The following is a 54,833-nucleotide window of genomic DNA, read 5'->3' as shown; positions in this document are numbered from 1 at the left end:
GGGCAGGGGGTCAGGGGCCGAGGATCGTCCTCGGGCGCACCGCGTTGGCCTTGTTCACCAGCGCGTGCCGGGTCTCTCTGTCGTCGGCGACGTGGGCCAGCGCCCGGTACGTCCGTTCGAGCTCCTTCCGCAGCCCGTCGCGGGTGAGCGGCGCGTTGATCAGCGTCGTGTCGGGGTGCTCCTCGCCCTTCGCCTCGGCCCAGGCCAGCGCGGCCTCCAGCAGCTCGGCGACGAGCTGGCGGCGCCGTTCGCCGTCGACCCGCGCGTGGTCGAGCCGCGCCGCCGCCTTCTGCAGGTGCTCCTTGGACAGCTGGTCGGACGGGCGGCCGCGCAGCGTGGCGGCCATCGCGGCGAGCTGGGCGGCGCCGTAGTGCCTGGACAGCGAGGGGACCTCGTCCAGGGCGTCCACCGCGCCCGAGCGGTCCGACATCGCCAGCCGGACGCGGGCCAGCCCGAACGCCGCGCTGAGGTAGCCGCGGTCGGTCCGCCAGACGCTCTCGTAGCGGCGGGCGGCCTCCGCCATCTCGCCGGACCCCTCGCAGCAGAACGCCAGCGCCAGCTTGGGCGCGGCCTCGCCGGGCATCCGGTCGTACAGGCCGTCGAACAGGATCTGCGCCCGGGTGTACTCGCCGGCCATCAGCGCGCTGACGCCCCGGTACCAGAGGATGCGCCAGTCGACGTCGTCCTGGTCGGACGGCGGATGCCCGGCGAGCGTCGCGTCGGCCTCCGCCCGCTGCCCGAGGTCCAGGTGGGCCTGGATCAGGGCGAGCCGCTCCTCGAGCGCCGGGGGCTGGCGGGCGGCCCTGGCGGTCAGCGTCTCGACGATCTCGGTCGGGCCCCTTGAGGTCAGCTCCGCGAGCCCGGCGACCTCGTCCGGCTCGTCCATCACGGGCACCGGCAGGGCGGCCGCGGCGGCGTCCGCGGTGAGGGAGCCGAGCACCGGCCCGTCCCGGCCGGACGCGACCGTCCGGTCGGACGCGGCGATCTCGGTGCCGACCGCGAGCCGCTCCCGGCCGAACAGCGTGGACGGCACCGGCCACGGATCGGCGTTGCGCGGCGCGGACATGACCTCCCGCAGGACGCCGAACAGCTGCTCGGCCATCTCCGCCGCGCCGCGGAACCGCCGCGCCGGGTCCCGGTGGGTGGCGCGGCGCAGCAGCCGGTCGTAGGAGTCGAACCGCCGCAGCAGCGGGACGTCGTCGCGCTCGGGCAGGCTCGTCTCGAACTCGCCCGTGTAGTCGAAGTCGAAGCTGAGCACCGCCATCGTCCGGCCCACGGTGTAGAGGTCGGAGCTGATCGACGGGCTCCGCTCGGGCAGCTCGGGCGCCCCGAAGCCGCGGGTGCCGTAGAGCGGCGCGCCCGGCGGGCTGCCGTCGATCCGCCAGGTCGCGCCGAGGTCGATGAGCGTGATCCGCTGCTCGCACTGCATGACGTTGGCGGGCTTGAGGTCGCAGTAGAGGATGCGGCGGGTGTGCAGGTAGTCGAGCGCCCAGAGCATCTCGATCCCGTAGGCGATGACGTGGTCGACGGGGAGCACGGCGTGCGGGCCCTCGTCGCGGCGCTTGTCGTCCAGCAGTTCCTGGAGGGAGCGGCCGCCGACGTACTCCATCACGATGTAGCGCTGGACGCCCGCCCGGCCCGTCCGCGCCGTTCCCGCCGGATGCCGGACGAAGTTGTGGATCTTGACGATGTTGGGGTGGCTCACGGCGGCGAGCGCGGCCCGTTCCGACTCCGGCACGTCGGACACGTCCGCGCCCGCGTCCAGGAGGCCCTTCAGCACCACCCAGTGGCCGACGTTGTTGTCGTGCGCGAGGTAGATCCGGCCCTGGCCGCCGTGCGTCAGGCAGCCCTGGACCTCGTACTGGCCGCCGACCATCTCGCCGGGGCGCAGCTGCGGGACGGGCTCGTCGGCGGGAACGTCCGCGAGGATCGCCGTCTCGGGGTCGCGGTACGGGACGGGCGGCACACCGGCCATGTCCAGCAGGCCGTAGGGCGTGATGCGCCTGGACGGGGTCTGCCCCGCGGGCCCCTGCCACGGCTCCGTCGGCCCGGACCACGGCTCGGTCGGCGGCCGCTCCGGCCTTTTCGGGGGCGGGGCGGACGCCGACGGCGGCGCCATCCCGCAGAAGTCGCAGAACCCGGACCGTACGACGCCCCTGCGGCAGTGGACGCACCGGCTCGTGGAGCTCATGGGGCCCTACCTTTCTGGGGGGCGACCCCCAGACCCCCGGGGAGGCGGCCCGAAGATCCTCGCTTCGCTGCGGTCATCGGGCCTACCCTTCCTGGATCTCCCGCAGGTAGCGCAGCACGGCCGACTCGGCGGCCTCCAGGTCGCACGGCGCGGTCCAGAGCAGGTCGTGGGCCGTCCGGTACGGCTCGTCGAGGCGGGGGTCTTCGGCGCGCCCCAGGTTCCGCGCCATCACCTGCAGCGACGCCAGCCGGCCCCGGAGTTCCTCGCGCACGTCGAGGGGCGCCTGGACGACGGCGAGCGCCGACCCCGCCTGCTCCAGCGCGGCGGCGGCGTCCCGTTCCAGCTCCGACGCGGCGGCGAGGAGCCGCGCCCACCGGTGCCCCGGGCGGGCCTCGCCGAGCGCGGCGAGGCGCTCGGGCAGGCCGTCCGCCGGGTCGGAGACGTCCGGGACCGGGGAGGACACCTTCTCGACCGTCTCCTCCCGGACCTCCCGGGTCTTCTGGAGCGTCGCGTCGACGGACGCGAGGGCGTCCCGGATCCGGGCCAGCGCCGCGCGGAACTCCCGGCCCGCGCGGACCTGCTCGGCGAACTCGCAGAGCCACGCCTCGACGTGCGGTTCCTTGCCCGTCGTCCGCACCTTGCGGTCGGCGGACGAGTCGAACACGCGGCGCGTCCGGATGACGTCGTGGTGGAACCGCGCCGAGGCGATGAACGCCAGGTCGCCGGACGCGTCCTCCAGCGCCTGCTTCACCTCGGGGGCGTCCAGCAGCCGGAACGCCTCGTTGAGCGCCGTGCCGACGACGCCCTTCGGATCGTGGTGGACGTACCCGGCGTGCAGCGCGACGCGGAGCCGGATGCGGGTGTCGGGGTCCACGTCGCGGTTGTGCCGTTCGAGCTCACCGGCCAGGTGGAACGGCAGCGGGTCGACCAGCCTCGCCTGCGGGCCCTCCGTCGGGACGAGGAAGAACGCGCCGTCCCCGCGGTCCTCGTGGTAGCGGTCGTCCGAGGCGATCCCCGCCCAGGTGAAGGCCCGCTCCAGGGCTTCGTAGAGACCTCTGCGCATGTCCGCCCGCTGCAGGTCGTTGAGCCCCGGGCGGGTGAACCTCTCGATGTCGACGCAGATGATCGCCCTGTGGACCCTCCGGTGCGAGTGTGAGGCAGAGCTCATGGACGCGGACTCCACGACGCGGGCGGGGAGGCGACGGGCGCTCCCGCCCCCCGCGGGACGCCCCTGGCGAAATCACCGTTCATGCTATACGTACAGCGCCCACGCATAGTGAGTAATTTGCCCGGTACCGTGCACGTATGCTCGCCGAACCCGCGCCCGCTCTGAGCGACCTCGCGCTGGGACTGGTCGTGGTGGCTCTCGCCGTCCGGCTAGGACGCGCACCGTCGGCCAACCGTCCTCCAGCCCCCGCCCACCACCAATCAAATGACGAGCTCCGCTCGGCCAACCGGCTGTGGCGCACGTCCTTCTGGTGGGCCGGGATCGCGGCGCTGGCCGGGTTCGTCCACCACGGCTTCGTGAAGTACTCGGACCGGTGGGACGAGCCGAGCTGGGCCGTCATCAGCGCGATGGTCGTCGTCGCGGTGTCGTACCTGCTGGCCGCGACCGTCGCCGAGGTGCTCGGCCCCCGCCACCACAAGACGTTCTGGCTGCTGCGCTCGGTCGGGATCGTGGCCTACGCGTGCCTGGCCGTCACCGGGCACGCGGGCGTCACGGCGCTGCTGGCCTGCGAGAGCCTGACGATGGTCAGCATCCTGATCCTGTGGGGCGTGGCGGCCCGCCGCCGCCACCCGATGGCGGGCCCGATGATCATCGCGCTGGCCGCCAGCGGGGCCGCGGCGGGGACCAAGGCCCTCGACCCCGACGTCACCGGACGCGTCGCGCTGGACCCGACGTCCGTCTACCACCTCGCTCAGATCGCGGGCATGGTGCTGCTGTACTTCGCCGTCAGCGCACCGCGGCGTCCGGGACCCGAGCCGAGCCCCGCCACCTGACCCTTGCGCGGGGTCCGCTAGCGCAGGGCCGCCACCAGGGCGTCGCTGTGCGAGCACCAGACCTGGCGGGCCTCCGCGAAGCCCTGTTCGCGGAGGGCGTCCAGGTGCCATCGGGTCGTGGTCGGACGGTCGGCCCGGTGCGCGCCGTCCGGGCTGCGGGGGTCGCCGAGCATCGCGAACCGGCGGCGGGCCGGCTCGGCGAGGACGGGGTCGGCGGCGACCTTCGTCCACCAGTTCGGCCAGTCGAGCGCGCCCGCGGCCCGCTCGCGTTCCCGCCGGGCGGCGTGGAACGCCTCGGCCGCCGCGTTGAGGCGGGGCGTGGACTCGTCGGTCATGTGGTCGGCGTTGAGGAACACGCCGCCGTCCCTGAGCACGCCGTGGATGCGCCCGTACAGGACGCGGAGCGGCTCGGTGTCCAGCCAGTGCAGGGCGGTGGCCGTGAGGACGGCGTCGTACGAGCGGTGCGGCAGGGCGTCCGTCCAGGACGGGTCGGTCAGGTCGGCGGTCACCAGTTCCACCCGCTCGTCGCCGGCGAAGTGCCCTCCCGCGATGGTGAGCAGGGCCGGGTCGATGTCGACGCCCGTGGCGCGGGCGCCGGGGAAGCGCCTCAGCAGCCGGTCGGTGATGGTGCCCGTCCCGCAGGCGAGGTCGAGGACGGCCGGCTCGGGCCCGGCGACCGCCTCGACCGTGTCGAGCATGACGCGGAAGCGCTCCTCGCGGTCGGGCATGTACCACTCCTGCTGGCGGTCCCAGCTTTCCTGCCATTCCTGCCAGGTGGCGGTCTCGGTCATGGTTCCCTCCGTTGGGGTCGGGCCGCCTGGATCAGCAGGCGGGTCGTACCGGACTCGGGTGTTTCGAGGACGTGGTCGAGGTCGCCGCTGTCGACCACGCGCCCGCCGTCGAGGACGATCAGCTCGTCCGCGACGCGGGCCAGCAGCGCCAGGTCGTGGCCGATCCACAGGACGGACGTGCCGTCCGCGCGCAGCCGTGCGATCTCGTCCAGGACGCGGCCGGTGGCGGCGGCGTCGAGCGCCGTGGTGATCTCGTCGCAGATCAGCACGTCGGGACGGGCCAGGGCGGCGCGGGCGAACGCCGCCCGCTGGAGTTCTCCGCCGGAGAGGGCGGACGGGGGGCGGCGCGCGGTGTCCGGTTCGACGCCCAGGCGGGCGAGGAGATCGGCGGCCTCCGCATCCGCCTTCGCCGGGGGTGATTCGCGGAGCTTGACGGCGGTCCGGGCCACCTGGTCGAGCACGGTGCGGCGCTCGTCGAACGAGCCGCGGACCTCCTGCCACACGTACTGGACGCGGCGCTTCTGCGTCCGGTCACGGCGGCGGAGCGGCAGCAGGGGCGTCCGGTCCAGGAGGACGTTCCCTCGATGCCGTTCGTGGAGGCCCGCTATGCATCGGGCCAGGGTCGTCTTGCCTCCGCCCGAAGGCCCGGCGACGGCCAGGCTGCCTCCCGGTGGCAGCGACAAGGAGACGTCGTGCAGGACCTCGCCCCGTCCTCCGGCGCGCAGCCAGGCGGTCAGATTCCGAGTTTCCAGACGCGCTGGCGCATCGGGCGCGGGCTTGCGGAGGCGTGCCGGTGCCGCCGCTGCGGGCAGGACCTCCTGCGGCGCGCCCTGGCCGGTGACGCGGCCGTCGTCCAGCATGACGACATGGTCGGCCAGGGCACCGACAAGATCGTGGTCGTGGCTGAGGAGCAGCAGCGCCATTCCGTCGGCGGCAAGGGCGGAGAGTTCCTGGACGAGCCGCATGCGCGTCACGGTGTCGAGGCCCGTGCTGGGCTCGTCCAGGATGAGCGCCTTGGGGCCGCAGGCCAGCACCTGCGCGAGGGCGACGCGCTGGCGCTGCCCGCCGGAGAACTGGTGCGGGAAGCGGCGCAGCACCGATCTGTCCGGTGACAGCTGGGCCTTGCTGACGGCGTCGGCGACGGTCGTCGTTCCGTGCAGCCGCGCCAGCTCCTTGACGACGGCACCGGTGCGGCGCGCGGGGTTGAGGGCGCTGCCGGGATGCTGCGGCAGGTAGGCGATCGTCCGTCCGCGCAGGCGGGCGGCCTCGGGCGTGACGCCGCGCTCGTCCACCACCGGCACGCCGCCGACCTTGACCGTCCCGCGCAGCTCCACGCCCGGCGCGGATTCGCCGAGCAACGCGAGCGCGGTGGTCGTCTTGCCGCTGCCGGACGGCCCGACCAGCGCCGTCACCCCGCCCGCCCGCACGCCGAGGCCGACCCCGCGCAGGATCTCGGCCGTCCCGGTGCGCGCCGTCAGCCCGCTGACCTCGATCATCGTGCCGCCTTCGCGCTGCGCAGGCGCTCATGGGCGCGCCCGCTCAGGAGCCGGTCGGCGAGGAGGTTCAGCCCGACGGTGAACATGACGAGCATCGCGGCGGGCGCGCACACCGCCCACGGCTGGACGAGCAGCGCCTCCCGGCTCGCGGCGATGGCGACGCCCCAGTCGGGCGAGTTCGGGTCCAGGCCGAGGCCGAGGAAGTTGGCGGCGGCGACGGTGAAGACGGCGAATGAGACGCGGGTTCCGGCGTCGGCGGCGGCCACGGGCAGCACGGTCCGTCCGATGTGGCCGAACAGGACGCGGGCCCGCGATTCGCCCTGCATCCGCATCGCCTCGGCGACCGGGCCGCTCGCCGCGTCCAGCGCCGCCGCCCGCACCAGCCGCGCCACCGCCGGGACGTTGATCGCCGCGACCGCGAGCGCGATGGCCTCAGGACGCCCGCGCCACCCGACCCCGACCACGCTGATGATCAGCAGCGACGGGATCGGCAGGATCAGCTCCACCGGCCGCATCGCCAGCTCGTCCAGCCAGCGGTGCCGGGTCGTGGCGGCGGCGAGCCCGAGCGTCCCGCCGAGGACGTAGGCGAGCGCGACCGCGCAGCAGGCGACGCCCAGGGCGCTGGGCCCGCCGCGCAGGAGGAGGCCGAGGACGTCGCGTCCCGTCCCGTCGGTGCCGAGCAGGTGGCCGCCGCCCGTGACGTAGGGGGCGCCGTCCTCGGGCGTGATCGCCGGGGCGAGGACGGGCCCGAGCGCCGCGACCAGGACGGGCACGGCCAGCAGCAGCCCCGCCACCAGCGTCAGCGCGGAGAAGCGGCGGGTCATCGCAGCACCTCCGCGCGCGGCGCGAGGCGCTCGCAGACCAGGTCGGCGGCGATGTTGAGCGTCAGCGCCACCGCCGCCAGCAGCAACGTCAGCGCCTGGACGGTCGGCACGTCGCGGCTCTGCACCGCCTCGATCAGCGCCGTGGCGGTGCCGGGGATCGCGAAGACCGCCTCGACGATCAGCACCCCGCCGAGGAGCTGGTCGCCCGTCCGCGCCAGCTCCTGGACGCCCGGCACGGCGGCGTTCGGCAGCACGTGCCGCAGCACCAGCCGGCCGCGCGGCACCCCGAGCCGCCGCGCCTGGACGGTGTAGCCCGCCTCCAGCGCCGCGATCGTGCCCGCCCTGATCTGCCGGGACAGCGTGCAGACCGTCCGGGCGAGCAGCACCGCCACCGGCAGCACCAGTAGGACGGGCCGGGTCAGCAGCTCGCCGCCCTCCGCGCCCAGCCAGGTGGACGGCAGCCAGCCCAGCTTCAGCGAGAACACCGCGACCAGCGCCAGCGCGAGGACGAAGTCGGGAATGGAGTTGAGCGCCAGCGTGACCGCTGTGATCGTGCGGTCGAGGCGTCCGCCCGCGCGCAGGCCCGCGGCCAGGCCGAGCAGCATCGCGAGCGGCACCAGCAGCACGGCCGTGACGGCGGCGAGCAGCACGGTCGCGGTGAGCGAGCCGGTGACGATCTCGGTCACCGGCGTCCCGCCGACGAGCGATGTGCCGAGGTCGCCGGAGAGGAGCGCGCCCGCCCAGTCGAGGAACCGCTCGTCCAGCGGCCGGTCGAGGCCGAGCTGCTCGCGCAGGTGCGCGACCTCCCCCAGCCCCGCCTGCTCGTTGAACTGGACCTCGGCGGCGTCCCCCGGCAGCAGCGAGGTCAGCAGGAAGATCAGGACGGCGAGGCACGCGAGCTGGACGACAGCCAGCAACACGCGCCGCGCCGCATGACGCACCACCGTCCTCCAGCCCCCGCCCACCGCCAACCAATCGACGAGCTTCGCTCGGCTCAACGTCAGGCCAACCACACGTTGTCGAACCGGGCCCAGTCGACGGTGTTGGGCTGGGCGGCCTTCACCCCGTGCAGGCGGGTGGACACGGCGTTCAGCCAGTCGGGGTGGCCCCAGATCAGCAGGCCGCCCTCGTTGTGGATGCGCTGCTGGAGGACGCCGTAGCGCTGCGTGCGCTGCCCTTCGTCCACGATCGACTGGGCCTGGCGGAACTGCTTGTCGAAGTCCTCGCGCTCCCAGGCGCTGGCGTTCTGCGGGGAGCCGGTGAGGAGCCGGTCGCTGATGTAGGTCGGGATCGGCATGGCCCCGCAGCGGTGGCTGCCCAGCAGGCCCGTCTTGAGCTGGTCGGTGTAGTAGCTCTCCGGCGGCCCGGTGACGACCTTCACGCGCAGCCCGGCCTCGCCCGCCTGCTCGGCGAACAGGTGCGCCGCGTCCACGAACCCGTTGGCGGCCGTGGAGGTGTAGAAGTCGACCTCCTTGTTGAGCAGGCCCGTCTTGCGGATCAGCGCGCGGGCCTCTTCGACGTTCTGCTCGCGCTGCGGGACGTCCCCGGGGTAGTAGGCGAAGCCCTTGCCGTACATGTCGTTGCCGATGGCGCCGCGTCCGCCGAAGACGACCTCGACCAGGCGGGCGCGGTCGGCGAGGAGCTTGACGGCCATCGCCGCGTCGGGGTCGTCGAACGGCGGCCGGTCGGTCTTCATCACGATGCCTTCGGCGCCGCTGCGGGGCGCGGCGATGATCCGCACCTTCCGGCTCGCCTTGACGACGCGGGCGAACGTGGGCGTCATCTCGTGCGCGTACTCGACCTCCCCCGCCTGGACGGCGTTGGCCCGCGCCTCGGTCTCGGCGGACAGGATGCGCAGCTCGTCCAGGTGCGCGGGGCCGTCCCAGTGGTCGTCGAACCGGCGGGCGGCGAACGAGCGGCCGGCCGTGAACGACTGGAATCGGAACGGTCCAGTGCCGACCGGCTCGGCCGGGTCGTTGTAACCGCGCCGCACGACGGCCGTTCCGGTCATGGCCAGCAGTGACGGCAGCTCGGCGTTCGGACGCGTCAGCACGATCTCCACGACCTGCTTGCCGGCCGCCCGCGACTTCCGCAGATCGATGCTCGACAGCGAGGCCCGCGCCCTGCGGTCGACGCCCTTGGGGTCGAGGATGCGGGCGAGCGTGTAGAGGACGTCGTCGGCGTCCAGCACATGGCCGTCATGGAACGTGGCGGCGCGCAGGTGGAATCGCCAGACGGTGGCGTCGTCGTTGGTCTCCCAGCGCTGGGCGAGTCGCGGCATCGGACGCAGCGTCGGGCCGAGGTCGACCAGCTTGTCGAAGACCGCCTTGTGCCGGGCGATATCGACGAACTGCCGCTGGGCGTGCGGGTCCATGGTCTCCTTGGCGCCGGACCCGGGGAACACCGCCCGCAGCGTCCCGCCCTTGCGGGGCGGGCCGGACTCCGTCCCGCCGGACGAGCACGAGCTCAGCAGGACGGCCCCGCCCGCCGCCCCCGCGAGCCCCAGGAACCCACGCCGCGTGGTACCGCTCGGCACGCCGCACATCACCTCTTCGCAAACCAGCCCATTTGGGTGCATCTCAGCCGCAATTGCAACATTATTGCAAGAGAGGTTCCCGGACTCGGCCAAGGGGCGGGCAAGACGCCGCGCCGTGCCGCTAGAGGCGGGTCCCGGCGACCGTAGGGTCCCCGCGAGAGAGGGGGCTCGTCTTGAGGAGATCGTGGAAGGTCACCATGCTGGCCGCGGGCGCGACGGCGGCGGCGACGGTCGTCCCGGCGGCGGCCTGGCCGGGCGGTGCCGCCGACGCGTCCGGCACCGTGGCCGGGCTCGCGGAGGGCGGGCGCTGGGTCCTGGTCGATCATGAGGGCTTCGACCGGCCGCTGAAGGTCGACGGGGCACCGTGGCGCCTCGACCCGCAGGGTCCGGGCAGCCCGTGGCACGTCGACGCGTTCGACGACGACGGCGACGCCTGGAAGAAGATCAGCGGGCCGCTGTTCGCGCGGCAGCTCGCCACCCTGAACGTCTTCCGCAAGCGCGTCGCGTTCGGCCGCGGCGGATGGCTGACCGCCGAGGTCGCCGCCGTCGACAAGGACCGCGACGGCCGTCCCGACTCGCGGCCCGGCCTGTCGACCGCGTCCCTGCCGGGCGGGCAGAAGGCCGCGCGGATCTCCGAGCCGAGCTGGGACGCCGGCGTCCTCATCCGCCCGACGCGCCCGCTCCCGCCGCGCTACCGCGTGGAGATGACGCTGCGCGGCATCGACTTCGGCGGCGAGCGCGGCGGCACGTTCGACTACGGCGGCAAGCACAACGGCTACACCCGCGAACCCTGCAAGACCCGGTACCCGTGGACGTTCCAGGGCGCGCTGCCCGGCAAGTCGCGCTGCGACTATCCCGACGTGACGAAGGAGAACGGGTTCTACTACCTGACGATCCTCGACTACGCGACCCCGGCGCCGCACGGCAACCCCGGCATCCACTACCGGCGCAAGGTCATCATGGACGGCTACTACAGCGACGACGAGCGCTGGAAGAACGCCGGGACCTGCAACCCGAAGACCGGCGAGATCTACCGGACGTTCGAGGGCACCTTCAACGGCGTCAACGCGCTGTTCGTGCGCGGCGACAAGTTCCGCGAGGCGGCCAACAACAACATCAGCAACGAGTACTACATCAAGACGGCCTGCGGGAACGTGTCCATGGACGAGCCGTACGGGCCGGGCGGCAGGTTCCGCCAGCACCTCACCAGCGCCGAACTGCGGCCGGAACTGCTGCCGAAGGCGTCCTACACGTTCGCCGTCGAACGCGACCGCACCGGCTACACGCTCGAAATGAGCGGCCCGTTCCTCAACACCGGGCAGACGACACTGCGCGTCCACCACGATTTCGTGGAGGACGGCCGTCCGATCTGGCACTACAACCAGACCCCGGACGAATACGACGGCCGTTTCGACCGCGAACTGAAGCACACCGGCCCCGCCGGGACGTTCACGACCGAGCACTCATGGCCGAAGGGTTCGGCCTATCCGGACTCCTTCATCATCGGCGACCCGCACCTGAACTACTACGAGGGCTCGGCGCACGTCGACGACATCCGCCTCTACGTTCCCGCCGGGGACGACAAGAGGTGAGAACGCGGACGACCCGCGTCCGGGGGCGGCCGGACGCGGGTCGGATGCGGGGCGATCGCGCGCGAGGGGGTCTATCCGCGATCGGATTTATATGTTTCCGTCAGCAGGTCAGGTTGTCACCGGTGGGAACACCGAGCAGCTGGGTGAACCGCTTGTAGGCGTTCACCCGGCTCTGCACCTGGGACGGATTGCCGCCATTGCACTCCAGGCTTCCGTTGATGCTGCGGATCGTCTCGCCGAATCCGCGCCCGTTGACCATCGCGTTGTGCGGGGTCATGGTGCCCGGACCGTTCTGCGTCATCCAGTACCAGATGGCGGTCTTCCACGCCGTGGCCGCGTCCCGCTCCACCTGCCACGGGTTGTTCAGCAGGTCGATGCCGAGCGCGTCGCCCGCGGCCTTGTAGTTGAAGTTCCAGCTCAGCTGGATGGGTCCGCGGCCGTAATAGGCGGCCTGCCCCGCGGGACATCCGTAGGGCTGGCTCCTGTCGCAGTAGTGCGGGTAGTTGTCCTTGTTCTGCTCGACGATGTGGACGAGGCCGCCGGTCTCATGGTTGACGTTGGCGAGGAAGGCGGCCGCCTCCTGCTTCTTGACCGTGTCGCTGCCGGTGTTGGCGAAGGCGGGGTAGGCCGACATGGCGGCGGTCAGGCCGGTGTAGGTGTAGAAGGAATTGCGGCTCGGGAACATCTGGTTGAACTGCGCTTCGGTCACCACGAAGGCACTGCTGCCGGGCGGGTCGGTGGGACCGCTGGACCCACCGCAGTTCCCCTGGTCTGCCCAAACCATCGTGTTTCCCGGTGACTCGTTCAGCGTCCACCATTTCGCCGTCCAGTTGTGCCCGCCGTGCGACACGACCGCGCCGCCGGTGTAGACCTTGGAGGCGTCCCATGCCGTCGCGCAGTCCGCGGCGGCCGCCGACGACATCGGCAGAATGGCCGACAGCGCTCCCGCCGCGAGCAGCGCGGCGCCGAGCAGCGTCATCTTGCGTTGCACCACATCACATCCTTTTGCGAAATCACGCGGTGCGGCCCGCCGCACGGTGCGGAGCGAGCCGGCCATTACCAGCCGCCGATGTGCCGCCGCGAGTTCTCGAAGCCTCCGGCGGCTCCGGACTGTCGTTACTGCACGTTGACGTCGATGCAGGCGTAGAAGGCGTTGGCGGTGTCGGCGATGTTCCAGATCGCCAGGATCTTCTGGCGTCCGCTCACGCCGCCGAGGTTGACGTTGTGGGAGATGGTGGCCGGCGGCTGCTTGTTGTTGCCGGGGATGTCCGCGACCTTCCGGCCTCCGACGTAGTACTCGTAGTTCCTCGTGCTGTGCCGGGCGGTGAACGTCCAGGTGAACGTCACCGACTGGCCGACACTGCTGACCTGCCAGCCCTTGTTGTCGTCGTCGAGCTCGCGGAATCCGGCGTTGCCGCCGCTGCAGCTGCGCAGGCCCTTGGGGCCCTCGACGCTCTGCGGCTCGTACTGGATCGCTCCGCACTGGACGATCCTCTTGGCGCACTGCGCCTGCCGGCTCATCGGCGCCGAGACGTAGCCGTGCGCGAAGGCCGAGGTCGCCGGGATCACTGCGACGAAGGGAGCGATGCCGACGCCCGCCGCCGCGGCGGCGAGCCTGCGGTGTGACTTCTTCATGCGGGGGGTCCTTGCCGTTGGGGTGGTCATGTCGTGGCGTGGACGCCGGTGTTACTGCACGTTGACGTCGATGCAGGCGTAGAAGGCGTTGGCGGTGTCGCCGATGTTCCAGACCGCCAGGACCTTCTGGCGTCCGCTGACGCCGCCGAGGTTGACGTTGTGGGACACGGTGGACGGCGGCTGCTGCATGTTGCCGCTGATGTCCGCGACCTTCCGGCCGCCGACGTAGTACTCGTAGTTCGAGGTGCGGTGACGGGCGGTGAACACCCAGGTGAAGGTGACCGACTGGCCGACGCTCGCGGCCTGCCAGCCCTTGCTGTCGTCGTCGAGCTCGCGGAACCGGCTGCCGCCGCTACAGGTGCGCTGGCCCTTGGGGCCTTCGACGCTCTGCGGCTCGTACTTGATCGCTCCGCACTGGACGATGCCCTTGGCGCACTGCGCCTGGCGGCTCATCGGCGCCGAGACGTAGCCGTGCGCGAAAGCCGAGGTCGCCGGGATGACTGCGATGAACGGGGCGATGCCGACGCCCGCCGCGGCGGCGGCGAGCCTGCGTTGTGACTTCTTCATGCGGGGGGTCCTTGCCTTTGGGGGTGGTCATGTCATGGCGTGGACGGACCGGGCGGCTTCGGGCCGTGGGGACGGCCCTGGGCCGGGGAGACAAGCCGCGTCTGCCTGAGCGGCACGGCCGCGTCCATCGGGGCGATGGAGGGGAGCGGGGCATGCGGGACTCCATCTGATAGGAAACTTTCCTATCGGGTAGCTGAACGTTAACGTTCCGTCCGATTGCGGGCAAGACCTCGATCAGAACGCCCCGTTCGCGTGCGCATGACCAGCGCAGGCCGAGAACTGAACCACTCTCGACCGCTCCAAAGAATTGTCAGAATCCCCTGATCGTCGCGCATTCAATTGGCGATGTTTGCCCAAGTCGCCACGCGAAATGCTTTATGACCTGCACAAATGGCGCCGCCCGCCAGGACGGTGTTGCCGCGTTCCACTGCGTCCGGCTCGACCGCGGCGCCCCGGTCGCCCAGCGCCACCCCCGGGTCCTGAGGGCGACCGTCTGAAATGTATGGTTTGTAGTGAACTGTTTCGAGCGGAGGGGTGGCAGGGTCCATGGGGAGGCAACCGCTGAGCTGTCCGTTCTTCCTCGCGGTGGGGCTCAGGCCCCGTCCGGACGAGTCCGAGGCGGAGCTGCGCGCACTCGCCGGCTTCTACGACACCGTCCATCTCGCGGAGGTCGTCCGCCTCAACGAGGGGTTCGTGAGCGGCGCGCGCTACGAGCTGACCGAACCCCTGGACGACGACACGGTGCCGTCCTGGCTGGCCGTCTACGGCATCGACGGCGAGGATTCCGCGCGCGCGTTCGTCAGCCGGCAGAGGCCGGTCTACACGCCCGGCCCGCCCGCGTTCTACCGCGCCGCGGTCGTATGGCGGATGATCTGGGAGAGCGCCGGTTCGGTCGGAGCACCGGAGCTGACCCCCGGCAAGATGGCGATGGTCGGCATGAATCCCGCCGCGGACGCCACCGACATCGAGATCGCCGCCTTCGACGACTTCTATACGCGGACCCACCTTCCCGAGATCGTCTCCGGCCTCGGGTACGACCGGGGTACCCGCTTCCTGCTCTGGCACGAGTTCACGCACCCCGCGCCGGGCTGTCCCCGCTACAACGCCGTCTACGAGGCGGAAGACCCGGAACCGAGACCGCCCGGCGTACCGCCGCTCACACCGGGCCCGCGCGCGTGGGAGGAACGCCAGGTCGGCTGGCGGGCGAAGTACCGGCGAGCGGCCTGAACGGGAGAGGACCGGATGACCTCGGCGACGATCAAGGTCGGCAGGACACGTGTGTCGCACGTCAGCGACGGAGTGGCCCGGGGGCCGCGCAAGTACTGGTTCACCGGGGCCGACCCGGCCGACTGGATGCCCGCCGTCGGCGTCACAGACCCCGACGCCCCGTTCACCGTGACCTTCGGCGGTTTCGTCGTCACGGGCGACGGCCACGTCACCGTCGTGGACGCGGGCTACGGCCACCGCGCACACGAGATCCCCGGCCTGGCGGGCGCGGGGGAGATGCCGTCCGCCCTGACCGCGCTCGGCATCGGACCGGACGACGTCGACCAGGTCGTCCTGACCCACCTCCACGCCGACCACTGCGGCTGGCTGACCAAGGACGACGCGGGCGCCCTCACCTTCCCGAACGCGACCGTGCTCGTCAACGAGCGCGAGCACGCCTACTGGACGAGCGACGAGGTCGACGCCATCGCGTTCAACCGCGGTGTGGCCGGCGAGGTCCGTACCCGCCTCCGCGCCGTCGAGGACGCCGGGCGCCTCCACACCTTCGATGGCGAACTCCGCCTGTCCGGCGCGATGACCGTCCTGCCGACGCACGGCCACACCCCCGGCCACGTGTCGGTGCTCGTCGCGGACGGCGACGAGGCCGCGATCCTGGCCGGCGACGTCCTTCACCATCCCGCGCACGTGGACCATCCGTGCTGGCTCCCGTCCGTCGAGTACGAGCCCTCGGAATCGATACGCAGCCGCAAACGGCTCGCGGCCCTCGCCGCCGACCGGAACGCGAAGATCCTCGCCCCGCACTTCCCCGTCCCCACCGTGGTCAGCATCGGCCACGCCCCGGACGGCTCCGCGCGGAGCACCGCAAGCCACGACATGGAGGACGCGAAATGAGCACTGCCGATCCCCGCATCGACCCGGTCGACGTGGACGCCTACCACCGGCTCGAACGCGAGCTGTTCGGCGACGACGCGCTGACCGGCACCGCCCACGTGTCCCGCACCTGGGCACACAGCCCCGGCCTGACCAAGGCGCAGCGCCCCCTGCAGAACTACCTGCTCGGCCAGTCGCCGCTCCCCGCCCGCGACCGCGAGCTGGCCATCCTCCGCGTCGCCTGGCTGAGCCGCTGCGAGTACGCCTTCGGCCAGCACGTCCGGATGGGCGCCGCCGCCGGCCTGACGCCGGAGGAGATCGACCGCGTCCCGCAAGGCCCCACCGCCGAAGGCTGGACGGAGTTCCAGTCGATCCTCCTCCACGCGGTCGACGAGATGCACGCCCGCAACCGCCTGACCGACCAGACCTGGACGGCCCTCGCCAAGACCTACGACGAGGCCCAGCTCCTGGACCTCATCGCCGTCATCGGCCGCTACTGGACGGTCGCCGCGATGCTCAACACGATCAACGTCCAGCCGGAACCCGGCCTCCCCACCTTCCCCCGCCCCCGATAGGCCAGGGGTCAGCCGGCGGCGGCCGGTGCCCGGCGGGGTCAGCGGACGTCGATCGCGAGGGTCTTGACCTGGCTGAACTCGTCGACGACCCAGCGGCCGCCGAGCCGGCCCCGGCCGGACCGGCGGCCGGCGGCGCCGCCGAAGGGCAGGCTGTACTCCCAGTAGTTGGAGGTGTCGTTGACCACCACCAGCCCGCAGTCGATGCGCTCGCCCAACCGGAACGCCTTGGAGACGTCGGACGTGAACAGCGAGCCGACGAGGCCGAAGTCGCCGGCGTTCGCGGCCGCGACCATGTCCTCCTCGTCGTCGAAGACCGACAGCGAGGCGATCGGGCCGAAGGTCTCCTCGGCGAAGAGGGCGGCGTCCTGCGCGACGGAGGTGACGACGGTGGGCGGGTAGAAGAAGCCGTCCTGGTCCTGGAGGCGTTCGCCGCCGGTCACGACGTCCGCGCCGCGCGCCCGGGCGTCCTCGATCAACCGGTCGTAGCGGGCGATGCCGGACTCCAGGTGGACCGGTCCCATCGTGACCTCGGGGTCGAGCGGGGACCCCAGGACCGTGTCCGTGGCCTGTTTCGCGAGCAGCCGGGTGAGCTCGTCCGCGCACGACGCCGCCACCAGCACCTTGCCGGCGGCGCTGCACACCTGGCCGGCGTTCCAGAACGCCGCGTTCGAGATCGCGGTCGCCGCGATTTCGAGGTCGGCGTCGCCGAGGACCACGATGGGCGAGTTTCCGCCCAGTTCGAGCAGGAGCTTCTTGTCCCAGGCCGCTTTGGCGATGGACTGGCCCGTCCCGCTGCCGCCGGTGAAACCGACGGCGGCGATTCCCGGATGCGTCACGAGGTGGCTCGCGACCGCGACCTCGTTCGTGATCACCAGTTGCAGCAGTTCCTGCGGGAAATCCGCCGCGAGGAGGATCTCGCGGAACTTCGCCGCCACGACGGCCGTCGTGGGAGCCGGCTTCCACACAATGGCGTTCCCGGACGCGAGGGCGGGACCGATGTACTCGACGGGGATGTTCACCGGGAAGTTCCACGGGGTGATGACCGCCCACACGCCCAGTCCCTCGCGGCGGACGATCGCCCGCTTGTTCGCGTCCTGCACGTGCGGCGTCTCCCCGCCCATGGCGAGGACGGACTCCGCGGCCATCTCCAGCCCGCGAACGGCGAAGAGTATCTCGCCGCGCGCCTCGGCGACCGGCTTGCCGTGCTCGGTGGAGAGCACCTCGGCGAGCTCCTCGTGCGAGGCGAGCAGCGCCGCGGCGGCCGAGCGGCACCATTCGGCGCGGGTCGCGGGGTTCGCGCCGCGGGTCTTGCGGAAGGCCGCTCCGGCGCTGGCGACGGCCGCGTCCACGTCGTCCGTCGACGCCGCCGCCAGATCGGCGAACGGCCGCCCCTCGGCGGGGTTCACCGCCGGGTACCGCGTGTCGCTCTCGCGCCACGATCCGTCGATCCAGGACACGAAGTAGTCGGCGCCCGAAGGCGTGGCAATTGTCATGACGATCCTTTCGTGTGCTCCCATTCCCAGCCGCCCTCGGGACGGGGCCAGTTCAGCACCGTGGCCGCCGTCCGGCCGAGCATCCAGACCTTGTCCTCCTCGCTGAGGAAGTCGAGCGTGTACCGCACGTGGTCGAGGTTCTCCCGCCAGGTCGCGCCGCGTACCCGCGTCGTGTCCGAGGCCCACATGAGCCGCTGGGGACCGTACGCGTCGTAGACGCGGCGCAACGTCGGGGTCAGCGAAGGATAGGGGTACGGCTCGTTCGTGTAATCGGGGATCGCGGAGAACTTCATGTAGACGTTCGGGTACTTCACCAGGGGGAAGATGTCGTCGATGTACGCCCAGAGGTCCTGGGTGTCCGGGTCGCCGATGATCAGGCCCATATGGTCGACGATCAGCCGGAGATCGGGGTGCCGCTCCGCGATCGCGGCGACCTTGCGGACCTCGGGACCGTAGATCAGCAGCATCAGCGGGATGCCGAGCCGCTCCGCGGCCTCCCAGAACCACGGGAACGTGTCGACGTCGATCCAGTCGCGGCCGCGGAAGTCCGGGTAGCTCATCCGGATGCCGCGCATCCACGGGTCGTCGAACCAGCGCTCGATGCGCTCCCGGTCAGGGTCCCAGAGGTTGAACCGGCCCATCACGCCGAACCGGCCGGGGTGCTCCGCGGCCCAGGCGAGCTGCGGCGAGTTGTCGTCCCCCGCCCAGATGGCCGGGACGATCGCGACGGCGTCGATGCCGAGCTCGTCCATCCTGGGCAGGATCTGCTTCGGCGTGGACTCCGGTTTCCCCGTGTAGGTCTCGCCGATGTCCGGCCACGGCCGGTCCGGAGTGTTGGGCAGGAACATATGGATCTGGGTGTCCAGGATGAACATGACTCCCCCTCATCAAGGTCGCCGAACGGTCGCTCCGTCCGGCGACGTCGCCCGTGGAATGAACGAGATGTTCCGGTACCAGAGCCGCCACGGCGTCGTGTGCCTGGCCCACGAGGCGGGGCCCGGGGTCCAGGTCTTCGCCTTCAGCAGCGTGCGCAGCGTCGCGAGGACGTTCTCGTCGGTGGCGTCCTCCAGCTCGTAGACGGCGAGGTAGCGCGGGCAGCCGGGTTCCGGGTGCTCGAGCGCGTGCCGCAACGCGTACCTGGTCCCCCGGGTGAAGCCGCCGATGGACGTCGCCTCGGGCACATGGATGTCGGTGTAGAACTCCTCGAACGCGGCCAGCTCGTCGCCGACGTCCTCGGGCGGGTCGATCCCGATGATGTAGATCCCGTCCGGGGTTCCCTTGGAGGGCGAGGTCTCCGCGACCTTCTCGTAGACCACCCGCCAGCGATGGGTGAGCAGATCGGGCCAGAGCGGCGGGTCGTCGGTGTAGCCGGGACGGGCGCCGTCGCCGGCGTTCGTCCCGGCGAGGTAGGCGTCGGCCGCCTCCTCGCTCTCGACCTCGTAGGCCGCCAGGTACGCCCCGCCGAGGTCGCCCCGCGAGTCCGGCAGCTGGAGGGCGTAGCGGTGCGCGGCGACGAAGCCCGGATGCCGCGCGAAGACCTCGGGGACGTGCGTCTCGTCGTAGAACCGGTTGAACCGCGCGACGTCGGCCGGGTCCGAGCCGGCGAAGTCGAGAGCGATCCAGTACAGGAACCTGTTCGAGAAGGGTGCGTGCGCGTTCATGCGGCGGCCTCCTGTAGGGCGGCGACGCTCATTCGGTCCCGGTCTGGGCGGTCATGCTCCGGAGGCTCGTTCTTCTTCCAGCTTCGCGATGGCCGCCAGCGCCGCGTCCTTCGCGGCGTCCACGTGCTGCCGGGCGAGCTGAGCGGCGCGGTCGGCGTCGCGGTCCGTGATGGCCGCGACGAGGTCGCGGTACTCCTGCTCGGATCTCTCCCGGCGTCCGGGAATGGTGAGCGACAGCCGGCGCAGCGCGTGGATGCGCGCGTGCAGCGGCGCGAGGGTGGACGCCAGCAGGGCGTTCCTCGCCCCCGCCAGCAGCAGCTCGTCGAAGTGGTAGATCGAGGAGAGCTGGTCGTCGTCGCTCTTGCCCGGCCGGGTGAGCTTGACCAGTTCCAGGATCTCGGTGTCCGTGGCGCGCTGGACGAAGAGCGACGCGGCCTCGGACTCAAGCGCCGCGCGCACCTCGTAGAGCTGCCGGACGTCGTCGCTGCCGAGCACCGCCACCCGCACGCCCTTCCGGCCCGACATCTCGACGAGGCCCAGCGCCTGGAGGTGGCGGACGGCCTCGCGGATCGAGGTGCGGCTCACGCCGGTGAGCTCCATGAGCTCGCGCTCGGTGAGCCGGCGTCCGGGGGACAGCGTGCCTTCGAGGATGGCCTGCCGGACCCTGCGCACGACGAGCTGCGGAACGGTCTCCGCGGGGCGGTCGATCCGCAGGTCCGGTCCGGTCTCTGACATGCCCTCTCCTCGATTTTTGTATGACGTAAGATAGTCATACGTCCGAGGCCCGGTCAACCTCCACGGACTGTAGCCGCACCGTCGCTGTGCGCCCTAATCGCTGGCCAGCCGCAGGAGCGTTCCCCTTTTTCGCAGACCAGGTCCGCCTTCGTTATTGACGCGGCGTAGTACGTCTGCTTTCGTACGTCATACAAACTACAAGCGCTCCCAACGCACCCGCACCAGCGTCTTCCCTTAAGGAGGAAGGATGTTGAGTCGATTGGTCGGCAAGGGGCACAGGAGACGTCCCCCGATACTCGCGCCCGTGGTGGCCTCCGCGATGGTCGTCAGCCTCGCGGCCGCATGCTCCACGGGCTCGTCGGAGGGGCAGGGTGCGTCCGGGGGCATGCTCCGTGTCGGCGTGGTCGCCAGCACCATCTCCACCCTGGACGCCTACTCCAACCTGAGGTCGCAGGACTTCTACGTCCGCAACGCCACGATGTTCGAGCCGCTCGCCCACCGCACGAAGGACGGCGGCTACCAGTGGGCGCTCGCCACCGGCATCACGCACAACAAGGACAACACCGAGTGGACGGTCAAGCTCCGTCCGAACGTGAAGTTCCATGACGGGAGCGCGTTCAGCGCGGACGACGTCATCGCCGTCTTCCAGCGGGTCCTCGACAAGAAGAACGCGCTCATCGAGCGCAACTACATCGACTTCATCGACCCGAAGGGCATCGAGAAGGTCGACGACCTGACGGTGAAGTTCAAGCTGCCCAAGCCGTACGGGCCGTTCGAGTTCGCCGTCACCAACAGCAACATCATCTTCTACAAGAAGGGGTCCAAGCCCGAGCAGGCGATGGGGACGGGCCCGTTCAGGCTCGTCTCGTTCACCCCCGGGCGGGAGACGCTCGTCAAGAGGTTCGACGGCTACTGGGGCGCGAAGCCCAAGCTCGACCAGGTCAAGATCATCAGCTTCAAGACCGCGGAGGCCTCGACCAACGCGCTGATCGGCCGGCAGATCGACGCGAGCTCCAACATCCTCCAGACCTCGCTGCCGACGATCGAGAAGACGCCGGGCCTGAAGGTCATGAAGAGCGATGTGAACCTGAAGGTCTCCATCGGCATGCGCGCCGACACCCCGCCGTTCAACGACGTGCGCGTCCGGCAGGCGATGCGGCTGATCGTCAACCGCAAGCTCGCGCTCACCAACGCCTTCGACGGGCTCGGCGAGGTCGCCAACGACCACTCGGGCTTCGACAAGTGCGTGCCGGCCGTCCCCCAGCGGGAGCAGAACCTCGACCAGGCCAAGAAGCTGCTGGCGGACGCGGGCAAGTCGAACCTCACCATCGACCTGCGAACCGCCGCGAACAAGCCCGGCATGCTCCAGCTCGTCCAGATCCTGGCCGAGGACGCCAAGAAGATCGGCGTGACCATCAAGGTTCAGAAGATGGAGCTGGGCGCCTACCTGGAGAAGTGGGGCGAGTGGACGTTCTACACCGGCTACGACACGCGTCCCTACCTTGAGGGCGTGCCCGAGATGATCAGCGGCGACGCGGTGCTCAACCACAACCACTGGGACGACTCGGAGTTCAAGTCGCTGGCCAAGAAGCTCTACGCCACCGCCGACGTGCAGGAGCAGTGCGAGATCCAGAAGCAGATGAAGAAGATCGAGTACGAGCGCGGCGCGAGCATCCTCACCGCGACCAACCCCACGGTGAGCGTGTACTCCTCGAAGGTGAGCGGCCTCGTCCCGGAATTCCCCTCGGGCAACCTGTACGACTTCACCAAGGTCGGCCTCGACCAATGAGCAGGTAGGGCGGTGTCGCGGTGACGGTTATTGAGACGACGACCGACAACACGGTCAAGGACGCCCCGGCCCCGAGCCGTTCCCGGCGGTCCGCCCTCGCGTGGCAGATCGGGCGGCGTGCGCTGACGGGCCTGGTGACCTTGTGGTGCATCTCCGTCATCGTCTTCGTGGCGACGCAGGCGATGCCCGGCGACGTCGCGCACATCATCCTCGGGCCCGGGGCGTCCGCCGAGCAGGTGGCCCAGCTGAACCAGAACCTGGGCCTCGACCAGCCGTTGCTCAGCCAGTACTGGGACTGGCTGAGCAACGTCCTCACCGGCGACATGGGGAACTCGCTGGTCAGCGGCCAGCCCGTGTCCGAGCTGCTCGCCGAGCGGGTCTTCAACTCCGCGACGCTGACCGTGATCGCGATGGTGCTGATCCTGCCGCTGTCCCTGCTGGTCGGCCTGCTCGCGGCCGTCTTCCGCGACAAGCTGCTGGACAGGTCCTACCTGGGCACCTCGCTCATCGTGACGGCGACGCCCGACTTCGTCATCGGCAGCCTCGTGATCGCCCTGTTCGGCACCGTCGTCTTCAAGGTCCTTCCCCCGGTCTCGCTGATCCCTCCGGGGGACGCGCCCTGGGAGCACCCGCGGCAGCTCATCATGCCGCTCGCCGTCATGGTGCTCGTCGGGGTCACCTACCTGTCGCGGCTCGTGCGCGTGTCCTTCATCGACGTGCTGGAGAGCGAGTACGTGCAGCTCGCGATCATCAAGGGCCTGTCGATGCGGCGGATCCTGTTCCGGCACGCGCTGCCGAACGCCCTCGCGCCCAGCATCCCGGCGGCGAGCATCATGGCCGCCTACACCATCGCCGGCTCGGTCGTGATCGAGTACCTGTTCGCGTATCCGGGCATCGGCTCGGCGCTCGTGGACGCCGTCGCCGGCCACGACCTGCCGATGATCCAGGCCATCATCATGCTGATGGCGGTCGCGTTCTTCTGCTTCAACCAGCTCGCCGACGTGCTCGGCACCCTGAACAAGTCCCGCTGACGGACGAATCCGCTGACAGACGACCGCTGACAGACGAAGGAGCGTCCGGCCATGATCCGAACGCGACCCAGGGAGCCAGGGGTCCAGGCTCCGCCCGCGAACCTCACCCGCCGCGTCCTGACCTCCCGGCAGACCCGGCTCGGCCTGATCATGCTGCTGACCATGATCGCCTTCGCGGTCGTCGGCCCGTTCCTCGCGCCGCACTCGCCGACCGCGGTCCTCGCCAAGCCGTACGCGCCGCCCGGCGACGGCCTGCTGCTCGGCGCCGACTCGCTGGGCCGGGACATCGTCTCGCGCATCCTCAGCGGGGGAGCCAACCTGACCTGGATGGCCGTCGTCGCCACGTCCGGCGGCGTGATCCTCGGCACCGCCATCGGGTTGGTCGCGGCCTTCGCGGGCGGGGTCGTCGACACGATCCTCATGCGGCTCGTCGACGTGCTGCTGACGTTCCCGACGATCATCATGGCGATCCTGTTCATCTCGATGCTCGGGCCGAACCGGGTGATCCTGGTGGTCCTGGTCGCGATCGGGCTCACGCCCGGGATGGCGCGGGTGATGCGCGGCGCGGCGCGTCCGGTGATGAGGCGCGAGCACGTCATGTGGGCGCGGACGGTCGGGCTCTCGTCCCGCCACATCCTCATGCGGGAGGTGCTGCCGAGCGTGACGTCCCCGCTGATGGTGGAGATCGGGCTCCGGCTCATGTGGTCGGTCGTCGGGCTCGCCTCGCTGAGCTTCCTCGGCTTCGGCGTCCAGCCGCCCGCGTCCGACTGGGGGCTCATGGTCAGCGAGAACAAGGACGGCCTCGCCATCCAGCCGCTCGCCGTCATCATCCCCGCCGCCTGCGTCGCCCTCTTCACCATCGGGGGCAATCTCTTCGCCGAAGGCGCCGCGCGCGTGATCGGCCGCACCGAGGGAGCTCGTTCATGAAGGCGGTCGAGGTCACCGGGCTCACCGTCGCGCTCGACGACGGCAGCGTGATCGCCGACGACGTGTCGTTCGGCCTGGAGAGCGGCCAGGTGATGGGGCTCGTCGGCGAGTCGGGCTCGGGGAAGAGCACGGTCGCGCTCGCGCTGCTCGGCTTCGCCAAGAAGGGCGCGAACATCACCGGCGGCAAGGTCGTGGTGGGCGGCGTCGACCTGCTCGCGCTCGCACCGAACGACCTGCGCGAGGCGCGCAAGAAGCTCATCGGCTTCGTGCCGCAGGACCCCGCGACGGCGCTCAACCCGGCGATGCGGATCGGCACCCAGCTGACCGAGGGAATGGTCGGCGCCACGAAGGAGAACCTGCCGAGGATCCGCCAGGTTCTCGAAACGGTCGGCCTGCCCTCGGACGACGCCTTCCTGCGCCGTCACCCCCAGGAGCTCTCGGGCGGCCAGCAGCAGCGGGTGGCGATCGCGATGGCCGTGGCGAAGGGCCCGGAGCTGATCGTCTTCGACGAGCCCACGACCGGCCTGGACGTCTCCACCCAGGCGAGGGTTTTGGAGATGGTCGCCCGCCTCTGCGCGGACCGCGGCATGGCCGCCGTCTTCGTCTCGCACGACCTCGCGGTCGTCGGCGCCGTCGGCGACCTGGTGACCGTGATGTACGCCGGGCAGGTCCTGGAGACGGGATCGCGCGAGGAGGTCCTGCTCTCCGCCGCGCACCCCTACTCCATCGCGCTGCTGGAGTCGGTCCCGTCGACGCGCCAGCGGCTGCCGCTCGTCTCCATCCCCGGCCGGGCGCCGGCGCCGGGAGCCGAGTTCGACGGCTGCGTGTTCGCGGACCGCTGCGCGTTCGCCGAGGACCGCTGCCGCGACTCCGCGCCGCCGCTGGTCGCCACGCCCTCGGGCGGTGCGGCGCGCTGCGTCCGCGTCGAACACGTCCGGCAGAACCAGACGGTCCTGGTCAAGGAGCCCTTGCGGCGCGTCGAGGGCGCACAGGGGGACGCGTCCGTCCTCAGCGTCCGGGACCTGAACGCCTCCTATGGCCGGACCCAGGTCCTGTTCGGCATGTCCTTCGACGTCGCTCCGGGCGAATGCCTGGCGGTCGTGGGCGAATCGGGCAGCGGCAAGACGACCATGTCCCGCTGCCTGATCGGGCTTCACGAGGACCAGTCCGGCACCTTCGAGATGGACGGGAAGCCGCTCCCGCCCCTGTTGCGGGACCGGACGAAGGCCGTCAAGCAGCAGATGCAGTACGTCTTCCAGAACCCCTACGGTTCGCTGAACCCCCGCGAGACCGTCGCGACGGCGGTGATGGTGCCGCTCAAGCACTTCTACGGAGTCCGGGGCAAGGCCGCCCGCGCCAAGGCCAGGGAGGCCCTGGAGCGCGTCGAGATCCCGTGGCGGCTCGCGGACCGCTACCCCGCCGAGCTGTCGGGCGGCCAACGCCAGCGGGTGGCCATCGCCCGCGCCCTCGCCTGCGACCCCACGCTGCTGATCTGCGACGAGGTCACCTCGGGCCTCGACGTCTCCGTCCAGGCGTCCGTCGTGGAACTGCTCCGCACGCTGCAGGACGACGGGCTGAGCATGATCTTCATTACGCACAACCTCGCCGTCGTCCGCAGCATCGGCGACCGCGTCGTCGTCCTGAGCCAGGGCCACGTCGTGGAGTCGGGCGCGGTCGAGTCGGTGCTCACCGAACCCCAGCACCCCTACACCCGCGCCCTCCTCGCCGACACGCTGGAGGTGGACCGGACCGACCCCGAAACGAGCGACCTCCCCGGCTGATCACCGGCACCCGGGTCAAGCACGTGACGGGCTCGTGGACGGCGTGATCGTGTTCGCCGTGTCGAGGGGCGGGCCGTAGATCTGGGGGCTTAGGGATTGGGCGCCGTCCGCGGTGAGGGTCGTGCCGGTTATGTAGGTGGCGCGGTCGCTCAGGAGGAGGGCGATCAGGTCGCCTATCTCGGGGGCGGTCGCGAAACGGTTCAGGGGGACGGACGACAGGACGCGGGCTCTGTCTTCGGGCGTGGCCCAGAGGGCGTTGCCTGCGCCTTCGGTTTCTGTCGGGCCGGGGGCTATGCAGTTCAGGCGGATGCCGTAGCGGGCCCATTCGACGGCCAGGGTGCGGGTCATGGCCACGACACCGGCCTTGGCGGCGGCGCTGTGGACGGTGCCGGGGTGGCCCGTCCAGGCGTAGGTGGCGATCACGCTGACGATCGAGCCGGGACGGTTCGCGCCGATCATGTGGCGGGCCACGGCGGACGTGCAGTTCCAGGTGCCGTTGAGGACGATGTCGACCACCGCCCGCCAGCCGTTCGGCGACAGCTTCTCCGCCGGGGTGACGAAGTTGCCCGCGGCGTTGTTGACCAGGCCGTCGATCCGGCCGAAGCGATCGAGGGTCGTCTCGACGGCGGCGTCGACGGCGTCCGGGTCGCGGACGTCCGCGGGGTGCGCCAGGGCGGCGACGCCCTGGCGCTCCACCTCGGCCACGACCTTCTCCAGGGGTTCCTTGCGGCGTCCGATCACGGTCACCGACGCACCCTGGCCGGCGAGATGGAGGGCGGTGGCCGCGCCTATGCCGGTGCCGCCTCCGGTGACCAGGTAGGCGCGGCCTGCCAGTGATTCCATTGTTCTCCTCGGGTGCGTCGGGGCGGTCAGGACGTCGAGGCGGTCAGGACTTCGCGAACTCCTGGAAGCGCTTCAGGACGGCGTCGCGGTTCTTCCCCCACCATTCGGCGTCCTGGAGGAACTGCACCTCCACGTTCTGGGGGTGGGACGGCAGTGTCTTCGCGAACTCCTTGTCCATGAGGTCGAGCGCCTTGGAGTTCGACGGGCCGTTCGGGTACTTGCTCCAGACGCTCGCCTGGATGTCGGGACGGACGGAGAACTCCATCAGCTTGAAGGCGTTCTCCTTGTTCGGCGCGTCCTTGACGACCGACCAGGCGGCGAGCTGGAACATGCCGCCGTTCCAGGTGAAGTCGAGCGGCGCGCCCTTCTTCTTCAGCTCGCCGATCCGGCCGGAGAAGATGCTGGACGCGCCGACCTGCTTGCTGACGAGCATCTGGCCCGGCTGGGCGCCGGACGTCCACCACTGCGGCACGTCCGGCTTGAGCTTGCCGAAGCTGCGGAACGCGCGGTCGACGTCGATCGGGTACACCGATTTCATGTCGACGCCGTCGCCGAGGACCGCGAACTCCATGTCCGGCGGGACGCCGTTGTCGGCGCCGCGGAGCGAGCGCCGTCCGGGGAATTTGCCGGTGTCCCAGAAGTCGGCCCAGCTCTCCATTTTCTTCCCGGCGCCGACGACCGAGGTGTTCCAGGCCATGACGATCGAGAACAGGTAGTAGGTGAGCCAGTTCTTGTCGACGTAGGACGGGTCGATGCCGGGAATGTTGAGCAGCTTGTCCGGCAGCGGCTCGAAGTACTTGCGGCCGATCGGCAGGACCGTGCTGGGGCCGCCGGCGATCAGGTCCCATTCGATGTTGCCGGTCTCGACCATCGCCTTGATCTTGGCGGGGGTCGGCGGGCCGGCCACCACGACCTCGATCCCGGTCTCCTTGCTGAACGGCTCGAAGATGTACTTCTTCTCCGCCTCGACGAGCGCGCCGCCCCAGTCGGCGACGACGACCTTTTTGCTATCGCCGCCCCCGCCGGAGCCGCCGCAGGCGCTGAGCAGCGGTGCGGCGGCGATGCCGCCCGCCAGCAGGACACCGCCGCGCAGGACGTCGCGGCGCGCGAGCGGGGAACTCTGTGATCTTCCGGGGATCTTCATGGGAATCGTCCTTCTTCGGGGTGGGGCGGCGGGGGATCAGGGCGGTGATCTCAGCGGAACATTCCTCGCTTGAGCAGGTTGCGGGCGATGATGATGCGCTGGATCTCGGACGTGCCTTCCCAGATCCGCTCGATGCGGGCGTTGCGGTAGGCGCGTTCGACGTACGTCTCGTTCATGTAGCCGGTGCCGCCGAAGATCTGCAGGACGCGGTCGGCGACCCGGCCGAGGGCCTCGGTGGCGAACAGCTTCGCCGCGGCCGCCTTGGCGTGGACGATCTTGGGCGCCGCGCCGCGGTCGGCCGACCACGCCGCCTCGTACGTCATGAGGCGGGACGCGTGCAGGTCGGTGGCGCAGTCGGCGAGCATGAACTGGATGGCCTGGTAGTCGGCGATCGGGCGGCCGAACTGCACGCGCTGCTTCGCCCACTCGATCCCGTCGTCGAGGAGCCGGGCCATGGGGCCGAGGCAGCGCGCGGCCGTCATGATGCGTCCGCCGCTGAGCGCGCCGTGGCCGAGGCTGAAACCGCGGCCGGGCTCGCCGAGCACGTTCGCCTCGGGGACGGCGCAGTCGTCGAACACCAGCTCCGCTTGGCGGTAGCCGCGATGTCCCATTGTTTTGTGGAGTTGGCCGACGCTGAAACCGGGCGTGCCCTTCTCGACCAGGAAGGCGGTGATGCGGTCTTCGTCGCGGTCGGGATGGGTGAGGGCGAAGACGATCGCGAAGTCGGCCGTATCGCCGTGGCTGATGAAGCGTTTGCGGCCGTTGATGACCCAGGAGCCGTCGCGGCATTCGGCGCGGGTTCGGATTCCTGCCGCGTCCGATCCGGTGTCGGGTTCGGTCAGCGCGAAGCACCATTGGACGTCGCCGCGGACGCACGGGATCAGGAACCGCTCGCGCTGCTCGTCGTTGCAGGCCAGCAGGACGCTCGGCGTGGTCGGCACGGTCTCGGCGACGCCGCCGGCCGCGCGGAACAGCACCTCGGTGACGAGGACCTGGCTGAGGACGTCCATTCCGCCGCCGCCGAACTCTTCAGGCATGCCCATGGAATTCAGCCCGATGGCGACGGCCCGTTCGCGGATGCGCCGCTCGACGTCCTCGGGCAGGCCGTCGTGCTCCTCGACGTAATCCTCGTGCGGGATCAACTCGGTCTCGGTGAACCGGCGGACCGTCTCGCGGAATTCCACGAGATGGCCGGGAATCGCGAAGTCCATCAGTCTCCTTTCGCGGGCTTGCCGGGGACGATCAGCGCGTCGAGCGCCAGGCAGCCGTCGGGGCGGCAGAGCAGCGGGTTGACGTCGATCTCGGCGATCTCGGGGAAGTCGGCCAGCAGCCGCCCGACCCGGACGACCATGTCGGCCAGCGCGTCGAGGTCGGCGGGCTCGGCTCCGCGGAGGCCGCTCAGCAGGGCGCCGATCTTCAGTCGGCCGAGGACGGCCTGGACGTCGCCGGGGCCGAACGGCCAGAGCAGGGGGGCCGCGTCGTCCAGCAACTCGGTGAGGACGCCGCCCGCGCCGACGACCACCAGCGAACCGGCGGCGTCGTTGCGCCCGCCGACGATCAGCTCGACGCCCGGCCCGGCCATGCGCTCGACCAGCACCTCGTTCGCCGTGCCGGTGCGTTCCTCGATGCGGTGGACGGCCTCGCGCAGCGCCTTCTCGTCGGCGAGCCCGATCTCGACGCCGCCGATGTCGGACTTGTGCGCGACCCCGGCGGCGTGGACCTTGCACACGACCGGGTAGCCGATCCGTCCGGCGATCTCGGCGGCGGCGTCGGCGTCGGCCGCCACCTCGCCGGGCGGCGACACCACGCCGTAGACCGACAGCAGCCGTTTCGCCTCCGCCTCGGGCAGCGCCCCATCCCGGCCGGTCAGGATCTCGGCCGCGCGGCGGCGCGTCTCCGCGTCGGTGGCGGGGGTGGTGACCATCGCGCTCGCCTGCGGACGCGGCTCGCCGGCGAGCGCGATGGCGCGCAGGGCGGGGCGCGTCCCGGCGAGGAGGACGACCCCGTTCCGCCCGGCCAGATCGGTCAGGCCGGGGGTGAGATCGGTGGTGGTCGTCATCATGACGACCGGCACGTCCAGCGCGGCGGCGGCCTCCCCGGCGCCGCCGATCATCTCCGTCCAGCCGATCTCGTCCAGCGGGTCGGCGTGGGCGGGCGCGTCGCCGATGAACGCGACGACGTCGACGTCCGGGCACTCCCCCATCGCGCGGGCGGCGGCGCGGTAGACGTCCTGGTCGCCCCAGGCGTTCGCGCCGAGATCGAGCGGGTTGCGAATCCCCATGTACGGCGGCAGCACGGCGGCGATCGCGGTCTCGGCGGCGGTGTCCAGCTCGGCCAGCCGGACGCCGGCGTCGTCGGCGAGGTCGGCGATCAGGCCGCATTCGCCGCCGGAGCTGGCGAAGACGCCCACCTTGCCGCCGCGCGGCCTGCGGGGAGCGGCCAGCAGCGTGGCGAGCGCGATCATCTCGTCCAGGTCGTGGACGCGGTGCACGCCGGTCTGCCGGAACAGCGCGTCGTAGGCGGCGTCCCGTCCGGCCAGGGTGCCGGTGTGCGCGACGGTCGCGGCCTCGCCGACCGCCGACCGGCCCATCTTCAGGACGACGACCGACACGTCGAGCGTCGCGGCCCGCTCCGCCAGCGCGCGGAACCTCGGGACGTCCGCCAGCCCCTCCATGACCAGGCAGACGACCTTCACGCCGGGGTCGGTGAGGAAGTACTCCAGGCAGTCGGCCAGATCGAGGACGGCCTGGTTCCCTGCCGAGACGCCGTAGGCGACCGCGGGCAGCCGGCCCGACAGCATCGTCGTCAGCGCCATGTTCCCGCTCTGCGCGGCCAGCGCGACGACACCGTCCGCGTCCGCGTGGACGTACGGCATCTCGATGCCCCAGAGCGCGGCATGGCCCCGGTAGCTGGCGACGCCCAGGCAGTTCGGCCCGATCAGCGGCAGCCGGTCGCCCGCGGCGGCGACGAGGGCGTCCTGGCGGCGGCGTCCCTCCGCGTCCCGCTCGGCGAACCCGGCGCCGAACACGACCATGCCGCCCGCGCCGAGCCCGGCCGCCTCCGCCGCCAGCGCCGGGACGCCGGGCGCCGGGATCGCGGCGGCCACCGCGTCCGGCGCCTCGGGCAGGTCGCTCAGCGACGGGTAAGCGCGGACCCCGCCGACCTCCGTGTGGGTCGGGTGGACGGCGTACAGGCGTCCCGTGAACCCGACACCGCTCATGTTGCGCAGCGTCCGCAGCCCGTAGCCGCCCTTCGGGGACGCGCCGACGACCGCGACGCTCGCCGGACGGAACAGCCGGTCGAGGCGGTGGCCCTCCGCCGCGAACTGCCGGGCGGTCGTCATCATCGCCCCACGAAGACCGGACGGCGCTTCTCGATCGCGGCGGCCAGCCCCTCGGCCTTGTCCTCGGTGGGGACGCAGATCCGGGCGCCGCGCTGCTCGTTCCGCAGCGCCTCCTCGATGCCCAGCGTGTGGCCGGACCGGATGTTCCGCTTCGCCTCGCCGATCGCGACGGTCGGCCCGGCGGCGAAGATCCGCGCCTGCTCCAGCGCGCGCTCCATCAGCCGGTCCGGCTCGACGACCTCGGACAGCACGCCGATGCGCAGCGCCTCGTCCGCGTCGATGATCCGGCCGGTGTAGATCAGCTCGGCCGCGCGGGCCTCGCCGACGATGCGGGGCAGCAGGTAGGAGCCGCCCGCGTCCGGGCAGATGCCGCGCTGCGCGTACACCTGGCCGAACCGGGCGGCCGTCGAGCCGAACCGCATGTCGGCGGTGAGCGCGATGTCGAACCCGGACCCGGCCGCGACGCCGTTCACCGCCGCGATCACCGGGATCGGCAGCCAGTAGAGCCGCGCGATCGTGCGGTGCATCTTCGCGGGCCAGGACTCCTCGTCCGCGTCGGCGTGCGCCGCCCATTCCTTGACGTCCGCGCCGGAGCAGAAGCCGCGCCCCGCACCGGTGATCACCATGGCCCGGACGGACGGCTCCTTGCCTGCCCGCATGATGACGCGGTCGAGCTCGTCGATGTCGGTGTTGGCGATCGCGTTGAGCCGGTCCGGCCGGTTCAGGGTGAGCACACCGACGTCGCCGTCCATGTGCCAGGTGCAGCACTTGAGTGCCGGGAGTTCCATTGCGTCCCTTCCGTGCGAATCGAGGGCATGCCGACCAGAGGTCGTGGCGGGAGGCGCGCGTTTCCGGTGGGTGCGGTCAGGTCACGTGGGCGAGGAAGCGGCAGTCGCTCGCGCCCCAGCTCAGCCAGTGCGACGAGCCCTCGGCGTAGCCGGCCCGCGCCTCGGACGGCACCACCACCTGCAGCTCGGCGCCGTCCGCGGTGCGCAGGTGCACCTCGAGCTGGGGTCCGAGGTACACGTGCGTGACGACGGTGCAGGCCACGGCGTTGCGTTCGGCGGCGTCCGGCTTGTCCGCGCCGATCCGGACCCGCTCCGGACGGATCATGAACTCCCCGGCCGGGTCCGCCGAGACGTCGTTGGCCTTGTCGACCAGGATCCGGCCGGACATCCCTTCCACGTCCACGACGGTGTGCCGGGCGTCCTCGTCCACCCGCCTGGCGGGCAGGCAGATCGACTGGCCGAGGAACTTCGCGACGAACGAGTTGACCGGCTCCTCGTACAGCTCGTCCGGCGGCGCGGTCTGCTGCAGGACGCCCCGGTGCATCACGCCGATCCGGTCGGACAGCGCGAGCGCCTCGTCCTGGTCGTGGGTGACGTACAGGACGGTCGCGCCGATCCGCTTCTGCAGGTTCTTCAGCTCCAGCCGCATGTGGTCGCGCAGGTTGCGGTCGAGGGCGCCGAGCGGCTCGTCCATCAGCAGGACGCTCGGGTCGAACACGAACGCGCGGGCGAGCGCGACGCGCTGCTGCTGGCCGCCGGACAGCTGCCGCGGGTAGCGGTCCCTGAACTCGGTGAGCTGCGTCATCGTCAGCACGCGGTCGATCTCGCGCTGCGCGTCCGCCTTCTTCATCCGGCGCATCCGCAGCGGGAACGCGATGTTCTGCGCGACGGTCATGTGCGGGAACAGCGCGTAGTTCTGGAACACCAGGCCGATGTTCCGCTTCTCCGGGACGTCGTCGGTGACGGCGCGTCCGGCCAGGTAGACCTCTCCGGCGGTGGCCGATTCGAGGCCCGCGAGGATGCGCAGGTTCGTCGTCTTGCCCGAGCCGCTCGGTCCGAGCAGCGTGACGAACTCGCCCTTCGCGATCGCGAGGTTGAAGTCGTGGACGGCGGGCGCGTCGCCGTACCACTTGTGGACGCCGTCGAAGACCACCTGCCGGTCGGTCGCGGCGGCCGCGGCCTGCCCGGCGGGCCGCTCGTCGGTCATCGGCGCTTGCTCGGTCATCGGCGCTCCCGCCGTTCACGGAGGATCTTGATCAGCTCGGAGAGGAGGAACAGCCCGACGCAGACGGCGATGAGAATCGTGCCGGCGACCGCGAGCGTGGGCGTGAGGTCGTAGCGGACGCTGTCCCACAGCTTGCGCGGGAGCGTGACGGAGCCGCTGCCGGACACGAACAGGATGATCACCGCCTCGTCGAAGGCGATCACGAACGCGAACAGCGCGCCCGCCGAGATCGCCGAGGTCAGCGACGGCAGCGTGATCCGCAGCAGGGTCCGCGTCATGCCGGCGCCGAGCGTCCGGGCGGCGTTCTCCAGCTCGGGGTCGAACTGCTGCAGCGCGTTCGACACCGCGACGAGGACGTACGGGATGCCCATCACCGAGTACGCGACGGAGATCAGCTGCCAGTGCCCGATCACCTTCAGGTCGGCGAACGTGAAGTAGTAGCTCATCGCCAGCACGATGATCGGGATCAGCAGCGGCGAGTACAGCAGCGCGAAGACGAAGCCCTTCGCGCGGGCCCGGCTGCGCGCGAGGCCCCAGGCCGCGATCGTGCCGACGACCGTCGCGATCAGGGCGGCGAGCAGCGCGATCTTGGCGCTGAGCAGGGACGCGTCCACCCACGCCGAGTCGGCGAAGAACCGCCGGTAGTGGGTCAGCGACCAGCCTTCCAGCGGGAACGACAGGTAGTCGACGCTGTTGAACGACTCCAGGACGACGATCACGATCGGCGCCACGAGGAAGCCCAGGACCAGCGTGACCACGCCCCGCAGGACCCAGCGCAGCACCCGCTCCATGGGCGTGGCGGGCGACCGGCGGCCGCGGCGGGCGCCGGGAGGCGGCGCGGGCCTGGCCCCCGCGTCCCGCGTCGCGGTCATGTCGACGGTGCTCACAGCGACACCAGGCCCTTCACCTTGGTGAGCCGCCGCACGATCATGGTCAGCGCGGTGGCGACCACCAGCAGCATCGTCGCGAGCGTCGCCGCCATCCCCCAGTCGAAGTTGACCTGGACGGCCTGCGCGATGACCACGGCGATCGTGCTCTGCTTCGGGCCGCCGACCAGCGCGGGCGTGACGTAGAAGCCGAGCGCGATGACGAACACGAGCATCCCGCTGCTCACGATGGCCGGCAGCGCCAGCGGCAGGTACACGTGCGCGAACGCGCGCAGCGGCCCGGCGCCGAGCGAGCGCGCGGCGGGCGGCAGCGAGGTGTCGATCTGGTCCAGCGTGCCCTTGATGATGAGAATGGGGAACGGCAGCAGAATGTGCGTCATCGCGATGATCACCGCGCTTTCGCTGTACAGCATTCCCTGCGAGTCGCCGGTCAGCGGTTCCAGAATCGTGGTCACCAGCCCGTTGTCGCCGAGCAGGACGATCCAGGAGAACGACCGGACGAGGATGCTCGTCCAGAACGGAATGATGACGAGAAGCACCAGGAAACGCGCCTTGCGTTTCGACGTCCGGGCCAGGAAATACGCCACCGGAAAGCCGAGCAGAACGGTCAGGACGGCCACCTCGGCGGACAGCCGGACGGTTATCACCAGGACGTCCCAGATGGCGTCGTCGGTGAACGCCTTGGTGAAGTTCCCGAAGCCGGGCTCCGGCTCGGTGAAGCTCTTGAGCAGCATCGCGCCGACCGGATAGGCGTACACGATCGCCATGAAGGCGACCGGCAGGCCGAGCGCCATCGTGACGAAGTCCGGACGCCGCGGGCGCCGCCGTCCGGGCGGGGGCGCGCCGGGGACGTCACCGGCCGGTGGCAGCCTCGTCGCGGAGGTACTCGCCGTCACGATTCACCGTCCCTCCGTTGCCGCATGGCGACCAGTCAACGGTTACGGCCCGCCATATGTCATGAGGGCCGGGTCACAAAAGTCGCTGAGGGCGCCTGTGTGAGCGGCACAGTTCGCAGGCGTCCGCGCCCGCCCGCCTCGGGGACCACGTCGTTGACGTGGGATGAAATCGCGTGATACATCTCCACAACCCGGGTCAGGTGCGTCACACAGGTCGCTCCTGGCCCCCCGGGCTGGGGGTGACATGGCACCGTCCGACACGACCGCCGCCGTCGCCGAGCCGCTGGCGACCGTGGCCCGGAAACTCGAATCCGCGTCCACGGCGCTCGCGAACGAATTCGTCCGGCAGTACGTCTCGGCGGCCGAGTCCGGAACCGTCGACCGCCAGGCGCCCGTCGAGGCGTTCGACATGGCGGTGAGCGTCATCGGCGTGTGCTCGTCGGGCCTCGCCGGCGACGGGCCGGTCGGCGAGCTGCCGTCCGGGCGCGGGGCGCGCGTCGCGCTGCAGGGCAGGTCCGTGGTGGAGGCGGTCGAGTGGCTGCGGCTGCTGGAGCGGGTCGTCACCGACCACGTCCTCGCCCACTCGGAGATCGCGATGGACGACGTCCGCGCCGTCCTCGGACGCCTCGCGGAGCTGTTCGACGTGCTCTGCACCCGCGAGCTGGAGTCGTTCACCAGCACCTACAACGAGCTGGCCGGCTGGCAGGCCCGGGTCAGCACGGACCTGCTGAGCTGCCTGATCGCCGGTCCCGCCGTCGACGCGAGCACCGTGAACGACCAGGCCAGGATGCTGAACATCAACCCGCACCAGCCGTTCCGCGCGGTCGCGGCCTACCACGACCCGGCGCCGACGGCGCAGCAGTGGGCGCGCGTCCGCCGCCGGATCCTGGAGGCGCTGTGGCGGCACGACCCGCGCCGGGAGATCCTGCTGCGGGAGCGGCGCGGCGTGCTGCTCGCCCTGGTGCCGCTCGACCGGGCGGGCCCCGGGCTGGTCCCGCTGCTGACCGAGATGCTGGACGGCGAGCCGGGACGGTCGCTGTTCGTGTCGGCGGGCGAGCCGGGCAAGTCGCTGTCGGCCGCCGGGCACAGCTGCCGGCAGGCGCTGTCCGCGCTGGAGATCAGCATCTACCGCGACCAGCGCGGCCAGGTCACCCAGTGCACGGACGTGATCCTCGAAGTGCTGCTCGCGCACAACCGGTGGGTGTCGAACCGGCTGATCGAGACCCGCATCGGACAGCTCGTCGAGAAGCCGCATCTGCTGGACACGCTCCGCGTCTACATCTCCTGCGATATGGCGCTGCAGCGGACGGCGGAGGAACTCCTCGTCCATCCGAACACGGTCGCCTACAGATTGCGGCAGATCGCGACGCTGACCGGACGGGATATGCGCCGCATCACCGACATCGGCGATCTCAATGTCGCGCTGATGGCCTACGACGCGATCCAGATGCGGCGCGACCGCGAAGAGGCCAGGACGGATCTGCGCGCCCGCTTGTTCGCCTGATCCGCGACCCTGCCATGTGCGGGGCACATAATGACCGCGGGATTTCTTTGGTGACCCGGCCCCAACCCATTCCGGGCAGATGATTCTAGGCTTCGGTCGAATCGCTTGAAGACCGGTGTGAGCGGAGCGACATGGACCATCGTGCGGACACATACATCGACGGGACGTGGGTCGAGAACAACGGCGAGGACGTCATCGCCGTCATCGATCCCTCGACCGGGCAGTGCGTGGCCACGGTCCGCGAGTCGGCGACCGAGGACATGGACCGGGCCGTCGAGGCCGCCCGCCGGGCCCGTCCCGTCCTGCGCGCGATGGAGCCCGCGGACCGCGCGGCGCTGCTGGAGCGGGTCGCCGACCACCTGGAGACCCGGCTGGACGAGCTCGCGGAGCTGATCTCCAGCGAGATGGGCATGCCGCGCAAGCACTGCGCGAACTACCAGGTGCGCACCGCCGTCGGAACGTTCCGCAACACCGCGCGGGCCGTCGCCGACGTGGACTTCTCCGCGCCGCTGGACGGCCCGGCGCCGTCCGGCGGCTCGACCGTGCTGCGCGAGCCGGTCGGGGTCGTCGCCGCGATGACCCCGTGGAACTTCCCGCTGCTGCAGACCGCCGCGAAGATCGGCCCGGCGCTCGCCGCCGGCTGCCCCGTCGTGCTGAAGCCGAGCGAGGTGGCACCGCTGGACGCGTTCATCCTGGCGGAGGCGTTCGACGCGGCGGGCGCCCCGCCCGGTTCGTTCAACCTGCTGTTCGGCAACGGGCTGCACGTCGGCGAGTACCTGGCCCGCCACCCCGGCACCGCGATGGTGTCGCTGACCGGCTCGACCCGCGCGGGCCGCCGCGTCGCCGAGGTCGCCGCCGGGTCGATCAAGCGGGTGACGCTGGAGCTCGGCGGCAAGTCCGCGGCGGTCGTGCTGCCGGACGGCGACCTGGCGGCGGCCGTCGAGCGGGTGGTCCGGACCGTCCTGATCAACACCGGGCAGACGTGCACCGCGCTGAGCCGGCTGCTCGTGCCGTTCCAGTCGCTGCCGGAGGCGGAGCAGCTCGTGGCGGCGGCGATGGCGGGCTACCGGATCGGGCCGTCCGGCGACCCGGACGCCGACGTCGGCCCGCTGGCGAGCTGGAACCAGAAGCACCGGGTGACCGAGGCCACCGAGCGCGCCCTCGTCGACGGCGCCCGGACGATCTGGTCCTATCCCGACGCCCAGCTGCCACGCGACGGCTACTTCACCAGCCCCACCGCGTTCACGGTCAACGACCCGCGCATCGCGCTCGCCCAGCAGGAGGTGTTCGGCCCGGTCCTCGCGGTGATCCCGTACGTGGACGAGGACGAGGCGGTGTCGATCGCCAACGGCACCCCGTACGGGCTGGCGGGCGCGGTCTGGTCGGCGGACGAGGAGCGCGCGCTGCGGTTCGCGGAGCGGATGGAGGCCGGCAGCATCGAGATCAACGGCGCGCCGTTCAACGGGCTCGCGCCGTTCGGCGGCTACAAGCAGTCCGGGTACGGGCGGGAGCTGGGCGCGTTCGGCATCACCCAGTTCACCGAGCTGAAGGCGATCCAGCGCCACACCGCGAGCGGAGCGAGCGCGACGAACGGGGCGAGGGCCCGGTGAGCGAGCGCACCGGCGGTGACCTGGTCGTCGAGGCGCTGCGGGCGCTCGGCGCGGAGATGCTGTTCGGCGTCGCGAGCGTCCACAACCTGCCGATCCTGGACGCGGTCCGGCGGGACGGCGGGATAACGGTCGTGAACGTCCGGCATGAGCAGGCGGCGGTGCACGCTGCGGACGGCTACGCACGCGTCACCGGACGGCTCGGCGTGGCCCTCGCCTCGACCGGCCCCGGCACGGCGAACACGATGGGCGGGCTTTTCGAGGCGCAGTTCGCGGGGTCCCGCGTCCTGCTCATCACGGGCCAGGTGGAGAGCCGGTTCCTCGGCCGTTCCAAGGGCTATCTGCACGAGGCGGAGCAGCAGCTCGCCATGCTGCGCACGCTGACCCGCGAGGCATGGACGGTGCGCCGCGCCGAGGACATCGCCGAAACGGTCGTGGCGGCGGGCCGCGAGACGGATCGCGGCTGGCCGCGTCCGACGGCCGTGGAGATCCCGGTCGACCTGCAGTACGCGCGGGTCCCGGCGTCGCTGCGGGTCCCGGAGGCGGCGCCGGTGCCGCGGGCAGCGCCGCCCGCCGAAAGGGTGCGCGCGGCGGCGGACCTGCTCGCGGACGCCCGCCGTCCACTGGTCTGGGCCGGTGGCGGCGTGCTCAGCGCGGGCGCCTGGCCCGAGCTGCGCCGCCTGGTCGAGCGCCTGGGGATCCCCGTCGTCACCTCGGTGCAGGGACGCGGCGCGCTGCCCGAAGACCACCCGCTGTGCCTCGGCGCCCTGGTCACGACGCCGCCGCTGCGCGAGGTGGTCGAGGACGCGGACGTCGTCCTCGCCGTGGGCGCCCGGTTCCAGATGTACACGACCGACGCGTGGCGGCTGCGGCTCACCGGCGCGCTGCTCCACGCCGACGCCGACACGAGCGTGTTCGGCCGCACGTACCCGCCCGCCGTCGCGCTGCACGGCGACGCCCGCGAGACCCTGCTCGCGCTTGATGAGCACGTCGCCGTCACCGGCTCGACCGAGGAATGGGCTGTGACCGCCCAGAAGGCCGCCGCCGAGGCGCGCGAGAATTCGCTGGAGGCCCTCGGGCCGGATCATCGGGCGATCGTAGCGGCGATCCGCCGGTCGCTGCCGAGGGCGGGCGTGATCGTCCGCGACTCGACCGTCCCGGCGTACGCGTGGGGCGACCGGCTGCTGCCGGTCCTGGAGCCGCGCACGTCGCTGCACCCCGCGTCCGCCGCGATCGGCCCCGGCCTGCCGCTGGCGATCGGCGCCGCGCTCGGCAGCGGGGAGCGGACCGTCGTCGTCCACGGCGACGGCGGCATCATGCTGTCGATCGGCGAATTGTCGACGCTCGCGCAGGCGGGCGCGCCCGTCACGGTCTGCGTGTTCAACGACCGCGGGTACGGCGTGCTGCGCGACGTCCAGCACGCCACGTTCGACGGCGCCCGCAACGACGTCGACCTGCACACCCCCGACTTCGTGGCGCTCGCCGCGGCGATGGGCGTGCCCGGCGTGAAGGTCGCGGACGTCGCCGCGTTCGACCGCGCGTTCGCCCGGTCGACCGGGGAGACCGGCCCGTTCCTGATCGAGATCGACCTGACGGCGCTGGCCCCGATGAAGCGCCGCGCCGGACGCCAGCAGCTGCTGGGCTGACCGGATCCCGTACGTCCGACGGTGAGAGGAGCCGTGCCCGATGACCGTCCAGAATGGATGGTACAGTTCACAACATGGCGATCAACCTCTCGTCCAGCTCCTACCTCGTGCTGGGGCTGATCGGCCTGCGCGGGCCCAGCTCGTCGTACCAGCTCAAGCGGGCCGTCGAGCGCTCGGTGGGCTACTTCTGGCCGTTCCCGCACAGTCAGCTCTACGTGGAGCCGCGGCGGCTGGCGGAGGCCGGGCTGCTGGCGGAGTCCGCCGAGACCGAGGGGCGCCGCCGCCGGACGTACTCGCTCACACCCGCGGGCCGCGAGGCCCTGCGCGAATGGCTCAGGGACCCCGACACCGAGGTCTTCCAGGTCCGCAACGAGGCCGAGCTGAAGCTGTTCTTCAGCGAGCTCGGCGACGAGGGGACGGCGGAGCGGCTCGCCGAGGCGCAGGTCCGCTACCACCAGGGCCGGCTGGAGGAGTTCCAGAAGATGCTGGCACGCCTGGTCGACGTCCCCGACCTGGAGAAGCGGGTGGCGCCGCTCGTCCTCGGCGTCCGGATCGAGGAGGCGTGCCTGTCGTTCTGGCACGACGTCCGCGACTCGGGCGTGCGCGGCGCGCTGGGACGCACGCGGCTGCCGGGCGGGCACGAGGGGCCTCACCCGGACTGAGAACTGCACGGCGCCCGAAGCGGGCGAGAAGGGGACGCACATGGTGATCGCCGACATCGCCCACCAAGGACCGCGCTGCCGGGGCCCGCGCCAGGAGACGCTCCTGCGGATGCTGGAGAACACCCTCACGCACGCGGAACGTCCGGACGACCTCATCGTGTACGCGGGCCTCGCGAAGGCCGCCCGCGACCACGCCGCCCTGAAACTCGTGACCGAGGCGCTGCTGAGCCTGGAGGAGCACGAGACGCTCGTCGTCCAGTCCGGCAAGCCGATCGGGGTGTTCCCGACCGGGACGCGGGCGCCGCTGGTCGTGATGGCCAACAGCAACCTGGTCGGCCGCTGGGCGACCAGCGAGCACTTCTACGAGCTGGAGCGGCGCGGCCTGATCGCCTGGGGCGGGTACACGGCGGGCGACTGGCAGTACATCGGGTCGCAGGGCATCGTCCAGGGGACGTACCAGACGCTCACCGCCGTCGCCGACGAGCATTTCGGCGGCGACCTGGCCGGACGGCTCGTCGTGACCGCCGGGCTCGGCGGCATGGGCGGCGCGCAGCCGCTCGCGACCGTCATGGCGGACGGCGTCGCGCTCTGCGTCGAGGTCGATCCCGACCGGATCGAGAAGCGGATCGACAGCGGCTACCTGGAACGCGCCACCGAGTCGATCGACGAAGCGGTCGCGTGGGCGCGGGAGGCGATGGCCGCCCGGACGGCCGCGTCCATCGGGCTGCTCGGAAACGCCGCCGACGTGCTCCCCGAGCTGCGCGAACGCGGCCTGGTCCCCGACGTCGTCACCGACCAGACGGCGGCGCACGACCTGATGTACGGGTACGTGCCGTCCGGCATGACGCCCGCCGAGGCCGCCGCCCTGCGCGAGAGCGACCCGGACGAGCTGACCCGCCGCGCCCGCGCCTCCATCGCGACGCACGTGGAGTGCATGCTCGCCTGGCAGGACGCGGGCGCCGTCGTCTTCGAGTACGGCAACAACCTGCGGGCGCAGGCGGCGGAGAACGGCGTCGACGCGTTCCGCATCCCGATCTTCATCGAGCGGTACATCAGGCCGCTGTTCTGCCGGGGCCTCGGCCCGTTCCGGTGGGTGGCGGCGTCCGGCGAGCAGGCCGACATCGACCTCATCGACACGATGGTCGTGCGGGAGTTCCCCGGGAACGCGCTCGTCCAGCGGTGGATTCCGACGGCGCAGAAGTACGTGCGGCAGGCGGGGCTGCCGTCCCGCATCTCGTGGCTCGCGCACGGCGAGCGGGCGAGGCTCGCGCTGCTGGTCAACGAGGCCGTGCGGAGCGGCGAGCTGCACGGCCCGGTCGCGTTCACCCGCGACCACCTCGACGCCGGCGGGGTCGCGCAGCCGCTCCGCGAGACGGAGAACATGCCGGACGGCTCCGACGCCGTGTCCGACTGGCCGCTGCTGAACGCGCTGCTCACGGCGGGTTCGGGCGCCGACCTCGTGGCGATCCACGCCGGGGGCGGCGGCTACGCGGGCTACATGCAGAGCGCCGGGGTCACGCTCGTCGCGGACGGCACCGCCGCCGCGGACGAGCGGATCACGGCGGCGCTCACCGCCGACACCGGCATCGGCATCATGCGCTACGCGGACGCCGGGTACGAGGCGGCGGCCGACGCCGTCCGCGCGAGCGGCCTGCGGTGGTTCGGATGACCGGGGAACGGGCCGCGCTGGACGGCATCCGGGTTCTGGATCTGAGCCGCGTCCTGTCGGGCCCGCTGTGCGCGCGGATCCTCGCCGACCTCGGCGCGGAGGTCATCAAGATCGAGTCTCCGGCCGGCGACGACGGCCGCCGGTTCGGCCCGTTCGTGGACGGCGACAGCACCTTCCACCGCCTCCTGAACCGCAACAAGCTCGGCATCACCCTCGACCTGAAGGACCCGGACGACCGCGAGCGGTTCGCGCGGCTGGTCGCCCGCTCGGACGTGCTGGTGGAGAACTTCCGTCCGGGCGTCCTCGGACGGCTCGGCTTCCCGCCCGGCGAGCTGGCGCGCCTCAACCCGGCGCTCGTCGCGGTCGGCATCAGCGGCTTCGGCCGGACCGGCCCGCTCGCCGAGCGTCCGGCCTACGACCTGATAGTGCAGGCGATGTCCGGGCTGATGTCGGTGACAGGCCCGGACGGCGGGCCCGGCGTCCGCGTCGGGGTGAGCATCGGCGACATCGTGCCCGCGCTGTACGGGGCGGTGGCCGTGCTGGCGGCGCTGTACCAGCGGGAACGCACCGGACGCGGCCAGCACATCGACGTGTCCATGTTCGACGGGCTCGTCTCGGTCCTGGAGTCGGTGGCGATGCGGGCGCTGCACACGGACGAGGACGTCCGGCCGACCGGCGCGCACCACGCGATCAGCGCGCCCTACGGGACGTTCGAGGCGAAGGACGGCCCGGTCGCGATCGCGGTGGCGAGCGACGCGCTGTTCGCGCGGCTCGCGGACGTCCTCGACCGGCCCGGCTGGCTCACCGACGCCCGCTACACCACCGACGCCGACCGCGGCCGCCACCGCGAGGAGCTGCGGGCTGAGGTCGAGGCGGCGCTCGCGGACCTGACCCGCGCGGACGTCCTCGACCGGCTGGGCGCGGCAGGGGTGCCGTGCGGGCCGGTCCTCGACGTCCGGGAGGCGCTGTCCCATCCGCACACGCTGGCCCGCGGCCTGGTGCGGGACGAACCGGACGGCTTCCGCACCCTCGCGGGCGCCGTCCGCCTGGCGGGCGGCGCCGAGGAGTTCCGCCCGGCACCTGCACCGGGCGAGCACGACCACCTTCTCGCCGCCTGGCTCACGGAAGAGCCGCGGATCCCGCCCCGTCCGGAGGGAGTAGCACGTGCTGAAGATCGACCTTGAGAACGGGCCCGTCACCATCGCGGGCGCGCTCGACGTGGAGCGCACGCCCACGGGGCTGATCCCCCGGCGGCTGCCCGCCTGGACCCGCCCGCAGCTCACCGACCCGTACCTGCGGCTGATGGTGCCGAGGCCCGCCGGGGTGCGGCTCGTGTTCCGCACCGAGGCGGACAACGTCGAGCTGGACGTCTTCGTCACCCGGTTCCGCAACGCCTACTTCCCGCTCTTCCCCGTCGCGTTCGACGCGGTCGCGAGCTGGTGCCGGGTGATCTCCGAGGAGGTGCGCGGCGGCGACGTCTGCGTCGTCCGCGCGGGTCAGGTGGTCGAGACCGAGCGGGGCAAGCCGGAGACGATCCGGTTCGAGGGGCTCGGCACGTCCTGGAAGGACGTCGAGATCTGGCTGCCCCAGGCCGCGATCGTGGAGCTTCGGGAGCTGCGCGCGGACGGCATCGTCGCGCCCGGCAAGCTCCCCGGACGCCGCTGGGTCCACTACGGCAGCTCGATCAGCCACTGCGCGGAGGCGGGGAGCCCGACCGACGCCTGGCCGACGTGGGTGGCGCGGCGGGCGGGGCTCGACCTGACGTCGCTGGCGTTCGCCGGGAACTGCCATCTCGACCCGTTCGCGTCCCGGACGATCCGGGACGTGCCCGCCGACGTCGTCACGCTCAAGGTCGGCATCAACGTGCAGAACCTCGACTCGCTCAAGGAGCGGACGTTCGTCCCGGCGCTGCACGGGTTCCTCGACACGGTCCGCGACGGGCATCCGCGGACGCCGCTGCTCGTCGTGTCGCCGATCATCTGCCCTACCGCCGAGGACCGCGCCGGGCCGACCGTCCAGGACGAGACCGGCCGCTACCACGCGACGGGCGACCCGTCGTCCGGCCTGACCCTCAGCCGCATCCGGACGCTGATCGAGGAGATCACCGAGACGCGCGCGGAACGCGACCCGCACCTGCGCTACCTCGACGGACGTGCGCTGTTCGGCCCCGGCGACGCGGACGACCTCTACGACGGCCTCCACCCGAACGCCGACGGATACCGCCGCATCGGCGAACGATTCCACGCGCGAGTGTTCGGCCCGGACGGCCTCTGGCCGGAGCTGGGCGGCTCTCCGATCGAAGGGCGACCACGATGACGACCGTCTCCACGGAAGACCGCACGGCCCGGGTACTCGGCCTCATCGACCGGCACGAGCCGGAGATCGTCGCCTTCCTCCGCGACCTGCTCCGCATCCCCAGCGTCTGGGGCGACGGCCCGGCGCTGACGGCCGCGGCGGAGCATCTCGCGGCGCCGCTCGCCGACGCCGGTCTCGAGGTCGAGCTGCCCGGCTCGGGCACGGACGGGATGCCGAACGTCCTGGCCCGCGCGTCCAGCGGGCGCGATCCGGGCGAGGCGCTCATCTTCAACGGCCACATGGAGGTGTATCCGCCGTCGCGGTCGTGGCGGCGGGACCCGTTCGGCGGCGAGATCGACGGCGGCCGCGTCTACGGCGTCGGCGTCGCGGACATGAAGGCCGGGACGGCGGCGATGACGATGGCCACGGCGATGCTGGCGCGCTCCGGCGTGCCGCTGCCGCGCGATGTCGTCGTGCTCGCCGTCCCGAACCATTTCGAGGGCGGCGAAGGCACCCGGCAGGCGCTGCGGGACGGGCTGCGCGGCACGTACGCGATCAACTGCGAGCCGAGCGGCCTGCGCGTCCTCACCGGCCAGCGCGGCATCGCCTATGTCACCGTGACCGTGCGCGGCCGGGCCGCGCACACCACCGCGCTGGACATCGGGGTGAACGCCGTCGCGCGGGCCGCGGAGATCGTCCGCGAGGTGCTCGCGATGCCGATCACCCGCGCGTCCGGGGAGGTGCTCGACGACGTCAAGATCTGCAACGTGGCGCAGATCTCCGGCGGGGTGGCGCACAACCTCGTCCCGGAGCGCTGCGACATCACGTTCGACTTCCGGTTCCCGGCCGCGCAGACGCAGGACGACGTGCTGCGGGACGTCCGCGCCGCCGTCGAACGCGCCGTCGACCGCCTCGCCGAATTCCCGGTGGACGTCGAGCTGGAGGCGACCTGCCTGAAGAATCCGCGCAGCTCGCTGCGGGTGCCGTCCGGCGAACGCCTCCTCGCCGACGTCGCCGCCGCGCACCGCCACAGCACCGGCGAGGCCGCCGCGCACGACGTGCATCCCGCGTGGCCGGACACGCCGATCTTCTGGGAGTCGGGCATCAAGGCCGTCACCTACGGCCCCGGCTCGATGGACTGCTACTGGGACGACGAGTGGGTCGCGATCGAGGAGTACCTCGCCGCCGTCCGGACGTACGCGGTCGCGGCCCTCACCCTGGGCGGCGGCGCGGCCCTCCCGCTGGGCGGCGGCAATGCCTGACGTCGCGGAGATCTGCTCGGACCTCATCAGGTTCGACACCACCAACCCCGGCGGAACCGAACGGAAGGCGGCCGAATACGTCGCCGCGCTGCTGTCCGGGATGGGCCTGGAACCGCAGATCATCGAGGCTGAGCCTGGACGGACGAACGTCGTCGCGCGAGTCGAGGGGGTGGATCCGGGCCTGCCGGCGCTGCTCGTCCAGGGGCATCTCGACACCGTCCCGGCGGACGCCGCCGCCTGGTCGCGGCACCCGCTCAGCGGCGACATCGCGGACGGCTGCGTCTGGGGCCGCGGCGCCGTCGACATGAAGAACGCGGTCGCGATGACCCTCGCGGCGGTCGGCGGCGCGGTCGCCGCGGGCCGCCGCCCGCGCCGTGACCTCGTGCTGGCGTTCCTCGCGGACGAGGAGACCGGCGGGAAACTCGGCGCCGGGCACCTCGTCGCGGAGCATCCGGACCTGTTCGAGGGGTGCGGGGCGGCGATCGGCGAGGTCGGCGGCTTCAACATCCCCGTTTCCGCTGGTGGCGGCCCGCTGTTCGCAGTGTCGGTCGCCGACAAGGGACTGCGCTGGTACGAGGTGGTGGAGAAGGGCGTCGCCGGGCACGGCAGCATGCTCCCGGACGACAACCCGATCCCGCGGCTCGCGGAGACGACGCTGCGGCTCGTGTCGGCCGAGCAGCCGTACACGATCACCGAGCCGATGCGGGTGCTGGCGTCCCGCGTCGCCGGACGTCCCGTCACCGACCCCGACGAGGTCGCGGACGTGCTCGCCACGCGGACCGGCCCGTTCGGCCGCATGTTCGCCGCCGGAATCCGCACCACCGTCAACGTGACGCGGATCGGCGCGGGCTACAAGGAGAACGTCATCCCCGGCGAGGCGTGGGCGCGGTTCGACTGCCGTTTCGTCCCCGGTCATGAGGACGGCGTGGACGAGCACCTCACGTCCGGCGCGGGCTCCGGCACCGAGGTGTCATTGCTGCGGCGGAGCCCGTCCGTCCTTTCCGACCACGAGAGCGAATGGTTCGGGCTGCTCATCGAGGCGCTGCGGCAGGTCAGCCCCGGCTGCGAGGTCGCGCCGTTCGTGTTCAGCGGCGGTACCGACAACAAATGGTTCCGAACGCTCGGCATGGAGACTTATGGGTTCACGCCGATGCTGCTGCCCGCGGGCTACGACTATCCCGCGATGTTCCACGGCGTGGACGAACGCGTCCCCGTGGAGTCCCTCGAATTCGGCGTGCGAGTGATGGAAAGACTGATATCCCTATGAGTCGAATGGGTCGGTCAAGAGGGCCGAGGGTGGCGATCATCGGCTGCGGGTTCGGCGGCATCGCCACCGCGGTGAAGCTCAAGAAGAAAGGTCTCACGAACTTCACCGTCTTCGAGCAGTCGGACGGCCCGGGCGGCACGTGGTGGGACAACCGGTATCCCGGCTGCGAGGTCGACATCGCATCCCATGCCTATTCTTTTTCGTTCCTGACCTACGATTGGACGCGCACCCACGCCGGGCAGGCGGAATTGCAGCGGTATGCCGAGCACGTCCTCGACCGGTTCGACGTCCGGCGGCACTGCCGCTTCGGTGTCCGCGTCGAATCGGCCACCTGGGACGCGGACGAGGCGCGCTACGACGTGCGGCTCGCGTCCGGCGAGACGGAGCCGTTCGACGTGGTGATCAGCTGCCTCGGCCTGCTCAGCCGGCCGCGCTACCCCGACTGGCCCGGCCTGGACGACTTCGAGGGCCCGAAGTTCCACACCGCCCGCTGGGAGTCGTCGCACGATCTGACCGGCAAGCGCGTCGCCGTCGTCGGCACGGGCTCGACCGCCACCCAGGTCGTCCCGGCCATCGCCGAGCAGGTCGGGCGGCTTTACGTCTTCCAGCGGCAGCCGGGCTGGATCCTGCCGAAGGGCGAACGCGACTATACGCCGCGCGAACGGGTTGTTTTCCGGCGGCTGCCGTTTGTTCAGAAGTTGCGTCGGCTGCGGCTGTTCTATCAGTTCCGGGTCATGTTCAAGGGATACGATCTTCACGGTAAACGGCAGCAGCAGAACCTGCGGCAATGCCGCGAATACATCCTTTCCACGGTGGACGATCCGGAACTGCGCGCCCGGTTGACGCCTGATTATCCTTGGGGCTGCAAACGTCCGGTACTGGCGACCGGGTTCTATCCGGCGCTGAACCGGCCGAACGTCGAACTCGTCCCGCACGCGGTCACCCGGGTCACATCCAAGGGGATCGTGGACGCCACCGGCACCGAACGTGAAATCGACGTCCTCGTCATGGCGACCGGTTTCCACGCGACGAAGTTCCTGGCATCGCTGGACGTGCGCGGCACCGGCGGCGTCTCCATTCACGACACATGGAAGAACGACCCGAGAGCCTTCCTCGGCATCACGGTCCCTGGCTATCCGAACTTCTTCATGCTGTACGGCCCCAACACGAACGGCGGTTTCTCCGTCCTGGCGCAGCTCGAAAGGCAGGCCGAGGTCGCGGTGCGGACCGTCGCCCGGATGCGGCGTAAGGGGCTGCGGGTCGTCGACACACGTCCGTCCGCCACCGAACGGTGGGTGCGGTGGGTGGACCGGCAACTCGTCAAGCACGCGTCCGCGATGGGGGCGAACTGCACGAACTACTACCACGCCGAGTCCGGACGGAACGTCACGCAATGGCCGAAGCCGCACGGCGAGTACTACCTGCTGACCAAGACGCTGCCGTACGTCGGTTTCATCGAAGTGCGATGACGGGCCTAGAAGCACTCCGCGTCACAGACCCGGAGTTCTATACGGCCTGTGTCGAGCTAATGGACGTCCCGCGGAAACACGCCGCTTTGGACGCCAGAACCCGGGAACTGATCGCCCTGGCGGTCAACGCGGCGGTCACCCACCTGCACGAGCCCGGCATCCGGCGGCACGTCCGCGCCGCCCTTGACCACGGCGCGACCCGCGAAGAGATCATGGAGACGTTCCAGCTCACGGCCGTTCTCGGCATCCACGCGGCGAGCACCGGCTTCCCGCTCCTGCGCGGCCTGCCGCCGCCACCGAACGACGGCGTCGATCGCGAGGCCATCAAGGCCGAATTCGTCCGGCGGCGCGGCTATTGGGACACCGCGTGGGAGGACGTCCTCCAGCGCGCCCCCGCCTTCTTCGCCGCCTACCTGAACTTTTCCGCGATCCCGTGGCGCCGGGGCGTCCTGGAGCCCAAGGTCAAGGAACTCATCTACATCGCGATCGACGCGTCGGCCACGCACCTGTTCACGGACGGCCTGAAAGTCCACATCGACAACGCCATCGGCCACGGCGCGACACCGGACGAGATCGTCGCCGTATTGGAGATCGCGAGCACGATCGGCGTCCAGACATTGGAGGTGGGCGTCCCCATTCTCCAGGAGGAGCTAGCCCGGCGCTCCGGCTCCGCCTAGGCTTTCCCGAATGGCTTCCGGCAATTCTCTCAGCCGATGCATGGGCAGCTCAAGCAAGGTCACATCAGCGGCCCAAGGCGCAACCTCGGCGACCAACGCCCGCGCCTGCCGTTTGGTCAGATCGCCACGGACGTCGATCAGCGCGTCCCGCCAGGTATTGGCCACCTTCCCATGCGCCCGATCCATCACCGCCCGCAGAACGCGCAACGCCGGATCATCACGAGGCTCATCCCTACGGACGGCCTCGATCCCACGCCCATGCTCACCCAGTTCATAAACCGGCCCCAGAATCGCGGCAAGCTCGTCCAGGTCAACCACCTCGGCCGGCACGACACGAATCCGCTCTGCCCGCGTCGCCAAAAGCAGGCGCGCCAGCGTGGCCTCCATCCCGGAGGGCAACGCCGCACCGACCTGCCGAACCTTGGCCGCGTACGGCTTGGCCAACCAGGTGCTCAACCGCACGCGAGGCACCCCCGGCAGCACCTCTTTCGGCCACGCCCCGACCAGCACGTCCGGCCGAACATCCCCCAGATCCTCGGCCGACACCTTCACCTGCTCCCGCGCCTCAACCGCCTGCGGTCCCTGCGTATAAATGGCGGCGCTGAACCGATCCGCCCGCGCGACGGCCGCCGGAAGGCTCTTGGACGTAGGACGAAGCACATACAAATCAGCAGCAGACCCGATGGCCTCAGCCCCGTAATACCGATTGAAGTCCGGATAAATGGCCTCGGACACCAGATTCAAATCCCGCAGCGCATTCTGCACCTTCAAAGCCAGCATCGGCGTACGGTCACTGGCCCCGTACGCGAGCAGCACCCGTCCACTCCCTTGGTCACGCAGCCCTTGAACGCCCCGCGCGACGAACAACCCGACCCCATCAGCCGTGTAAGGCGGATCGGTGATCACCAAATCGGCGAACTCCACCGCCGAGCCCGGAAGCCCCAGCCGCAGATCGGCCCACCGCGTTCGCACGCTCAATCCCAGCTCCGCCGCCCGCTCGTCGATGTAGGCGAGGATCCGCTCATCGATGTCGACCACCACGGTCTCGACCTGCGGATGGATCATCCCGACCGCGAGCGAGGTCAGGTCATGATCGCCGACGCAGAGCAGCCGCGCGTCCCCCAGCCAGAACCGCGCCCCCAGCAGTAGCGCCCGCCGCACCACCGTTTCCGGCGTCGCCGCCACATGATCGAGAACATGCCGCCCCCGCGGCGCCCGCGCGATGAAGTCCGCCAGCCGCTCGACAACGCCCCGGTAGTCCGGCAGCAGATGCCCGACAGGATCGGCCGGGACGAACGGCCGATGCCCGGTTTTCAGCAGCTCACCGATCTCCCGGGCCTGCTCGGCGTCCAGCCGGAACCGATCACCCTCGCGCTCCACCGCGAGCCCGGCCAGCAGCGCCTCCACGGACCTCCGGGGCGCCGCGCTGGCCCGGATGAGAGCGGCCATCGACCACCACCGGCCGTCCGCCAGCAGGCTCAACGCGGCGTGGACCCGCCGGGGATCCATGCCCTCCACATCCGGAAGCCCCGCCGTCCCGTCCACCCGCCAGACCCTACCGCGCGGGTACCCGCCATGATCGAAGCCACCATCGGACAAGCCAGGCAGGAGCCCCGGATGGGCACGGACACTACTCCTGGTCAGCGAAGAGCAGGGACGCCTCACGGGAATGATGCAGGCGGGCCCGGACAACCGGTACCTGTCGACGGCGACGATCGGCATGGCCGCGGTGACCGCGTCCGCCCGGTCCAAGGGAACGGGCACCGCACTGCTCCTGGGCCGCGTGTCGAATTCGGCACCGCGCCGATCGTCTTACACGTACAGGGGCAGGTCAGATGTGAGAGGCGGAGGCAACATGCCGGACGAGGACAAGAAGCAAGCAGCGCACCGAGCCTTGGTGGATCGCGTGCTGACCGGAGAGGGCAAGGCGTCCGCGGAGCAGCGAGCCCGCGCCTTCGGTAACGACGACCTCTCCCCGCCGCTGGACGCGCTGATCGCCAAGGTCACCAACACGCCAGCGCAGGTCACCGAAGCGGACCTTGCCGCGGCGAAGGCGTCCGGCTGCACCGAAGACCAGCTTTTCGAGCTGGTGGTATGCGCGGCGGTAGGCCGGTCCGCCCGGCTGTACGACGCCGGATTGGCAGCCCTGGCCGAAGCGAGGTCGGACCATGCGACTTGACATCCTCAACAACGGCTACGGCCTTGGAACCAAACTCCTGTTCGCGCTCATCCGGTTGTTCTCCGGCCACCCCGTACCGGACGCCGCCAAGCTGACGTTCTACCGGCCCGATTTCTATGGAGCCCGGGCCAAGGAGTTCACCCACGAGGCGATGCGCGGACCGTCCACCTGGTCGGTGGGCGACCGGGAGCTAATGGCGGCCTACGTGTCAAAAGTGAACGAGACCGCCTTCTGCATCGCCGCGCACACCGCGACCGCGGCGCGGGCCTACAAGGACGAGCCACGAGTCGCGGCGGTACTGACCGACCTGGCATCGGCACCCATCGAGGAGCCGCTGCGAGCGACCCTGCGCATGCTCGGCAAGTTGACGCGAGAGGGAACCGTCAGCACCCAGGACATGCGTGACGTACTGGCCGCCGGTGCCACGCCCCAGCAGATCAAGGACGCGCTGGCGGTCTGCGCCGCCTTCAACATCACCGACCGTCTCGCCGATGCCTTCGGATTCGAACTGCTCAGCCCCGAGGGTTTCGAGGCAGGAGCCAAATACCTACTCGAACGCGGCTACCGATAGCCCACGAGAACGCGCGTGCTCTGCGGCGGGTTCGGGGCATGGATGGGATGTGGAGATCCGCTCGCGCCGGGCCAGCCGGCGGCTCACGCTCACGTTGCTGCTGCGTACGGCGCTGACCACGGCGTGCCTGTTGAGCGTGTACTTCGCGGCGCCGCTGAACAGGTCGTTCACGGCGACGACCGCTGTGGCGCTGTTCGTGGCGCTGGCGGCCCTGGGCCTGCTCATCACGTGGCAGGCCCGCGCGATCGTGCGGTCGCCGTCGCCGCGGCTCCGTACCGTCGAGGCGCTGGCGACGTTGATACCGCTGTTCCTGCTGCTGTTCGCCGCGTGTTACTGCCTCATGGGCAACGAACCCGGACGCGGCTTCTCCGAGCCGTTGACGCACGTCGACGCCCTGTACTTCACCATGACCGTGTTCTCGTCGGTCGGCTTCGGCGACATCGTGCCCCTCTCCCAGGCGGCGCGGACGCTGACGATCCTGCAGATGATCGGCGACCTCGTCATCCTCGGCTTCGTCGCGAAGGTTCTCCTGGAGGCGATGCGCCGTGGCGTGGAGCGACGCACGCGCAGCGCGGACGGCGATTCGCGCTGAGACCGACCCGGCGCACCGCGGCGAAGGTCGACCCCAACCTTCTGGCGTCACTGGACCTTTCAACTGTTGACGGGTTCGGCACCGGACGGGAAAGGGTGGCGCATGGAAGTGGGGTTGGGGCTGGTCGCGCTGCGGTCGGCCCTGCGACGTCGCTGCGGCGGTTTCTGGGGTTACATGGCCGCGCGTGCTCACGGTAAGGCGCTCGTCGAGCTGGAGCGGGAGCGGAACCGGGGAACGGTCATGGTTCTGCAGGCTCTGCCCGGCGGAGCCGAGTTGAGCGAGGGCCACCCGTCCGGCTACAGACGCGTCATCACGATGCCCGGGCAGGAGCCGCGGTACCGGGCCGACCCGCGGTTACCGCCACGGGCGGGGGACGCCGAGACCGACTTCGGCGATTCGCCTGAGGCGTTGCCGCCTGCAAGAGAGCATGACTGATGGCCTCCTTCCCCTCAGCCGAGGACGGTTTCCGGGACCTGTTCCTTGAGCAGCAGCAACGGCTGCTGGGCTACCTCATCGGGATGTGCGGTGACCTCCACCTCGCCGAAGACGTCCTCAACCAGGCGTTCATGGTGCTGTGGCGTCAGTGGGGCCGCCCCGAGGTCCGGAACGGGAGCCCGGTGCAGTACCTGTTCACGGTCGCGCGGCACCTGATGCTGGACGAGCTGGACGCGCACCGCGGCACGGCCCGGCCGATCCTGGAGGACGCCGAGGAGATCGCCGACGCGGCCGCTCCTTCGGTGGAGGAGGCGGTCATCCTGCGCAAGCATCTGCACTGGGCACTGTCCCAGCTGAGTCCGCGTGAACGGGAAACGGTCATCTTGCGGCACTACCTGGAATATGACAATGCCACCGCCGCGCAGATCATGTCGTCGGGGCAGGCCCCCATGGCGGTGGGCACCGTGAAGCGGTACGGCTCTGACGGCTGCAGGAAACTTCGGGGACTATTGGATCGGGACCACCTCGCCGAGGAAGGGGGAGGCCAGCGATGAACGACGAGGAGATGCGCGAAGAAGAGCAGCGAGTCGCCCGCGAGCTGGCTGCCCTGGAGGCCGAAGCCGGTCACCGGACGGCTCAGCAGCGCTTCGAGCGCCTGCGCCGCGCCATGGACGACCTGGACCCGCGGGAGGCGGCCCGGCTGGACGCCGTCGCGCGGAAGGTCGAGGAGGAGCATCCCGAGCTGACGAACGTCCATTCCGCCCCTGCGACCCTGGGCGCGCCCCGGACGGATCTCTTCTACGGGGACGTTCTGCAAGAGCTGGAGCGGATCGTCCGCGGTGCGGAGCAGCGGGAGCGTCTCGCCGTCCAGCAGACCGCGGCGACCGGCGGCGGCCCGGCCGCGTCGACCGGTTCCGTGTTGAACGTTCTGCTCGGTGATCCTCCGCCGCCCGTCTCCACCGGCTCGGAGCGTTCGGGGGTGGGCGGACACGTGCCGTGGGTGGTGCGCGAGCCCGCGTCCGGGCGGCGGCGTCCAGCGGCTCCGCCTTCCGGGCGGCGCACGGATCCGCCGTCCGGCGGGTTCTGGGGCGCTCTGACGCGCGAGGAGCAGGACGCGTTCACCGCCATGGCCACCCCGGCGGACTTCCCGATCCGGTCGGTGCTGTGGGACGAAGGCGAGGTCGGCGACCACGTCCTGATGATCGTGGAGGGCCTGGTCAACGTGGACGTCGTCCGGAACGGGCGGGAGCGGCGGCTCGCCGTCCGCGGTCCCGGCGAGCTGATCGGCGAACGGGCCGCGCTGCTGCTCCGGCCGCGCTCGGCCAGGGTGACGGTGCAGAGCCCCGTGCACGCCCTGCGGATGACGACGCAGAGGTTCGCCGCGTTCCTGGCCAGGCACCCGCGCGTCCTCGCCGTCCTGGAACGCCAGATCTACAACCGGCTCACCGACGACGAGTCCGGGGGCCCTCGAACGCCGTCGCCGCCATCGGAACCGGAGCGCGAGGCCGTCGAGCACCAGGCGGCGCCACCGGCCGAACGGACCGCGACGGCCGCGCCGACCGTCGCGTCCACCTGGGCCGGGCAGATGTGCTCGATCCTGTTCACCGACATCGCCGGGTTCAGCGCCGCCCGCCTTTCGGACGACGACCGGCTGTATCTGCGGCGGATCATGTACGAGGTGCTGCACGAGGTCCTGGACGCCGCCGGGGTGCCGCTGGCCGCCTGCTATCGCGAGGACCGCGGCGACGGCGCGCTGATCGTCGCCCCGCCGGACATCGCCGCCTCGGCGTTCGTCGGGCCCGTGCCGTCGGCGCTCGCCGCCCGGCTGCGCGACCACAACCGCCGCGCCGGCAGCGCCGTCAGGCTGCGGCTCCGCGTGGCCCTCCATGTCGGACCCGTCATGCAGGACGCGGTGGGTGTCTCCGGATCGAGCATCGTGCAGGCCGCCCGGCTGCTGGACGCACGACCTCTCAAGAGGGGCATGACCGAATCGGGGACGGATCTCGGTGTCATCACTTCACAGTTCGTCTACGACCACGTCATCGCCCCCAGCGCGGATCCGGTCGGCTACGAGAGGGTGACCATCCACGTCAAGAAGTCGCAGATGTCCGCCTGGATGAACCTCGCCGTGTGAATCGGAGGTGGAGGGG

Annotated in this window: 50 protein-coding genes; 26 read left to right on the top strand and 24 right to left on the bottom strand. The window is 71.1% G+C overall.

All coding sequences use genetic code 11. From position 1 onward, the window contains the following. Nucleotides 1–10: 10 nt before the first annotated feature. Together E1287_RS17105 and E1287_RS17100 are read right to left on the bottom strand one after the other, a co-directional pair. Nucleotides 11–2,191: a serine/threonine protein kinase gene (locus tag E1287_RS17105; RefSeq protein ID WP_243719106.1), complete on the bottom strand. Its 2,181-nt coding sequence runs from the start codon at nucleotides 2,189–2,191 to the stop codon at nucleotides 11–13. Between the two features lie 82 nt (nucleotides 2,192–2,273). Next, nucleotides 2,274–3,359, bottom strand: a complete 1,086-nt coding sequence (locus tag E1287_RS17100; protein ID WP_131965945.1) for a hypothetical protein — start codon at nucleotides 3,357–3,359, stop codon at nucleotides 2,274–2,276. Between the two features lie 137 nt (nucleotides 3,360–3,496). On the opposite strand from E1287_RS17100, the gene E1287_RS17095 reads away from it, so the two are divergent. Further along, nucleotides 3,497–4,192, top strand: coding sequence for a hypothetical protein (locus E1287_RS17095; protein ID WP_131965944.1), 696 nt, complete (start codon nucleotides 3,497–3,499; stop codon nucleotides 4,190–4,192). Nucleotides 4,193–4,209: 17 nt separating this feature from the next. Here the strand turns inward: E1287_RS17095 and E1287_RS17090 are convergent, their stop codons facing one another. From E1287_RS17090 to E1287_RS17070, 5 genes are read right to left on the bottom strand one after another with little or no spacing between them, the layout of a single operon-like run. Beyond that, complete coding sequence (locus tag E1287_RS17090; RefSeq protein ID WP_131965943.1) at nucleotides 4,210–4,983, bottom strand: class I SAM-dependent methyltransferase; 774 nt, start codon at nucleotides 4,981–4,983, stop codon at nucleotides 4,210–4,212. Continuing rightward, a complete protein-coding gene (locus tag E1287_RS17085) occupies nucleotides 4,980–6,479 on the bottom strand; it encodes an ATP-binding cassette domain-containing protein (RefSeq protein ID WP_131965942.1) in 1,500 nt (499 codons plus the stop codon). The genes E1287_RS17090 and E1287_RS17085 overlap by 4 nt, the downstream gene beginning before the upstream one ends. Then, nucleotides 6,476–7,303, bottom strand: coding sequence for an ABC transporter permease subunit (locus E1287_RS17080; protein WP_131965941.1), 828 nt, complete (start codon nucleotides 7,301–7,303; stop codon nucleotides 6,476–6,478). Before E1287_RS17080 ends, E1287_RS17085 begins: the two co-directional genes overlap by 4 nt. Next, nucleotides 7,300–8,244, bottom strand: coding sequence for an ABC transporter permease (locus E1287_RS17075; RefSeq protein WP_279505276.1), 945 nt, complete (start codon nucleotides 8,242–8,244; stop codon nucleotides 7,300–7,302). Before E1287_RS17075 ends, E1287_RS17080 begins: the two co-directional genes overlap by 4 nt. 59 nt (nucleotides 8,245–8,303) lie before the next feature. Continuing rightward, on the bottom strand, nucleotides 8,304–9,839 hold the full coding sequence (locus tag E1287_RS17070) for an ABC transporter substrate-binding protein (RefSeq protein ID WP_207934260.1): 1,536 nt from the start codon (nucleotides 9,837–9,839) through the stop codon (nucleotides 8,304–8,306). Between the two features lie 173 nt (nucleotides 9,840–10,012). Here E1287_RS17070 and E1287_RS17065 point away from each other — a divergent pair, with 173 nt between their 5' ends. Continuing rightward, nucleotides 10,013–11,431 (top strand): hypothetical protein, encoded by a 1,419-nt coding sequence (locus E1287_RS17065; protein WP_207934259.1) that lies wholly within the window; start codon nucleotides 10,013–10,015, stop codon nucleotides 11,429–11,431. A gap of 100 nt (nucleotides 11,432–11,531) precedes the next feature. On the opposite strand, the gene E1287_RS17060 is transcribed toward E1287_RS17065, so the two are convergent. From E1287_RS17060 to E1287_RS46340, 4 genes are all read right to left on the bottom strand, one after another. Then, the gene (locus tag E1287_RS17060; protein WP_207934258.1) at nucleotides 11,532–12,425 is read right to left on the bottom strand and encodes a glycoside hydrolase family 19 protein; all 894 of its coding nucleotides are present in this window, start codon (nucleotides 12,423–12,425) and stop codon (nucleotides 11,532–11,534) included. Nucleotides 12,426–12,547: 122 nt separating this feature from the next. Continuing rightward, nucleotides 12,548–13,066: a lytic polysaccharide monooxygenase auxiliary activity family 9 protein gene (locus tag E1287_RS17055; protein WP_131965938.1), complete on the bottom strand. Its 519-nt coding sequence runs from the start codon at nucleotides 13,064–13,066 to the stop codon at nucleotides 12,548–12,550. Between the two features lie 51 nt (nucleotides 13,067–13,117). Continuing rightward, nucleotides 13,118–13,633 (bottom strand): lytic polysaccharide monooxygenase auxiliary activity family 9 protein, encoded by a 516-nt coding sequence (locus E1287_RS17050; protein ID WP_131965937.1) that lies wholly within the window; start codon nucleotides 13,631–13,633, stop codon nucleotides 13,118–13,120. Between the two features lie 335 nt (nucleotides 13,634–13,968). Next, on the bottom strand, nucleotides 13,969–14,103 hold the full coding sequence (locus E1287_RS46340; RefSeq protein WP_279505271.1) for a hypothetical protein: 135 nt from the start codon (nucleotides 14,101–14,103) through the stop codon (nucleotides 13,969–13,971). A gap of 76 nt (nucleotides 14,104–14,179) precedes the next feature. Between E1287_RS46340 and E1287_RS17045 the strand changes: the two genes are divergently transcribed. Genes E1287_RS17045 through E1287_RS17035 form a run of 3 tightly spaced genes read left to right on the top strand, consistent with a single transcriptional unit; the run spans nucleotide 14,180 to nucleotide 16,305 of the window. After that, nucleotides 14,180–14,860, top strand: a complete 681-nt coding sequence (locus E1287_RS17045) for a hypothetical protein (protein ID WP_131965936.1) — start codon at nucleotides 14,180–14,182, stop codon at nucleotides 14,858–14,860. A 15-nt stretch (nucleotides 14,861–14,875) separates the two neighbouring features. After that, nucleotides 14,876–15,751, top strand: coding sequence for an MBL fold metallo-hydrolase (locus E1287_RS17040; RefSeq protein WP_131965935.1), 876 nt, complete (start codon nucleotides 14,876–14,878; stop codon nucleotides 15,749–15,751). Further along, nucleotides 15,748–16,305 (top strand): carboxymuconolactone decarboxylase family protein, encoded by a 558-nt coding sequence (locus E1287_RS17035; protein ID WP_131965934.1) that lies wholly within the window; start codon nucleotides 15,748–15,750, stop codon nucleotides 16,303–16,305. Before E1287_RS17040 ends, E1287_RS17035 begins: the two co-directional genes overlap by 4 nt. A gap of 38 nt (nucleotides 16,306–16,343) precedes the next feature. On the opposite strand, the gene E1287_RS17030 is transcribed toward E1287_RS17035, so the two are convergent. The 4 genes from E1287_RS17030 to E1287_RS17015 are packed head-to-tail and all read right to left on the bottom strand — an operon-like array spanning nucleotide 16,344 to nucleotide 20,194. After that, on the bottom strand, nucleotides 16,344–17,798 hold the full coding sequence (locus E1287_RS17030; protein WP_165969052.1) for an aldehyde dehydrogenase family protein: 1,455 nt from the start codon (nucleotides 17,796–17,798) through the stop codon (nucleotides 16,344–16,346). Beyond that, a complete protein-coding gene (locus E1287_RS17025) occupies nucleotides 17,795–18,673 on the bottom strand; it encodes an amidohydrolase family protein (RefSeq protein WP_131965932.1) in 879 nt (292 codons plus the stop codon). Before E1287_RS17025 ends, E1287_RS17030 begins: the two co-directional genes overlap by 4 nt. Before the next feature lie 12 nt (nucleotides 18,674–18,685). Beyond that, nucleotides 18,686–19,459, bottom strand: a complete 774-nt coding sequence (locus E1287_RS17020; RefSeq protein ID WP_131965931.1) for a DUF4286 family protein — start codon at nucleotides 19,457–19,459, stop codon at nucleotides 18,686–18,688. 51 nt (nucleotides 19,460–19,510) lie between these two features. Beyond that, a complete protein-coding gene (locus E1287_RS17015) occupies nucleotides 19,511–20,194 on the bottom strand; it encodes a GntR family transcriptional regulator (RefSeq protein ID WP_131965930.1) in 684 nt (227 codons plus the stop codon). 247 nt (nucleotides 20,195–20,441) lie between these two features. Between E1287_RS17015 and E1287_RS17010 the strand changes: the two genes are divergently transcribed. The 4 genes from E1287_RS17010 to E1287_RS16995 are packed head-to-tail and all read left to right on the top strand — an operon-like array spanning nucleotide 20,442 to nucleotide 25,722. Continuing rightward, nucleotides 20,442–21,983, top strand: a complete 1,542-nt coding sequence (locus tag E1287_RS17010) for an ABC transporter substrate-binding protein (protein ID WP_131965929.1) — start codon at nucleotides 20,442–20,444, stop codon at nucleotides 21,981–21,983. A gap of 20 nt (nucleotides 21,984–22,003) precedes the next feature. Then, nucleotides 22,004–23,014 carry an ABC transporter permease gene (locus E1287_RS17005; RefSeq protein ID WP_243719105.1) on the top strand — a complete coding sequence of 337 codons (1,011 nt, stop codon included), beginning with the start codon at nucleotides 22,004–22,006 and terminating at the stop codon, nucleotides 23,012–23,014. A gap of 51 nt (nucleotides 23,015–23,065) precedes the next feature. Beyond that, nucleotides 23,066–23,941 (top strand): ABC transporter permease, encoded by an 876-nt coding sequence (locus tag E1287_RS17000; protein WP_131965928.1) that lies wholly within the window; start codon nucleotides 23,066–23,068, stop codon nucleotides 23,939–23,941. Beyond that, the gene (locus E1287_RS16995) at nucleotides 23,938–25,722 is read left to right on the top strand and encodes an ABC transporter ATP-binding protein (protein ID WP_131965927.1); all 1,785 of its coding nucleotides are present in this window, start codon (nucleotides 23,938–23,940) and stop codon (nucleotides 25,720–25,722) included. The genes E1287_RS17000 and E1287_RS16995 overlap by 4 nt, the downstream gene beginning before the upstream one ends. A gap of 15 nt (nucleotides 25,723–25,737) precedes the next feature. Here the strand turns inward: E1287_RS16995 and E1287_RS16990 are convergent, their stop codons facing one another. The 8 genes from E1287_RS16990 to E1287_RS16955 all read right to left on the bottom strand — a co-directional run bounded on the left by E1287_RS16990 (nucleotide 25,738) and on the right by E1287_RS16955 (nucleotide 34,848). Further along, entirely contained in the window at nucleotides 25,738–26,565 is an 828-nt protein-coding gene (locus E1287_RS16990) for an SDR family oxidoreductase (protein ID WP_131965926.1), read from the bottom strand. Between the two features lie 43 nt (nucleotides 26,566–26,608). After that, entirely contained in the window at nucleotides 26,609–27,709 is a 1,101-nt protein-coding gene (locus tag E1287_RS16985; RefSeq protein WP_131965925.1) for an ABC transporter substrate-binding protein, read from the bottom strand. A gap of 50 nt (nucleotides 27,710–27,759) precedes the next feature. After that, complete coding sequence (locus E1287_RS16980; protein WP_131965924.1) at nucleotides 27,760–28,920, bottom strand: acyl-CoA dehydrogenase family protein; 1,161 nt, start codon at nucleotides 28,918–28,920, stop codon at nucleotides 27,760–27,762. Beyond that, complete coding sequence (locus E1287_RS16975; RefSeq protein WP_131965923.1) at nucleotides 28,920–31,055, bottom strand: acetate--CoA ligase family protein; 2,136 nt, start codon at nucleotides 31,053–31,055, stop codon at nucleotides 28,920–28,922. The genes E1287_RS16980 and E1287_RS16975 overlap by 1 nt, the downstream gene beginning before the upstream one ends. Then, nucleotides 31,052–31,840 (bottom strand): enoyl-CoA hydratase-related protein, encoded by a 789-nt coding sequence (locus tag E1287_RS16970; RefSeq protein WP_131965922.1) that lies wholly within the window; start codon nucleotides 31,838–31,840, stop codon nucleotides 31,052–31,054. The genes E1287_RS16975 and E1287_RS16970 overlap by 4 nt, the downstream gene beginning before the upstream one ends. 76 nt (nucleotides 31,841–31,916) lie before the next feature. After that, complete coding sequence (locus E1287_RS16965) at nucleotides 31,917–33,065, bottom strand: ABC transporter ATP-binding protein (RefSeq protein WP_131965921.1); 1,149 nt, start codon at nucleotides 33,063–33,065, stop codon at nucleotides 31,917–31,919. Next, nucleotides 33,062–33,952 (bottom strand): ABC transporter permease, encoded by an 891-nt coding sequence (locus E1287_RS16960; RefSeq protein ID WP_131965920.1) that lies wholly within the window; start codon nucleotides 33,950–33,952, stop codon nucleotides 33,062–33,064. Before E1287_RS16960 ends, E1287_RS16965 begins: the two co-directional genes overlap by 4 nt. Continuing rightward, complete coding sequence (locus E1287_RS16955) at nucleotides 33,949–34,848, bottom strand: ABC transporter permease (RefSeq protein WP_131965919.1); 900 nt, start codon at nucleotides 34,846–34,848, stop codon at nucleotides 33,949–33,951. Before E1287_RS16955 ends, E1287_RS16960 begins: the two co-directional genes overlap by 4 nt. Before the next feature lie 244 nt (nucleotides 34,849–35,092). Between E1287_RS16955 and E1287_RS16950 the strand changes: the two genes are divergently transcribed. From E1287_RS16950 to E1287_RS16900, 11 genes are all read left to right on the top strand, one after another. Continuing rightward, a complete protein-coding gene (locus E1287_RS16950) occupies nucleotides 35,093–36,352 on the top strand; it encodes a helix-turn-helix domain-containing protein (protein WP_131965918.1) in 1,260 nt (419 codons plus the stop codon). Between the two features lie 131 nt (nucleotides 36,353–36,483). Then, nucleotides 36,484–37,962 carry an aldehyde dehydrogenase family protein gene (locus tag E1287_RS16945; RefSeq protein WP_131965917.1) on the top strand — a complete coding sequence of 493 codons (1,479 nt, stop codon included), beginning with the start codon at nucleotides 36,484–36,486 and terminating at the stop codon, nucleotides 37,960–37,962. Further along, nucleotides 37,959–39,605 (top strand): thiamine pyrophosphate-binding protein, encoded by a 1,647-nt coding sequence (locus E1287_RS16940; RefSeq protein ID WP_131965916.1) that lies wholly within the window; start codon nucleotides 37,959–37,961, stop codon nucleotides 39,603–39,605. The genes E1287_RS16945 and E1287_RS16940 overlap by 4 nt, the downstream gene beginning before the upstream one ends. Nucleotides 39,606–39,679: 74 nt before the next feature. After that, nucleotides 39,680–40,267, top strand: coding sequence for a PadR family transcriptional regulator (locus E1287_RS16935; protein ID WP_131965915.1), 588 nt, complete (start codon nucleotides 39,680–39,682; stop codon nucleotides 40,265–40,267). Between the two features lie 40 nt (nucleotides 40,268–40,307). Next, a complete protein-coding gene (locus tag E1287_RS16930; protein ID WP_131965914.1) occupies nucleotides 40,308–41,936 on the top strand; it encodes a urocanate hydratase in 1,629 nt (542 codons plus the stop codon). Further along, nucleotides 41,933–43,120 (top strand): CoA transferase, encoded by a 1,188-nt coding sequence (locus E1287_RS16925; RefSeq protein WP_131965913.1) that lies wholly within the window; start codon nucleotides 41,933–41,935, stop codon nucleotides 43,118–43,120. Before E1287_RS16930 ends, E1287_RS16925 begins: the two co-directional genes overlap by 4 nt. Continuing rightward, a complete protein-coding gene (locus tag E1287_RS16920; RefSeq protein WP_131965912.1) occupies nucleotides 43,101–44,252 on the top strand; it encodes a GDSL-type esterase/lipase family protein in 1,152 nt (383 codons plus the stop codon). Before E1287_RS16925 ends, E1287_RS16920 begins: the two co-directional genes overlap by 20 nt. Then, a complete protein-coding gene (locus tag E1287_RS16915; RefSeq protein ID WP_131965911.1) occupies nucleotides 44,249–45,493 on the top strand; it encodes a M20/M25/M40 family metallo-hydrolase in 1,245 nt (414 codons plus the stop codon). The genes E1287_RS16920 and E1287_RS16915 overlap by 4 nt, the downstream gene beginning before the upstream one ends. After that, complete coding sequence (locus E1287_RS16910) at nucleotides 45,486–46,760, top strand: M20/M25/M40 family metallo-hydrolase (RefSeq protein WP_131965910.1); 1,275 nt, start codon at nucleotides 45,486–45,488, stop codon at nucleotides 46,758–46,760. The genes E1287_RS16915 and E1287_RS16910 overlap by 8 nt, the downstream gene beginning before the upstream one ends. 29 nt (nucleotides 46,761–46,789) lie before the next feature. Then, nucleotides 46,790–48,229 carry an NAD(P)/FAD-dependent oxidoreductase gene (locus E1287_RS16905; protein WP_165969051.1) on the top strand — a complete coding sequence of 480 codons (1,440 nt, stop codon included), beginning with the start codon at nucleotides 46,790–46,792 and terminating at the stop codon, nucleotides 48,227–48,229. Then, nucleotides 48,154–48,906: a carboxymuconolactone decarboxylase family protein gene (locus E1287_RS16900; protein WP_131965908.1), complete on the top strand. Its 753-nt coding sequence runs from the start codon at nucleotides 48,154–48,156 to the stop codon at nucleotides 48,904–48,906. Before E1287_RS16905 ends, E1287_RS16900 begins: the two co-directional genes overlap by 76 nt. Here the strand turns inward: E1287_RS16900 and E1287_RS16895 are convergent. Beyond that, complete coding sequence (locus E1287_RS16895; RefSeq protein ID WP_243719101.1) at nucleotides 48,880–50,451, bottom strand: bis-aminopropyl spermidine synthase family protein; 1,572 nt, start codon at nucleotides 50,449–50,451, stop codon at nucleotides 48,880–48,882. The genes E1287_RS16900 and E1287_RS16895 overlap by 27 nt on opposite strands. A gap of 310 nt (nucleotides 50,452–50,761) precedes the next feature. Between E1287_RS16895 and E1287_RS16890 the strand changes: the two genes are divergently transcribed. The 6 genes from E1287_RS16890 to E1287_RS16865 all read left to right on the top strand — a co-directional run bounded on the left by E1287_RS16890 (nucleotide 50,762) and on the right by E1287_RS16865 (nucleotide 54,817). After that, nucleotides 50,762–51,085, top strand: coding sequence for a hypothetical protein (locus E1287_RS16890; RefSeq protein ID WP_131965907.1), 324 nt, complete (start codon nucleotides 50,762–50,764; stop codon nucleotides 51,083–51,085). Next, complete coding sequence (locus tag E1287_RS16885) at nucleotides 51,075–51,656, top strand: carboxymuconolactone decarboxylase family protein (protein ID WP_131965906.1); 582 nt, start codon at nucleotides 51,075–51,077, stop codon at nucleotides 51,654–51,656. Before E1287_RS16890 ends, E1287_RS16885 begins: the two co-directional genes overlap by 11 nt. Before the next feature lie 49 nt (nucleotides 51,657–51,705). Then, nucleotides 51,706–52,248, top strand: coding sequence for a potassium channel family protein (locus tag E1287_RS16880; RefSeq protein ID WP_165969049.1), 543 nt, complete (start codon nucleotides 51,706–51,708; stop codon nucleotides 52,246–52,248). 102 nt (nucleotides 52,249–52,350) lie between these two features. Next, a complete protein-coding gene (locus E1287_RS16875) occupies nucleotides 52,351–52,683 on the top strand; it encodes a hypothetical protein (protein ID WP_131965904.1) in 333 nt (110 codons plus the stop codon). Next, the gene (locus E1287_RS16870) at nucleotides 52,683–53,237 is read left to right on the top strand and encodes a sigma-70 family RNA polymerase sigma factor (protein WP_131965903.1); all 555 of its coding nucleotides are present in this window, start codon (nucleotides 52,683–52,685) and stop codon (nucleotides 53,235–53,237) included. The genes E1287_RS16875 and E1287_RS16870 overlap by 1 nt, the downstream gene beginning before the upstream one ends. Further along, nucleotides 53,234–54,817, top strand: a complete 1,584-nt coding sequence (locus tag E1287_RS16865) for a cyclic nucleotide-binding domain-containing protein (protein WP_131965902.1) — start codon at nucleotides 53,234–53,236, stop codon at nucleotides 54,815–54,817. Before E1287_RS16870 ends, E1287_RS16865 begins: the two co-directional genes overlap by 4 nt. Nucleotides 54,818–54,833: the final 16 nt, after the last annotated feature.

Origin of the sequence: Actinomadura sp. KC06 (genome assembly GCF_004348735.1) — a bacterium.
Taxonomy (GTDB): domain Bacteria; phylum Actinomycetota; class Actinomycetes; order Streptosporangiales; family Streptosporangiaceae; genus Spirillospora.
This window is presented reverse-complemented; position numbering and strand designations above follow the sequence as displayed.

What these genes read in the sequence shown, in the direction of transcription:
- E1287_RS17105 (WP_243719106.1), bottom strand. Translation starts at nt 2,191, where the DNA reads ATGAGCTCCACGAGCCGGTGCGTCCACTGCCGCAGGGGCGTCGTACGG.
- E1287_RS17100 (WP_131965945.1), bottom strand. Translation starts at nt 3,359, where the DNA reads ATGAGCTCTGCCTCACACTCGCACCGGAGGGTCCACAGGGCGATCATC.
- E1287_RS17095 (WP_131965944.1), top strand. Translation starts at nt 3,497, where the DNA reads ATGCTCGCCGAACCCGCGCCCGCTCTGAGCGACCTCGCGCTGGGACTG.
- E1287_RS17090 (WP_131965943.1), bottom strand. Translation starts at nt 4,983, where the DNA reads ATGACCGAGACCGCCACCTGGCAGGAATGGCAGGAAAGCTGGGACCGC.
- E1287_RS17085 (WP_131965942.1), bottom strand. Translation starts at nt 6,479, where the DNA reads ATGATCGAGGTCAGCGGGCTGACGGCGCGCACCGGGACGGCCGAGATC.
- E1287_RS17080 (WP_131965941.1), bottom strand. Translation starts at nt 7,303, where the DNA reads ATGACCCGCCGCTTCTCCGCGCTGACGCTGGTGGCGGGGCTGCTGCTG.
- E1287_RS17055 (WP_131965938.1), bottom strand. Translation starts at nt 13,066, where the DNA reads ATGAAGAAGTCACACCGCAGGCTCGCCGCCGCGGCGGCGGGCGTCGGC.
- E1287_RS17050 (WP_131965937.1), bottom strand. Translation starts at nt 13,633, where the DNA reads ATGAAGAAGTCACAACGCAGGCTCGCCGCCGCCGCGGCGGGCGTCGGC.
- E1287_RS17045 (WP_131965936.1), top strand. Translation starts at nt 14,180, where the DNA reads ATGGGGAGGCAACCGCTGAGCTGTCCGTTCTTCCTCGCGGTGGGGCTC.
- E1287_RS17040 (WP_131965935.1), top strand. Translation starts at nt 14,876, where the DNA reads ATGACCTCGGCGACGATCAAGGTCGGCAGGACACGTGTGTCGCACGTC.
- E1287_RS17035 (WP_131965934.1), top strand. Translation starts at nt 15,748, where the DNA reads ATGAGCACTGCCGATCCCCGCATCGACCCGGTCGACGTGGACGCCTAC.
- E1287_RS17030 (WP_165969052.1), bottom strand. Translation starts at nt 17,798, where the DNA reads ATGACAATTGCCACGCCTTCGGGCGCCGACTACTTCGTGTCCTGGATC.
- E1287_RS17025 (WP_131965932.1), bottom strand. Translation starts at nt 18,673, where the DNA reads ATGTTCATCCTGGACACCCAGATCCATATGTTCCTGCCCAACACTCCG.
- E1287_RS17020 (WP_131965931.1), bottom strand. Translation starts at nt 19,459, where the DNA reads ATGAACGCGCACGCACCCTTCTCGAACAGGTTCCTGTACTGGATCGCT.
- E1287_RS17015 (WP_131965930.1), bottom strand. Translation starts at nt 20,194, where the DNA reads ATGTCAGAGACCGGACCGGACCTGCGGATCGACCGCCCCGCGGAGACC.
- E1287_RS17010 (WP_131965929.1), top strand. Translation starts at nt 20,442, where the DNA reads ATGTTGAGTCGATTGGTCGGCAAGGGGCACAGGAGACGTCCCCCGATA.
- E1287_RS17000 (WP_131965928.1), top strand. Translation starts at nt 23,066, where the DNA reads ATGATCCGAACGCGACCCAGGGAGCCAGGGGTCCAGGCTCCGCCCGCG.
- E1287_RS16995 (WP_131965927.1), top strand. Translation starts at nt 23,938, where the DNA reads ATGAAGGCGGTCGAGGTCACCGGGCTCACCGTCGCGCTCGACGACGGC.
- E1287_RS16990 (WP_131965926.1), bottom strand. Translation starts at nt 26,565, where the DNA reads ATGGAATCACTGGCAGGCCGCGCCTACCTGGTCACCGGAGGCGGCACC.
- E1287_RS16985 (WP_131965925.1), bottom strand. Translation starts at nt 27,709, where the DNA reads ATGAAGATCCCCGGAAGATCACAGAGTTCCCCGCTCGCGCGCCGCGAC.
- E1287_RS16980 (WP_131965924.1), bottom strand. Translation starts at nt 28,920, where the DNA reads ATGGACTTCGCGATTCCCGGCCATCTCGTGGAATTCCGCGAGACGGTC.
- E1287_RS16975 (WP_131965923.1), bottom strand. Translation starts at nt 31,055, where the DNA reads ATGATGACGACCGCCCGGCAGTTCGCGGCGGAGGGCCACCGCCTCGAC.
- E1287_RS16970 (WP_131965922.1), bottom strand. Translation starts at nt 31,840, where the DNA reads ATGGAACTCCCGGCACTCAAGTGCTGCACCTGGCACATGGACGGCGAC.
- E1287_RS16965 (WP_131965921.1), bottom strand. Translation starts at nt 33,065, where the DNA reads ATGACCGAGCAAGCGCCGATGACCGACGAGCGGCCCGCCGGGCAGGCC.
- E1287_RS16950 (WP_131965918.1), top strand. Translation starts at nt 35,093, where the DNA reads ATGGCACCGTCCGACACGACCGCCGCCGTCGCCGAGCCGCTGGCGACC.
- E1287_RS16945 (WP_131965917.1), top strand. Translation starts at nt 36,484, where the DNA reads ATGGACCATCGTGCGGACACATACATCGACGGGACGTGGGTCGAGAAC.
- E1287_RS16935 (WP_131965915.1), top strand. Translation starts at nt 39,680, where the DNA reads ATGGCGATCAACCTCTCGTCCAGCTCCTACCTCGTGCTGGGGCTGATC.
- E1287_RS16930 (WP_131965914.1), top strand. Translation starts at nt 40,308, where the DNA reads ATGGTGATCGCCGACATCGCCCACCAAGGACCGCGCTGCCGGGGCCCG.
- E1287_RS16925 (WP_131965913.1), top strand. Translation starts at nt 41,933, where the DNA reads ATGACCGGGGAACGGGCCGCGCTGGACGGCATCCGGGTTCTGGATCTG.
- E1287_RS16915 (WP_131965911.1), top strand. Translation starts at nt 44,249, where the DNA reads ATGACGACCGTCTCCACGGAAGACCGCACGGCCCGGGTACTCGGCCTC.
- E1287_RS16910 (WP_131965910.1), top strand. Translation starts at nt 45,486, where the DNA reads ATGCCTGACGTCGCGGAGATCTGCTCGGACCTCATCAGGTTCGACACC.
- E1287_RS16900 (WP_131965908.1), top strand. Translation starts at nt 48,154, where the DNA reads ATGGCCGAAGCCGCACGGCGAGTACTACCTGCTGACCAAGACGCTGCC.
- E1287_RS16890 (WP_131965907.1), top strand. Translation starts at nt 50,762, where the DNA reads ATGCCGGACGAGGACAAGAAGCAAGCAGCGCACCGAGCCTTGGTGGAT.
- E1287_RS16885 (WP_131965906.1), top strand. Translation starts at nt 51,075, where the DNA reads ATGCGACTTGACATCCTCAACAACGGCTACGGCCTTGGAACCAAACTC.
- E1287_RS16875 (WP_131965904.1), top strand. Translation starts at nt 52,351, where the DNA reads ATGGAAGTGGGGTTGGGGCTGGTCGCGCTGCGGTCGGCCCTGCGACGT.
- E1287_RS16870 (WP_131965903.1), top strand. Translation starts at nt 52,683, where the DNA reads ATGGCCTCCTTCCCCTCAGCCGAGGACGGTTTCCGGGACCTGTTCCTT.
- E1287_RS16865 (WP_131965902.1), top strand. Translation starts at nt 53,234, where the DNA reads ATGAACGACGAGGAGATGCGCGAAGAAGAGCAGCGAGTCGCCCGCGAG.